The sequence below is a fragment of the Streptomyces sp. NPDC006208 genome, from assembly GCF_040613775.1.
Taxonomy (GTDB): Bacteria; Actinomycetota; Actinomycetes; order Streptomycetales; family Streptomycetaceae; genus Streptomyces.
The window spans coordinates 1-57,671 of the sequence record NZ_JBEXSW010000012.1 but is presented as its reverse complement, the minus strand read 5'-3'; the positions used below and the strand labels follow the sequence as shown (position 1 = coordinate 57,671).

Genomic DNA, 57,671 nt, shown 5'->3' with positions numbered 1-57,671 from the left:
CCGGTGAAAGCGAGCAGACCCGTGCGGCCGGTCGCGGTGCGGACGAGTTTGAGTGCGGCCTCGACGGCGTCGGTGCCCGCAGGTCCGCAGAACTGGATGCGGGCTCCCTCGGCGAACTGCTTCGGCAGCGTGGCGAACAGCTCGGTGGTGAAGGCGTCCTTGACCGGTGTGGCGAGGTCGAGGACATGCAGCGGGGCGCCCGAGTCGAGGACCTTCTTGATCGCTTCGAGGACGACGGGGTGGTTGTGGCCGAGCGCCAGCGTGCCCGCTCCTGACAGACAGTCGAGATAGCGCCTGCCGTCGGCGCCCTCGATGGTCAGGCCCCGGGCCCGTACCGGCACGATGGGCAGTGATCGCGCGTAGGTTCGGGCCGCGGATTCACGGAGCGACTGCCGGCGCAGAATGCCCTCGTGCGCGGCGGACAGCGCCGCGGGTGCAGATTCGGTCACGGCCACGGCTGTTGGTCCTCCCGGTGTCACAGTTGCATGCATCCCCTAAGGCACTCGCACGCCGCCCACCTGTGGTGAACGCTGCCCTTGAGTCCCCCGTACGTACCAACGACGCCGACAGCCGCGGATCACGGTCATCCGGGAGATCCTTGTCGGAGCGGAACCGCGGACCTGCTGCGCACCGTCCCAGTCGGCACCGGCATAGTGGGGGGCTGCACCTCGGCTCGAAGCATGACACCGGGGCGGGCGAGACAACGCTGCATACGCGGTAATTGCCCGGAGTTGCGACGGTTTTGACAGATCACCAGCAGTATGAAGTCCCAGGGGGATCAAGACATGCGACCCATTCGCCCGACGCTTGCCGCGGCCTCCATCGCCGCTGTGCTCGCGCTGACTGCCACCGCCTGCGGGCCGAGCGAGGACAACGCGGGTGACAAGCCGAGCGTGACGGCCAGCCAGCCCGCCGACCCGAACCTCACCATTCCGGAAGATCTCAAGGACCGGCTCAAGGAGCACGGGATCGACCTGGACAAGTGGAAGAACGGCGAGTGGAAGAACTGGGACAGGGACAAGTGGCTGCGTGAGGCCAAGGACTTCGTCAACCCGATCATCGAGGACCTCTGGGACCCGGACCGGATGCGCGATGCCGACACGCCTCCCGAGAAGCCCGTCGACAATGACATATCGGGCGACGAGGGTGTCACCGACCCGACGCCCGCTCCGGTCAACGCGCAGGCGGTGAAGGCCCCCTACCACGCGAATGCGGCCGAGGCCGGCAAGGTGTTCTTCGACGGTCCGCAGGGTTCGATGGTGTGCTCCGCGACGGTCGTCAAGGACCCGGCCAACCCCGGCAAGTCCAACTTGGTGTGGACCGCGGGCCACTGCGTGCACGCGGGCAAGGAGGGCGGCTGGTACCGCAACATCGCGTTCGTACCCTCGTACAACAACGGCGCCAAGGCGACGGCCGACCTCGAGCAGACTCCCAAGGAAGAGATCGCTCCGTACGGTGTGTGGTGGGGCGACTGGGCCCAGACCTCCGAGCAGTGGATCTCCCAGGGCGCCGCCACCGGCGGCCAGGGTGCGCCGTACGACTTCGCCGTCATCCATGTCACCCCGGAGAAGGGCGGCACGGGCAAGTCGCTCGAGGAAGCGGTCGGTTCGGCGCTCCCGGTCGAGTTCAACGCTCCCGCCGTCCCGAAGATCGCCACCATGACGGCGACCGGCTACCCGGCGGCCCCGCCGTTCGACGGCCAGAAGATGTTCCAGTGCGGCGACAAGCCGGGCCGGCTCTCCCTCAAGGCCGAGGAGCCGACGATGTACCGCATCGGCTGCACGATGACCGGTGGATCCTCCGGCGGTGGCTGGGTCGCGCAGGGCCAGGACGGCAAGCCCGCCCTGGTGTCGAACACCTCGATCGGCCCGGTGACGGCCGGCTGGCTGGCCGGTCCGCGCCTGGGCAAGGAGGCCGAGGGCGTCTACAGCGCGGTCAGCAAGAAGTTCGCGGGCCAGTAGGACCCGAAGGCATCGAGGCCGCCAGGCCGCACAACGGACGGCGCCCGCCCCTCGTGAGCGAGGAGCGGGCGCCGTCCGTTGCAACAGGTAGGCGTCAGTGCGTCACCGGGACATAGGGCGCCAGCGCTGCGGCCAACTCCTCATGTACCCGTGCCTTGAGCAGCGTGCCCTCCGTGGTGTGCTCCTCGGAGATCACCTCGCCGTCGGCATGCACACGCGAGACCAGACCGCCCTGGGTGTAGGGCAGGAGGACCTCGATCTCGACCTGCGGCCGCGGCAGTTCCGCGTCGATCAGCTGCAGCAGCTGGTCGATGCCCCTACCGGTCCGCGCGGACACGGCGATCGCATGCCGCTCCAGGCGCATCAGGCGCTGCAGCACCAGCGGGTCGGCCGCGTCAGCCTTGTTGATCACCACGATCTCGGGCACGTCCACCGCGCCGACATCACGGATCACCTCGCGCACGGCAGCCAGCTGCTCCTCCGGTGCGGGATGCGATCCGTCCACCACGTGCAGGATCAGGTCGGAGTCACCGACCTCCTCCATCGTGGAACGGAACGCCTCGACCAGGTGGTGCGGCAGATGCCGTACGAAACCGACGGTGTCGGCCAGGGTGTAGATCCGGCCGCTCGGCGTCTCGGCCCGGCGGACGGTCGGGTCCAGGGTGGCGAACAGCGCGTTCTCCACCAGGACTCCGGCGCCCGTGAGGCGGTTGAGCAGGGACGACTTGCCCGCGTTGGTGTAACCGGCGATGGCGACCGAGGGCACCTTGTTGCGCCGGCGCTCCTGTCGCTTGATCTCGCGGCCGGTCTTCATCTCCGCGATTTCCCGGCGCATCTTCGCCATCTTCTCGCGGATCCGACGACGGTCCGTCTCGATCTTGGTCTCACCGGGACCACGGGTGGCCATACCGCCGCCCGAGGAGCCGGAGCCACCGCCACCCATCTGCCGGGAGAGCGACTGACCCCAGCCTCGCAGCCGCGGCAGCATGTACTGCATCTGTGCGAGCGACACCTGCGCCTTGCCCTCTCGGGACTTGGCGTGCTGGGCGAAGATGTCGAGGATCAGGGCGGTGCGGTCGACCACCTTGACCTTGACGACGTCCTCGAGGTGGATCAGCTGGCCGGGGCTCAGCTCACCGTCGCACACGACGGTGTCGGCTCCGGTTTCGAGCACGATGTCCCGCAGCTCGAACGCCTTGCCCGATCCGATGTAGGTGGCCGGGTCCGGCTTGTCACGGCGCTGGATGACGCCGTCGAGCACGAGCGCGCCCGCGGTCTCTGCCAGCGCGGCGAGCTCCGCCAGGGAGTTCTCCGCGTCCTGCACGGTCCCCGAGGTCCAGACGCCGACCAGCACCACACGCTCCAGGCGCAGCTGTCGGTACTCGACCTCGGTGACGTCCTCGAGCTCGGTGGAGAGGCCCGCCACACGCCGCAGCGCGGCGCGCTCCGAGCGGTCGAACTGATCGCCGTCCCGCTCCGTGTCGATCTCGTGGCTCCAGGCGACGTCCTCTTCCATCAGGGCATCGGCCCGAAGGCTCTCGGTACGCGTCTGCGCAAAGCTCTGCTCGTCCTGGGAAGAAGATGAAGAGGAGGTCATTGGATCCTTACGTCGATGGAACAGCTGGCCGCCGGCATGTGCCGCGGACCGGGAAATCTCACCCGGTACAACAGTGACAACGTGTGACGGCCCCGGATGATTCCCGCACGGGAATCAGGTGCCGACCGCATCGCCGACCTGTCGATGGTCGCACGGTCACGCTGCGGCGTCACGCAGGTTTCAGGGGGCGCCATGCCCTGCGGCGGTGTGCGGAGCGTCCGGCGCGGTGTTGCGCACCGGCGGCTCGCTGCGCCAGTCCGGATGCCCCGGCATCGGCGGCGTCCTCCTTGCGTACAGCCAGCCCTGGAAGAACTGCGTGAGGTCACGCCCCGCGATCTGCGATGCGAGCTGGGTGAAGTCCTGCGTGGAGGCAACGCCGTCGCGGTATCGGCGCACCCACTCACGCTCCAGGCGGGCGAAGGCGTCCGTTCCGATCGTCTGGCGCAGCGCGTACAGGACCAGTGCGCTGCCGTTGTACACCACCGGCCTGAAGATGCTGAGCTTCTTCCCGGGCGCCGGCGTCTCGGGCGCGGCAGGCGGTCCGCCGGCGGCACGCCATCCGTCGGAGTGCTGGTAGGCCAGCCGCATGCGCTTGACCAGCGACTGGTTCGCCTTCTCGTCGGCGTACAGCGCCTCGTACCAGGTGGCGTGTCCCTCGTTCAGCCACAGGTCGGCCCAGGTCCGGGGCGAGACGCTGTTGCCGAACCATTGGTGGGCGAGTTCGTGCACCATGACCGAGTCGACGTACCACACCGGGAGCGCGGTGTTGGTGAACAGCGCGCGCTCGAAGAGCGAGAGAGTCTGCGTCTCCAGCTCGAATCCGGTCTCGGCGTCGGCGACCAGCAGCCCGTACGTCTCGAAGGGATAGCCGCCGACCTTCTGTTCCATCCAGGTCACATGGGCGGGTGTCTTCTTCAGCCAGGGTTCGAGCCTGGTGCGGTCGCCGGTGGGGACGACGTCGCGGACGGGCAGCCCGTGCGGCCCCTTCCGTTCGATCACGGCCGAGCGGCCGATGGCCACCTGGGCCAGTTCGGTGGCCATGGGGTGCTCGGTCCGATAGGCCCAGGTGGCGGTCCTGCCGTTCACGGCGTGAGCCAGCCGACGGCCGTTGGCCACCACCGTGTACGCGGCGGGGGCGGTGATCCGGAAGGTGAAGTACGCCTTGTCTGCCGGGTGGTCGTTGGAGGGGAAGACGCGATGTGCGGCGTCCGCCTGGTTCGCCATCACCAGCCCGTCGCCGGTCCGGACCCAGCCGCCCGCGTCCATGGGGCCGCGGGGGTCACTGGTGTGCGTGACGGTGATCTGCATCATCGTGCCCCGCTGGACGGCGGAGGACGGCTCGATGACAAGGTCCTCCCCCGCCGTGGCGAACTCGGCGGTCCGGCCGTTGACCTCGACCGTGCGCACCGTGCCGTGGTGGAAGTCGAGATTCACGCGCTCCAGCCGCTGCGTGGCCAGGGCGCCGATCCTGGTGACTGCATCCAGCGGCTTGGAGTTGCTGCCCTTGTACGTGAAAGCGATGTCGTATTCGAGGACGTCGTAACCGGGGTTGCCGAGCTGGGGGAAGAGCCGGTCGCCGATGCCGAGGGGTTCGGGCGAGGGCACGGACGCGGCGACGAGAGCGGCGGACGTGGCGGCGAGCAGTACGGCACGCAGACGGCGCCGGGAAGTGTGCGGCATGCATTACGGCTACCAGCGCGCCCGGCGTGGCCGGTGACGGCACGCGACAGACGCGTGTGCACCACCCGAACGATGTCAGCCGGTGGCCGCCGGATGCTGGGCACGGCTCACGTCGTACACCCCTGGAACGTCCCGCATGGCGCGCATCAGAGCGGGAAGCCCGGCGGAATCAGGGAGTTGGAGGGTGTACGTGTGCCGTACGCGCTGCTGGCTGGGAGGTTCGACCGTGGCCGAGACGATCGCCGCGCCCTGGGTTGCGATCGCTTCCGTGAGATCCGCGAGCAGCCGCGGGCGTCCGAAGGACTCGGCGATCAGTGTGACCCGGCACTCGGCGGTGTCGCCCCAGCGCACCGGCACGGGCTCGCGGCCGGTCTCCTTCATCCGGGTCACCCCGGGACAACGGTCACGGTGGACGGTCACGGCGCCGCCCCTCACGGCAAAGCCGATGACAGCGTCGGGCGGCACGGGCGTGCAGCACCCGGCGAGCCGTACGGTCGCTTCGGGCAGGTCTACCACGGCGTTCGCGACCGTCGGGCGGTCGGCGGTGACCGGGGCGGGGCGGCGGGGGGTGGCCGAAGGGGTGCTCGCGCCTTCCGGGTGGGTGTCCAGCCAGCCCTTGATCGCGATGCGCGCCGCGGGTGTGCGGGCGTGGTCCAGCCAGTCGGGCGACGGTCCGGACGCTGAGTCCTGGGCGAGCAGCAGATGCACCGTGTCACCGTCTCGCAGGATGGTGCTCAAGGTTGCGAGCCGGCCGTTGACGCGAGCGCCGATGCAGGCGTGCGCCTCTCCTCCGTACTGCGCGTAGGCGGCGTCGACACAGCTCGCACCGGCGGGCAGGCCGAGCGCCCGGCCGTCGGCGCGGAAGACGGTGATCTCACGGTCCTGCGCGAGATCCGCACGCAGTGAGGTCCAGAAGGTGTCAGGGTCGGGGGCGGACTGCTGCCATTCCAGAAGGCGGGAGAGCCAGCCGGGCCGGGTGGGGTCGGCGCGCTCGCCGTCGAGCGGTTCGGCGCCTTCGACGGGTACGTAGGGGTTGCCGAGCGCGATCACTCCCGCCTCGGCGACCTTGTGCATCTGGTGGGTACGGATGAGGACTTCGACGATCGCGCCTTCGGGGCCCGCGACCGCCGTGTGCAGCGACTGGTAGAGGTTGAACTTGGGGGCGGCGATGAAGTCCTTGAACTCGGAGATCACCGGGGTGAAGCAGGTGTGCAGTTCGCCGAGCACCCCGTAGCAGTCGGCGTCCTCGCCGACGAGGACCAGCAGCCGGCCGAAGTCGGTGCTGCGCAGTTCGTTCCGTTTGAGACAGGCACGGTGCACGGAGACGAAGTGTCTTGGTCTGATGAGGACTTCGGAGCTGATGCCCGCCTCGCGCAGCACACCCCGGAAGTCGTCGGCGACGGCGGCGAGCGCGTCGCAGGCCGTGGAGTTCTCCGCGATCAGCGCCCGGGTGCGTTCGTACTCCTCGGGGTGCAGGATCGCGAAGACGAGGTCTTCCAGCTCGGTCTTGAGCGCCTGCACACCGAGCCGTTCGGCGAGCGGGATGAGCACGTCGCGGGTGACCTTGGCGATCCGGGCCTGTTTCTCGGGACGCATCACGCCGAGGGTGCGCATGTTGTGCAGCCGGTCGGCGAGTTTGATGGACATCACGCGGACGTCATTGCCGGTGGCGACGAGCATCTTTCTGAATGTCTCTGGTTCGGCGGCTGCTCCGTAGTCGACCTTTTCGAGTTTGGTGACCCCGTCGACGAGGTAGCACACCTCCGAGCCGAACTCCTCGCGCACCTGGTCGAGCGTCACTTCGGTGTCCTCGACGGTGTCGTGCAGCAGGGACGCGGTCAATGTCGTGGTCTCCGCACCCAGTTCCGCGAGGATCAGGGTGACGGCGAGCGGATGGGTGATGTACGGCTCGCCGCTCTTGCGGAACTGTCCGCGATGGGAGGATTCCGCGAGGACATACGCCTTGTGCAGGATGGTCAGGTCGGCGTCCGGGTGGTGCGCCCGGTGGACGTCGGCGACATGGCTGATGGCGTCGGGGAGCCGGTCGCGGCCGGTGGTGCCGAGCAGCGCGGCGCGGCCCAGCCTGCGGAGGTCGATCCTGGGGCGGCCGCGCCTGCGACTGTGGGCACCAGGGTTGGCGGCCTCTGCACTCATGGGGCACCTCCGGCTGCTTCGACCGGCGGTGGGAAAGGCAGGCGTGCCCTCCGGGCCGGTGCTTGATGCTACCGAGCCCACCACGTGGCGCAGTCCCGCTCTCGCTCAGCGTGAACCGGATCACCCATTCGAGCGAAGCTCTATGCGTGCACGGTTTCGAGCAGGGCCGGATCGATGTATCCCTCAGCGACGATCACGGCGGGGCCGGTCATCTCGATCTCGCCGTCGGGCTGTTCCGTGATCAGCAGACGGCCGCCGGGCAGATCGACGGTGTAGGTGACGGGCACGCCCGTCACCGTGGGGTCCACTCCGTCCCGGCGGGCGGCCGCGACGGCGACAGCACACGCTCCGGTGCCGCAGGAGCGGGTCTCGCCGGAGCCACGCTCGTGCACGCGCATGGCGACATGACGCTCGCCGCGGCCGACGACGAATTCGATGTTCACCCCGTCGGGGTAGACGGATGCCGGGCTGAACGGCGGTACGGAGTACAGGTCTCCGGCGTGGCCCAGGTCCTCGACGAAGGCGACCGCGTGCGGATTGCCCATGTTCACGTTCGTCGCGGGCCAACTGCGGGCCCCGATGGTGACGGTGACCCCGTCGGCGGGCAGCAGCGCGCGGCCCATGGCGACGGTGATGTCACCGGCTGCGGATCCGTCCGGCGCCGCCTTGGCGAGGTGGACCTTCTTGACGCCGCCGCGGGTGGCGACGGCCAGGTCGCCGGCGTCGACATGGCCCGCGCGCTGGAGGTAGCGGGCGAAGACGCGTACGCCGTTGCCGCACATCTCGGCGACGGAGCCGTCGGAGTTGCGGTAGTCCATGAACCATTCGGCCTCGTCGGCCATGTGCTTCGCCTCGGGGTGGGCGGCGGACCGCACGACGTGCAGCAGCCCGTCGCCGCCGATTCCGCCCCGGCGGTCGCACAGCCTGGCGACGGCCGCGGCGGGCAGCTCATGGGCGTTGTCGGGGTCGGGGACGATCACGAAGTCGTTCTCGGTCCCGTGGCCCTTGAGGAAGGCGATCGGCGAGGTCTGCGAGGTGCTCACGCCCACCATCGTACGAGGGGGGTCGGACACCCACCGCTGCGGTCGGCCGGCGGACCCGTCCACCGGACCGGGCAGGACAGGTCAGTCGACATCCGGGACGGACGTTGCGGGGCCGCGAGCCCGGCATCCGGACGAGGACCGGCCGGACACGGGCCCTTAACGGAGGCGGGCCACCCGCCACACGGCGAGGGCGACCAGGGCCGCGCTCACTCCCACGTACAGGGCGATCACACGCCAGTCGGGGCGCTCGCCGGAGCCGCGGGCCGGCAGGCCCGGCCAGGTGTGTCCGACGCGGCGGGCGGCCATCATGGCCCAGCCGGCGGCGCAGCAGCTGATCAGCAGTCCCAGCATGGCGACGACCGCGCCGCCGTCACCGGTGCCGAAGGCCAGCGGGAAGGCGAACATCAGCGAGCCGACGGCGGCGAGCATCACGATCGGGGCGAGCTGCCAGATCCGCAGCCGTCGCTGCGGGCGCAGTTCGACCTCGACCTCGTCGGCGACAACGACGTGCTCGTCGGGCCCGTCCGGACTCAGACCGGGCGCGCCGTCCACGGTGTCCCGTCGTTCCCGCTCTGTGTCGCGAGGGCCGGCCTCCATCGCCACGCGCCCTCCCAACTCGGACTCAGCTGTCGATCGATGCTCGATGATGGCACGCTCCAGGGGCCCGGACTGACGGCCGGAGCGTCCCGATGCCATCACGTGATCAGGCTGTGACCGCTCGTTCGATCAACGCCAGCGCCAGGTGCGGAAGTTCCCTCCGGCCCTCGGCCGCGCCGCTCAGCCAGTGCACTCGCGGGTCGCGCCGGAACCAGGAGTCCTGGCGGCGCGCGAAGCGTTTGGTGGCGCGCACGGTCTCCTCCCGCGCCTGCTGGTCGGTGCACTCCCCCGCGAGCGCCGTGAGCACCTGCTGGTAGCCCAGGGCCCGGGATGCGGTGCGCCCCTCACGCAGTCCCTGCGCCTCCAGAGTGCGCACCTCGTCCACCAGTCCCGCCTCCCACATCCGGTCCACCCGCCGCGCGATGCGCTCGTCGAGCTCGGGCCGGGCGACATCGACGCCGATCTGCACGGTGTCGTACACAGCGTCATGACCAGGAAGATTGGCGGTGAACGGCCTCCCGGTGATCTCGATGACCTCCAGCGCCCGCACGATGCGGCGGCCATTGCTCGGCAGGATCGCCAGGGCTGCCTCGGGGTCGGCGGCGGCCAGCCGTGCGTGCAGCGCCCCGGAGCCGCGCACCGTGAGCTCCTCCTCGAGCCGCGCGCGCACATCGGGGTCGGTGCCGGGGAACTCGAGTGCGTCGATGGCACCGCGTACGTAGAGCCCGGAGCCGCCCACGAGGACGGGGGTGCGGCCCTCGGCGAGCAGCCGGTCGATCTCGGCCCTGGCCAGCTTCTGGTACTCGGCGACGCTCGCGGTCTCGGTGACGTCCCAGATGTCGAGGAGGTGATGCGGGATGCCGCCGCGTTCCTCGGTCGTCAGCTTGGCGGTGCCGATGTCCATCCCCCGGTAGAGCTGCATGGAGTCGGCGTTGACGACCTCGCCGTTCAGCCGCTGGGCAAGGAATACCCCCAGGTCGGACTTTCCGGCCGCAGTGGGACCGACGACGGCGATGACCCGCGGTGCGGGAGCTGCACTTCTCACTGCCCCAGTCTCGCAAACCCCGGCACCGTCCCCGAACGAGCGAGGTGACGTCACGGGGGGCGCTTCGTTGCCTGTTACGAGGTTTCGCGCGCCGGTTTCGGGCCGGTGCCCGTGGGCGGCGCAATGGGACGCTCCGGGGAGCGCGGAACCTCGCCCACACAAGTACGCTTTGGAGTAGATATGGGTGTTTTTTCATGGTTTCGCAGTAAGCCCACGGTGACGGCCGAGGCATCGACCGGGGAGGCCGGCACCACGGGCCTCGCGGCCGGGTCCGCGGCCGGTACCGCGTCCGGTCCGGCATCGGACACAGAGGCGCCCGCCCGCACAGAGGCCGGGCACACCGAGGAGACCGGGGCCGACGAGACGGAGAGCGTCACATCCGGGACCGCTGCAGTGGAGGGCGTGGAGATCCCGAAGCAGCAGTCGGCCGAGGAGGCGGCGGACAACGAAGCCGGGGAAGGCGCCCGTAAGTAGTCCCCCGACGAGGGAAGGTGACCCATGGGCTTCATGGACACTTTGAAGGCGAAGCTCGCCCCGGCGAAGGACAAGGTCTCCCACTTCGCCCTGGAACACGAGGACAAGATCGGGCAGCGCCTCGACAAGGCCGCACACAAGGTCTCCCACTTCGCCCTGGAACACGAGGACAAGATCGGGCAGCGCCTCGACAAGGCCGCGCACAAGGTCGACACCACGACCAAGGGCAAATACAGCAGCAAGATCGAGACCGGCACCGGCAAGGCCAAGGAGACCCTGGGCCGCATCGCGCACAAGGGCGACGGCATGACACCACCGCCGGCCTCGTGAGTCCACGTTCGTGAGTTCACCGCAGAACGGCCGTGGAGCGCTTCGCTCCACGGCCGTCCGCACGTTCACTTCTCCGCGCTGCCGCTGTGGCTGCAGGTGACCTCAGGTCCAGGCAGCGACGAAGTAGCCGACGCCGTACGGCGCGTCGTCGTACAGCAGCTGCCCGGCGAGCCCGGCGTCCTGCGCGGCTCCGGCCAGCACCTGCCAGGGAGCGCGGCCGGCCGCCTTGAGTTCGTACGCCAGTGAGGGGTCCAGCGCCGACATCGCATCGACGTCGGCGGCATCCAGCGCCCGCGCCACCAACCGGTCGAAGTCCTCGGCGCGCGCGTCGAGGTAACCGGGGGCCTTGAGCGTGCGGCATGCGCTGCCGTCCCCCATGACGAGCAGGGCAACACGTTCCGCCCGGCCGGCCAGGTCCCGGCCCACCTCCGCGCACTGCTCCACGTCGAGCCGCTCCCCGACGCCGAGGCCTTCCAGCGGCGCGGCCGCCCAGCGGGTGCGCTCCAGCAGCCAGGCCGCGACGGCCAGCGAGGGCGGCAGGGGACGGTCCTGCTCCGGTCCGTCGCCCAGCCGCACGTCGACGTCCACGCCGAAACCGCGGAAGGAACCGCGCGCACCGACGTGATGCGCGCCGCGCCCCTCCTCGTCGGCGGGTCCGACCACCAGCAGCAGGTCGGGCCGGGCAGCCGCGAGCACGGCCACGGCATCGGCACAGGCGGCCCGGGCGGTGTCGAGCTCCGGTGCGGCGCCCGAGGCCACCTCGGGCACCAGCAGCGGCGGACACGGACAGACGGCGGCGGCGACAAGCATGATCGGAGCCTAATGCGTGTCCGGTCCTGCGGACCGCGCTGCCCGCCTCGCCGCCTTCGGCGTCAGTCGCAGCCGCAGCCCGGGGCCGCAGCCACGGGCAGCGGCTCGGGCACGCCGATCTTCGGCAGACCCAGCATCACACCGGCCGGCTTCGCCGCCTCGGCCGCGTTCCGCTTCTCCCAGGCATCCCCCGCCCGGGTGCGACGCACGGCCTTCGCGACACCCTCGGCCAGGAGGTGGTGCGGCGCGGCGTAGGTGATCTCGACGGTGACCACGTCTCCCGGGCGCACCTGGGCGTCCGGCTTGGTGAAGTGGACGAGGCGGTTGTCGGGGGCGCGGCCGGAGAGGCGGTGGGTGGCACCGTCCTTGCGGCCCTCCCCCTCGGCGACCATGACCTCGAGCGTGCGGCCGACCTGCTTCTTGTTCTCCTCCCAGGAGATCTCCTCCTGCAGGGCGACCAGGCGCATGTACCGCTCCTGGACGACCTCCTTGGGAATCTGGCCGTCCATCGTGGCGGCCGGGGTTCCGGGACGCTTGGAGTACTGGAAGGTGAAGGCGTTCGCGAAGCGCGCCTCGCGGACCGTGTGCAGGGTCTGCTCGAAGTCCTCTTCGGTCTCGCCGGGGAAGCCCACGATGATGTCGGTGGAGATGGCGGCGTGCGGAATGGCCGCGCGCACCTTCTCGATGATCCCGAGGAAACGCTCCTGCCGGTACGAGCGGCGCATCGCCTTCAGAACCGTGTCCGAGCCGGACTGCAGCGGCATGTGCAGCTGCGGCATGACGTTCGGGGTCTCGGCCATCGCGGCGATCACGTCGTCGGTGAAGTCACGCGGGTGCGGCGAGGTGAAGCGGACCCGCTCCAGGCCCTCGATCCTGCCGCAGGCACGCAGCAGCTTGCTGAAGGCCTCGCGGTCGCCGATGTCGGAGCCATAGGCGTTGACGTTCTGGCCGAGCAGTGTGATCTCGCAGACGCCTTCGGCGACGAGTGCCTCGATCTCGGCCAGGATGTCGCCGGGCCTGCGGTCCTTCTCCTTGCCGCGCAGGGCGGGGACGATGCAGAAGGTGCAGGTGTTGTTGCAGCCGACGGAGATCGAGACCCAGGCGGCGTACGCGGACTCGCGGCGGGTCGGCAGCGTGGAGGGGAACGCCTCCAGCGACTCGGCGATCTCGACCTGCGCCTCTTCCTGGATACGGGCGCGCTCGAGCAGTACCGGCAGCTTGCCGATGTTGTGCGTACCGAAGACGACGTCGACCCACGGCGCCCTGGTGACGATGGTGTCGCGGTCCTTCTGGGCCAGACAGCCGCCGACCGCGATCTGCATTCCGGGGCGGGCGGCCTTCATCGGGGCGAGCCGGCCGAGATTGCCGTACAGCTTGTTGTCGGCGTTCTCCCGCACCGCGCAGGTGTTGAAGACAACAACGTCTGCGTCCCCGTCGGCGCCCTCGGGCGCGCGCACATATCCGGCGTCCTCCAGCAGGCCCGACAGCCGCTCGGAGTCATGGACGTTCATCTGGCACCCGTAGGTGCGCACCTCGTAAGTTTTCGCACTCATCGCGCCCACCAGGGTACGGGGTCCCTGCACCCGTACGCCTCTGCCTTCCGCTGCCCCGCGATGATGCATGCGCTGGCCATCACAGGGAGCGAAATGGCAGGATCGCGCCATGCTCCCCGCCTCCCGTGTCAGCCGTCGCCGCGCCCTGCAGGGCTCCGCGGCCGCCCTGGTGGTCCTCGGACTGCTGCTGTGGTGGCTGCTGCCCTTCGGGCAGTCGTCGCCGAGCGGGAAGCTGACCTTCAGCACCGGCTCGCACAGCGGCGTCTACCAGCGCTACGGGGTGCTCCTGAAGGAGGCGCTGGCACAGGACATGCCGGACGTGGAGATAGCGCTGCAGACCAGCGAGGGCTCCCAGCAGAACCTCGCACGGGTCGCGTCGGGCGAGGCGGACTTCACCATCGCCACGGCGGACGCGGTCGCCAAGTACAAGCGGCAGGGGCTGCCGGGCGCCGACCGGCTGCGCGGGTGCGCGCGGCTCTACGACGACTATGTGCAGCTGATCGTGCCCAAGCGCTCCTCGATCCGCTCGGTCGGCGATCTCCGCGGCAAAGTGGTGGGCATCGGCCAGGAAGGCTCCGGAATCCGGCTGGTCGCCGACCGGATAATGCGAGCTTCGAAGATCGATCCGACGAAGGACATCACCCCCGTCCCGGCGGGCATCGACAAGACCCCGGCGCAGCTCGAGAAGGGCAAGCTCGACGCGTTCTTCTGGTCGGGCGGCCTGCCGACCAACACCGTGCAGGAGCTGTCCGAGCGCTTCGCGATCCGGCTGGTGCCGCTGACGCCCGGGCTCGTGGACAAGGTGCACGCGGCAGGCGACGCGGCAGGCGACGCGACCGGGTACTACCGCCCTGCCGTGATGCCGGCGGATGCCTACCGGCTGGCTCAGGGCGGCGTGCCGGTGCCGACGATGGCGGTGCCCAACCTGCTCGTGACCACGGACCGGATGGATCCGGAGCTGACCGAGGGCTTCACCCGCACGGTGATCAGGAGCCGTGACCACATCGGCAACACGGTGCACCCGGCGCAGCTGGTGGACCTGCGCACCGCGGTCTACACCGACCCTGTGCCGCTGCACGAGGGCGCCCGGCGCTACTACCGCTCCTCCAAGCCGTAGCCTTCGGCCCGCGGAGGCGGGCGCAGGGCGGGTCAGGCGGCCGGGGACGTACGCGGGACGGTGACGGTCACCCGCAGGCCGTGCGGCTCATGATGGTCGTACGCGATCGAGCCGCCGCCCGCCATCAGCAGCGCCCGGCTGATCGACAGTCCGAGGCCCGACCCCTTGATGTTCTGGTGGTGTCCACTGCGCCAGAAGCGGTCGCCGATACGGGTCAGCTCCTCATCGGTCAGTCCGGGTCCGCGGTCGGTGATCACGATGCGCGACGAATCGCCGTTCGACTCGACCGAAACCCTGACCTCCTCACCCGGCGGGGTGAACTTCAGAGCGTTGTCGATCACTGCGTCCAGCGCACTGGACAGGGCGATGGGATCGGCCCAGGCGGTCATCGCGGCGATGTCGGAGGTCAGCACGACGCCCTTCTCGTCGGCGAGCGGCCGCCAGGCGGCGACCCGTTCGCCCGTCAGCTCTCCTATGTCGGTCAGCTGGAGATCGGCGGAGGCGTGCTCGGCCAGTGCCAGGTCCAGCAGGTCGTCGAGGACCTGGGCCAGGCGCTTGCCCTCGGTGCGCACCGACGCGATCTCCTCGTTGCCCTCGGGAAGTTCGAGCGCGAGGAGTTCGATGCGCAGCAGCAGGGCGGCGAGCGGATTGCGCAGTTGGTGGGAGGCGTCGGCGACGAACGCCCGCTGCTGCTCCAGGACCTCTTCGACGTTGTCCGCCATTTCGTTGAACGAGCGGGCCAGCCGTCTGAGTTCCGGCGGCCCGCCGGCCGCGGCGACGCGCGAGTTCAGCCGGCCCGTCGCGATGTCGTGGGTCGCCGCATCGAGGACGCGTACGGGGCGCAGCACCCAGCCCGTGAGGCGGAAGGCTGCGCCGACGGCGACCAGCATCGCCGCGCTCTCGCCGGCGGCGATCAGCAGCCAGCCGCGCAGCACCCGCGAACGCAGCTGGTCGGTGGGGGAGTCGGTGAGTACGACGGCGACGACGTCCCCGTCCCGTACCACCGGCGATGCCACGACGAGCCGGCCGGCCTGCTGCCATGGCCAGACCTGGGGCGGATCCTGGCTGCGCCGCCCGGTGAGAGCCTCTTCGAACGCCTTGCGCCCTTCGCCCTCCTCCGGCACCGTCAGGTACTCGGGCGCGCTCGCCATCGATTCACGGTTGCGGTAGAAGACGCCGGCGTCGATGCCGTACGTGTCCCGGTAGCGGTTGAGCTGCTCCTGGAGCGTGGATCGCCGCTCGTCCGTCGCCGAGCTCTCGTCGGTGACGAACTGCGCGAGGGCAGCGAAGCGCACCGTGTCGTCGATGCGGTCGACGACGACGCGCTGCTGCTGCGCCGCGGCGACGCTCACCGCCAGCGGGAACCCCAGCGCGAGCAGCACACCGGCCATGAGCACGATGAGCAGCGGGAGAAGTCGGGTACGCACCGGAGCCGGAAGACCTTACGAGCCGACGGGAGGGACGAGCCGATATCCGACACCGCGCACGGTCTCGATCAGCGCGGGCATCCGCAGCTTGGAACGCAGCGACGCCACATGCACCTCGAGCGTGCGGCCGGTGCCCTCCCAGCTGGTGCGCCACACCTCGCTGATGATCTGTTCCCGGCGGAAGACGACACCGGGCCGCTGAGCGAGCAGGGCCAGCAGGTCGAACTCCTTGCGGGTGAGCTGGACGACGGCACCGTCGACACTGACCCGGCGGGTGGGCAGCTCTATGGTGACCGGGCCGAGCCGCAGGGCGTCGTCCGCAGGGGTCGCTGCGGCTTCGTCACCACTCACGGTGCGCCGGCTCACGGCGTGGATACGGGCGAGCAGTTCACCGGTGTCGTACGGCTTGACGACATAGTCGTCCGCGCCGAGGTTGAGGCCGTGGATCCGGGAGCGGACGTCGGCGCGCGCAGTGACCATGATCACAGGCGTCGAGGTGAGCTTCCGTATCTTGCCGCACACCTGGTAGCCGTCCTGGTCCGGCAGGCCCAGGTCCAGCAGCACGACCCCGAAGGGCGGCTTGTCCGGGGCGGCGGTGGGCAGCACGGCGCGCAGTGCCTCCTCGCCGTTGCGGGCGTGCACGACCTGGAAACCGTGCCTGGCCAGCACGGCGGACAGGGCGGCCGCGACATGGTCGTCGTCCTCGACGAGCAGCAGTCTCATGGCCCCCCTCCAGTGTGGTTTGGTCGTGCCCCCGCCATTGGTCAGTTGTACGGAGTGCACAGAGCATCAAGACCGATGCCCGCCCATGGAGTCAAGTGGGTTCCTGTCGTCACCAGGTTTCCGTTACCCACCCGGTACGCCGATCGCCGTCCTGTTCACGCATGGTGTCCGGTCGAAGCCGGATCGTTATCCTCAATTTCCGCTCAGATGTAATGACGCTCGTCGCACCGCCTGTCTAGGGTCCTCAGCAACCGAGGAGGACGGAGCAAGAAGCCGATGAGCGGAGTGTCAGTGACCAAGGGCGCGGAGGACGCGGTTGTCCCGGCGAGCGACCTGGTCGTGCTGAGCAACGTCAACAAGCACTTCGGCGCGCTGCATGTGCTCCAGGACATCGACCTGACCATCGCCCGTGGCGAGGTCGTGGTCGTCATCGGGCCCTCCGGGTCCGGCAAGTCCACGCTGTGCCGCACCATCAACCGCCTGGAGACGATCGACTCCGGCACCATCACGATCGACGGGAAGCCGCTGCCCCAGGAGGGCAAGGAGCTCGCGAGGCTCCGTGCCGACGTGGGCATGGTCTTCCAGTCGTTCAACCTCTTCGCACACAAGACTGTGCTGGAGAACGTGATGCTGGGCCAGGTCAAGGTACGCAAGGCGGACAAGAAGGACGCCGAGAGCAAGGCCCGCGCCCTGCTGGACCGGGTGGGCGTCGGCACGCAGGCCGACAAGTACCCGGCGCAGCTCTCCGGCGGTCAGCAGCAACGCGTCGCGATCGCGCGGGCGTTGGCCATGAACCCCAAGGTCATGCTGTTCGACGAGCCCACGTCGGCACTCGACCCCGAGATGATCAACGAGGTTCTCGAGGTCATGCAGCAACTGGCGCGCGACGGAATGACGATGGTCGTCGTCACCCACGAAATGGGCTTCGCACGGTCCGCCGCGAACCGGGTGGTATTCATGGCCGACGGCAAGATCGTCGAGGAGGCCTCGCCCGAGGACTTCTTCAGCAGCCCGCGCAGCGACCGCGCCAAGGACTTCCTGTCGAAGATCCTGCACCACTGAGTCCGTCCCGGATCAGCCGATCACTCTCATCGCGTCAACTCTTAGGGAAGTCACATGAAGCTTCGTAAGGTCACCGCCGCTTCTGCCGCTGTGCTCTCGCTCGCCCTCGCCGCAACCGCCTGTGGCTCCGGCAAGAAGAAGGACGACGCCGCCGGCGGCGGCTCCGAGGCCGGCGGCAAGATCACGATCGGTATCAAGGTCGACCAGCCGGGCATCGGCCTGAAGACCCCGGACGGCTCGTACACCGGCTTCGACGTCGAGGTCGCCACGTACGTCGCCAAGGAGCTGGGCTACAAGGAGTCGGACATCGTCTTCAAGGAGACGAAGAGCGCCGACCGCGAGACGGCGATCGAGCGCGGTGACGTCAAGTTCATCGCCGCCTCCTACTCGATCAACGACGAGCGTCTGCAGAAGGTCGACTTCGCGGGTCCGTACCTGCTGGCCCACCAGGACGTCCTGGTCCGCGCGGACGACGACTCCATCAAGAAGCCCGAGGACCTGAACAACAAGAAGCTCTGCTCGGTCACCGGCTCGACCTCGGCGAAGAACGTCAAGGAGAAGCTGGCCCCGAAGGCCCAGCTGCAGGAGTACGGCGGCTACTCCGAGTGCCTGACCGGCCTGGAGAGCAAGGCCATCGACGCTCTGACCACGGACGACTCCATCCTCGCCGGCTACGCCGCGCAGGAGGCGTTCAAGGGCAAGTTCAAGCTCGCCGGCTTCCGGATGAGCAACGAGAACTACGGCATCGGCCTGAAGAAGGGCGACGCCGATCTCAAGAAGAAGATCGACGCCGCGCTCGAGAAGATGGTCAAGGAAGGCGCCTGGGACAAGGCCGTGGAGGCGAACTTCGGCCCGGCCAACTACAAGAACGAGCCCGCGCCGAAGATCGGCAACATCGTCAAGTGACTGCAGGGCTGACGAGGCGCGCCGCCGCTGACGGCGGCGGCGCGCCGGCCCTTCCCACACGCACACGCGGAAGCGCGGGAGATCGTGTTCGATTTTCTTGATATGAACGAGCTACTGGGGGCGTTCTGGGTGACGGTGAAGCTCACCGTCTACTCGGCCCTCGGCTCCCTGATATGGGGAACAATGCTGGCCGGCATGCGGGTGGGTCCGATCCCGCTGATGCGCGGTTTCGGCACCGCCTATGTGAACGTGGTCCGTAACATCCCGCTCACCGTCATCATCGTCTTCACGTCGCTCGGCCTCTTCACGTCACTCAGCGTCACTCTTGGGGCAGACGGCAACTTCGAGGTGATGAACTTCAGGCTCGCGGTGCTCGGGCTGATCGCCTACACGTCCGCCTTCGTGTGCGAGGCGCTGCGGTCCGGCATCAACACGGTGCCTGTCGGGCAGGCGGAGGCTGCGCGCGCGCTCGGTCTGAGCTTCACGCAGGTACTGCGGCTGATAGTCCTCCCACAGGCCTTCCGCTCGGTCGTCAACCCGCTGGCCAACGTGCTGATCGCACTGACGAAGAACACCACCGTGGCCTCGGCCATCGGCGTCGCCGAGGCCGCGTACGTGATGAAGGACTGGATCGAGGAATACGCCGCGCTCCTGCCGATCGCCGGCGTCTTCGTGCTCGGCTTCATCTGCCTCACGCTGCCGACCGGACTGCTTCTCGGCTGGGTGAGCAAGAAGGTGGCGGTGAAGCGATGACTTCCGTTCTCTACGACGCCCAGGGGCCGCGCGCCAAGCGGCGCAACCTCCTCTACACGGCACTGTTCCTGGTCGCCTTCGCGGCCGTCGGGTGGTGGGTGTACGACGGCCTCAGCTCCAAGGGCCAGCTCGACTGGGTCAAGTGGGAGCCGTTCGTCACCAGCTCCCAGCCGTATGAGACCTACATCTGGCCGGGGCTGCAGAACACCCTGACCGCCGCAGCCCTCGCTCTGGTCATCGCGCTCCCGCTCGGAGCGTTCTTCGGCATCGCCCGGCTCTCCGATCACCGGTGGGTACGAGGCATCGCCGGCACGGTCGTGGAGTTCTTCCGCGCCATCCCGGTGCTGCTCCTCATGCTGTTCGCCAACCAGGCGTACTCCGATTTCACCGACATCGACAGCGAGGTGCGTCCGCTGTACGCGGTGGTCACCGGCCTGGTGCTGTACAACGCCTCGGTCCTCGCCGAGATCGTCCGGGCCGGTATCCAGTCCCTGCCCAAGGGCCAGACGGACGCGGCCAAGGCGATCGGCATGCGCAAGGGCCAGACGATGCGGTACGTGCTGCTGCCGCAGTCGGTGACGGCCATGCTTCCGGCGATCGTCAGCCAGCTGGTCGTCATCGTGAAGGACACCGCCCTCGGCGGCGCGATGCTCTCCTTCTCCGAACTGCTCGCATCGGTCCGCCCGATGAGCGCCAACTACGGCGCGAACACCATCGCCTGCTTCACGGTCGTCGCCGTCATCTTCATCCTGCTGAACTTCGCGCTCACCTCGTTCGCGAGCTGGCTGGAGCGCAAGCTGCGGCGCGGCAAGAAGAGCACGGGCGCGGTGGTGCACGCCGGACCCGGCGGCGGTCTGGAGACCATCGGCCCGCCGACGATCCACGTCGACGACGGCCGGGCGATCTGATTGTCCGTCACGGATTCGGCCCGCGAGGGGCGGTGGCCAGGCGGCCGCCGCCCCTCGCCGAGTTCCGGCGGCGCTTGACGCGGACACCCGCAGTGGGTTGCATACGTTCTGTGATCGCTCACCGGGCTCCAGCCGCACCTCACCGCACAACCCTCCGGGCCCCAGGAGTCTCGACATGGACCCGGTGATCGTCGTCGGCGCGGGGCCTGTCGGCCTCGCCCTCTCCTTGGCCCTTGCCGCTCAGGGGGTGCCGTCCGTCGTGCTGGACGAGAGCGGCGGCAAGGACGAGCCGCGCCCCGCCCGGACCGCGGTGCTGCGCCCCGACACGGCGGCGCTGGTGGAGCGGCTCGGCTGCGCCACGGTGTGTGACGAAGGCACCCGCTGGACCGGTTGGCGCACCATGCGGCGCAAGCAGGGCGTAACGGAATTGCCGCTGGGCAGCGGGGACACGGCCGCTCCGCTGCACATTCCGCAGCATGTGCTCACCCACGGACTGCGCGACGCCGTGGCCGGCCACCGACTCGTCAGGATCGTCACCGACAGCCGTCTCGACTCCCTGGAGCAGGACCCGGGCGGCGTCACCGTGCACACGCGCGGGCCCTCGGGCACCTGGTGGCGCGGCAGCTATCTGGTCGGCTGCGACGGCGCGAGGTCCACCGTGCGCAAACTGCTCGGGATCCGCTTCCCGGGGCGCACTGCTGTGGAACGGCACGCGGTCGCGGCCCTGCGCACCGAACTTCCCTGGCCCGACGAAGCGTTGCTGCACCACCAGCCACCGTGGCACACCGGCGGAGACGAGATCACCGCCCGCCCCCTTCCGGACGGCGTGTGGCGGCTGGACTGGCTGCTGCCGCCCCGGGGTGAACTCGTCACTCCCGACGCCCTGGTGGCGCGGGTCCGGGACACCCTGGCCGGCTGGTGCGGCACCACTCCCCCGTACGAACTCCTCGACACCGGCGTCTACACGCTCCACCACAGGCTCGCCCGGCGCTGGCGGGTGGACCGGGCCTTCCTCGCGGGGGACGCCGCCCATCTGCTCGGAGCGATCGGCACCCAGGCCCTGGACGAAGGGCTGCGGGACGTCGAGAACCTGGCGTGGAAACTCGCGCAGTGCTGGCATCACGGCGCGTCGGCCACGCTGCTGGACAGCTATCAGACCGAGCGACGGGGTGCGGTCGCCGCACGGCTGCGCGCCGCCGACCAGTCGCTGCCGATACTGCGCGGTGGCGGTGGGCTGCGTATGTACCTTCCGGGTGCCGCGCGAGGACATGATGCGATGCTCACCGACAGTCACCTCGGGCAGGGGCCGCTCGGCGCTCCCCCCGTCTACCGGCACTCCCCCCTCGCACCTGAACACGCCCCTTCACAGGCCGCCGTCGATACGGAAGCGGGTGCGGCGGTCGAGGATGTACGCGTGACCGCTCCCGACGGGAACCCGGCACAGTTGCGGGACCGCTTGGGTCAGGGACGGCTGCTGGTGGTACTGGTCGCGCCCGGGACAGGGGTGTGGGACCGGCGGCACTGGGTGAGCGCGGGGGTGATGCCGCGGCTCGCGGCCGCGGTGGACGCGCTGCCGGTCCGGGCCGAGCTGTTGGTGACGGAGAGCTATCCCGGAGCCTCGGCGCACACCGTGCTGATGGTGCGTCCGGACGGGCACCTGGTCGCGGCCTTCGCCGGGGTGCGGCCCGCTGAGCTGTACGCGGCGGCGGACGCGGTGCGCGGGGGTGCCCCGTCGGCGGTGCGCACTGACCGCACTGCGGACATCAATTGACCCTCGAGGGTCTGCATGGTGTACTCCGGAGCGTGACCGACACCGATGTGCGCCTGTGGCGGAGGGTCCATATGGACCTCGTCCGCTATGCGGGCTGCGTGTGTCGACCTTCCTGCTGAATTCGCCTTCCTTCGCGCCGTGGCCTGCTGCGCCCGCGCGCGCTCCAGCGAACTTCCAGGACGGTATACGTGTCCCAGACAGCGTCTCCACCCGCACCCTCCTCCACCGCGACCAGCGCACCGACCGCCGCTGAACTGGTGGACTTCGTCCGCCGCGCGGCGGCGGACGAGCAACTGATCGCCACCCTGCCCCTCGACCCCGAGGGCCGTACCTGGCTGCGGCTCGACGGGCCGGGCGGCAGCGAGGCCTGGCTGATCGGCTGGCCGCCCGGCACCGGCACCGGCTGGCACGACCACGCCGAGTCGTTCGGGGCGTTCGCCACGGCCGAGGGCGAGCTGACGGAGCACTCCCTCGCCGTGCGGCTTCCGGCGAGCGGTTGGAAGACCCTTGAGCTGAACGAGGGCGTGGACCGGGAACGACAGGTGGCCGTCGGTCAGTCCCGCGCGTTCGGCAAGCACCATGTGCACGAAGTGCTGAACGAGTCGGACACCGAGCATGCCGTCTCAGTGCATGCGTACTTCCCGCCGTTGCCGCTGCTGAGGCGCTTCAGCCGGTCCGGCGCGGTCCTGCGTCTGGAGCATGTCGAGCGTCCGGAGGACTGGCAGTGAGCACGGGCAGGCCGATCGGCATCGACGAGCTGCTGGAGCAGGTGCGCGAAGGGTACGAGCGCATCGGACCGCAGCAGGCCCATGACGCCGCCGCGGCCGGGGCACTCCTGGTGGACATCCGCTACCAGGCGCTGCGCGAGCGGGACGGGCTGATCCCGGGCGCTCTGGTGGTGGAGCGCAATGAGCTGGAGTGGCGGCTGGACCCGCAGGGGAGCCACCGAGCCGCCGAGGCGGTCAGCCATGACCTGCACGTCGTGGTGGTGTGCAACGAGGGATACGCCTCCTCCCTCGCAGCTGCTTCTCTGCACCAGCTCGGACTCCACCGCGCGACCGACCTCGTCGGGGGCTTCCAGGCATGGAAGGCTGCGGGGCTGCCGGTCGCCCGGTAGATATGCCGGCGGGGTTGGTCACTGCGCCCGCGGTGGCCACCCGGTCGCTCCGTGCGCGCGGGGCGGGGGCGCGGTGCGGTGTGCGGTGCGCGCGGTACAGAACGCCGCCTGGTCCCTGCGGCCGCCCTCGCTCCCGGGCCCTAGAAGCCGACGTCGTCCAAGTCGTCGGTCTGCTCGCCCTCTTCTTCCAGGGCACGCTTGACCACCCGCAGGGCCATGCCCTCGGAGTACCCCTTGCGGGCGAGCATGCCGGCCAGGCGGCGCAGGCGTCGGTCGCGGTCCAGACCGCGCGTGGCCCGGAGCTTGCGGGCCACCAGCTCCCGGGCCGTCTCCTCCTCCTGGTCGGAGTCCAGCTGCCCGACCGCCTCGTCGATCAGCGTCGCGTCCACGCCTTTGGTGCGCAGCTCCCTGGCGAGTGCCCGCCTGGCAAGGCCACGGCCGTGATGGCGTGACTCCACCCAGGCGTCCGCGAAGGCCGCGTCGTTGATCAGTCCCACGTCCTCGAAGCGGGACAGGACCTCCTCGGCCACCTCCGCCGGGATCTCACGCTTGTGCAGCGCGTCCGCGAGTTGCTTGCGGGTGCGCGGGGTCCCGGTGAGCAGGCGCAGGCAGATCGCCCGCGCCCGCTCGGCCGGATCCTGGGGCGACAGCTCCTTCTCGGCCCTCGACGAGTCGGCGCTGTCGCCCGGCCATTCGGTTCGCCGGGCCACGCGCTAGCCCTTGGCCGCCGCCGTCTTGGACGCCTTGGCCTTCGAGGCCGGTGCGGGCACCGACTTCGCCGCGTCGTCCGACGGGGCCGCCCCGCCTGCCGCGTCCGTGCCGGGCTCCGCCGCGGGGGCCTCCGGCCTGACGCCGACGCCCAGCTTCTCCTTGATCTTCTTCTCGATCTCGTTGGCGAGATCGGGGTTGTCCTTGAGGAAGTTGCGGGCGTTCTCCTTGCCCTGGCCCAGCTGGTCGCCCTCGTACGTGTACCAGGCGCCGGCCTTGCGGACGAAGCCGTGCTCCACGCCCATGTCGATCAGGCCACCCTCGCGGCTGATCCCCTGGCCGTAGAGGATGTCGAACTCGGCCTGCTTGAAGGGCGGCGCGACCTTGTTCTTCACAACCTTGACGCGGGTGCGGTTGCCCACCGCGTCCGTGCCGTCCTTGAGGGTCTCGATACGACGGATGTCGAGACGCACCGAAGCGTAGAACTTGAGCGCGCGACCACCGGTCGTGGTCTCCGGCGAGCCGAACATCACGCCGATCTTCTCGCGGAGCTGGTTGATGAAGATCGCGGTGGTCTTGGACTGGTTGAGCGCGCTGGTGATCTTCCGGAGCGCCTGGCTCATCAGCCGGGCCTGAAGACCCACGTGCGAGTCACCCATCTCGCCCTCGATCTCCGCGCGCGGCACCAGGGCCGCGACGGAGTCGATGACGATCAGGTCGAGCGCGCCGGAGCGGACGAGCATGTCGACGATCTCGAGCGCCTGCTCACCGTTGTCCGGCTGGGACAGGATCAGGTTGTCGATGTCGACGCCGAGCTTCTTCGCGTACTCGGGGTCGAGCGCGTGCTCGGCGTCCACGAAGGCGACCTGACCGCCGGCCTTCTGCGCGTTGGCCACGGCGTGCAGCGTCAGGGTCGTCTTACCGGAGGACTCCGGTCCGTACACCTCCACCACGCGGCCGCGCGGCAGGCCGCCGACGCCGAGGGCGACGTCGAGCGCGGTCGACCCGGTGGGGATGACCTCGATGGGCTCGTTCGGCCGCTCGCCCAGGCGCATCACGGCACCCTTGCCGAATTGCCGTTCAATCTGTGCGAGCGCGGCGTCGAGCGCCTTCTCGCGGTCGGTTCCTGCCATGGGTTCCACCCGATTTGCTTGAGTCGATCGCTTCACGTCAAAGACGCTAACCCCTGCCACTGACAATGGTCCCCGCCGTCCGTCCAACCTGTGGATAACTCGGGAGACCGTGCGGGAATCCAGGGCCGGAATCCCATGAGAATGGATGTTCGATTTTGGTGTCAAGCGCACCACGCAGACCGTCACTTGCGGCCACGACCGAGGCATTCACCCGCCGACGAGGACCACGGGGGCTCCCCGGCTCGACGGTTGCCCGTCCGAGCCACGTGGCATGACGGCCGCCCTGCCGGTGACGGCCTCAGGCCTGCTGCGCTTCGTTCGGACCGCTGTCAGCGGTCTCCGGCACGGCCGCCGTCCCCGTCGTCCCCGCCGGGGCGGCCGGGTCACGCAGCAGACGTCGCATCCGCGCGAGCGCTCGCCCCGCGCGCGGCCGGTGATGGCCCTGCACCCGCGGGTCGTCGGTCACGTCGTACCGCTTCACGTATGCGCCCAGGAACGCCTGCAGCGTCGCGACCGCCGGGATGGCGATCAGCGCACCGACCGCACCGAGCAGCGCCGTACCCGCGACGACCGACCCGAAGGCCACGGCGGGGTGGATGTCGACGGTCTTGGCGGTGAGCTTGGGCTGCAGCACGTAGTTCTCGAACTGCTGGTAGACCACGACGAACCCGAGCACCCACAGCGCGTACCAGGGGTCGATCGTGAAGGCGATCAGCATCGGCAGCGCGCCTGCCAGATACGTGCCGATGGTGGGGATGAACTGCGAGACGAGCCCCACCCAGACCGCGAGCGCGGGGGCGTAGGGCACCTCGAGGATCTCCAGCAGGATGTAGTGCGCGATGCCGGAGATCAGCGCCATCAGACCGCGCGAATACAGATACCCACCGGTCTTGTCGACCGCGATCTCCCAGGCCCGCAGCACCTCGGTCTGCTTGGCCGGCGGCAGTACGGAGCACAGCGCGCGGCGCAGCCTGGGCCCGTCGGCCGCGAAGTAGAACGAGAAGAGGAAGATCGTCAGCAGCTTGAACAGCCCGCCGAGCACGGTGGCAGAGACGTCCAGCACCCCGCTCGCACTGTTCTGCACATACTTCCGCAGCCAGTCGGACCGCAGCAGACTGTCCTGGACCTCGACCCGGGAGAGCTCGGTGTGGAAGGTGTCGTTGATCCAGCGGATCACCGAGTCGAGGTACTTGGGGAAGTCCTCGACCATGTCGACGATCTGGCCGGCCAGCATCGAGCCGAGCAGGACGACGAAGCCGGCGCCCGCGATCAGCACGGCGAAGAAGACCAGGAAGGTGGCCAGTCCCCGGCGCATGCCGCGCGCCGCCATCCGCCCCACGGCAGGCTCGATGGCGAGCGCGAGGAAGAACGCGATCAGGACGTTGATCAGCAGTCCGATGAGCTGGTGGAAGGCCCAGCTGCCGAGCTGGAAGCAGGCGTAGAGCGCCAGGGCGAGGACCATGGCGCGCGGCAGCCAGCGGGGCATCCGGACGGGGCCGGCCACCCCGTTCCCGTGCCGGGGCGGCGGCACGCTGGGCGGTGCGGTCGCCGTGGCGGTGTCCCGCGCCGTCGTCTCGGGGGCGGTTGCGTCCTGGGCGGTCTCGTCGGTCTGGGCCACCCGGCAAGTGTCGCCTACCTGAGTGGCGGCAAAAGGTCCGCCCCGTGACTCATCGCTTGTCGGCAGGGATACCCACGGCGGCGCAGACCCCGCGCCACACGTCCTTGGTCTCCCAGCCCGCGGCGAGCGCCTGGTGGACCGTACGGCCGCCCAGCTCGGACATCACATGGTCACGCGCGAAGGAGTCGGCGTACGCCGGGCCGAAGTGGTCCGCCATCCGCTCCCAGAAAATCGTCAACCGCATGAACTCAGTATCCCGCCCCTGAGAGTGCAGCCCTGGCCGTCCTGCTTGCCGAACGCCGTTTCCGCCCTACGGTCGGAACATGGCCGGAACCGGAGCAACCACAGAGCCCTCTCACCCGTCGCCCCTTGCCCGCGCAGAACGATTCATCTGGCTGACGGCCCGCGTGCTCGAGCAGCGGCGGTTCGCCTACCACTTCCTCCGGGGCAGCGCGGATGCCGTGGAGAGCGCCCTGACCGCGTATCTCAACGAGGACAGCGGCTACGGCCACGCCCTCGAGCCGGATCTGCGCGGCCCGGTGAGCCAGCCGTTGCACACCGCGCACGCCCTGCGCGTGCTCGACTCGATCGGCCGGTGCGGCGGTCTGCGCATCGAGCGGATGTGCCGCTACCTCACGGATGTGTCGACGCCGGACGGCGCACTGCCGGCGATCCATCCCTCGCAGCGCGGCTACCCTGCCGCCCCGTTCATCCCCATCGTGGACGACCCGCCCGGCGAGCTTCTCGCGACCGGGCCGGTGGTCGGTCTGCTCCACCGCAATCAGGTCTGGCACGCGTGGCTGTTCCGCGCCACGGACTTCTGCTGGGCCGCGGTGGACGCGCTCGAGAAATCGCATCCGTACGAGATCGAGGCAGCGGTCACGTTCCTCGACGGAGTCCCGGACCGGGTGCGCGCCCAGGCCGCGGCGGATCGGCTCGGCCGGCTTGTGCGGGAGCAGGGCCTGGTGGTGCTCGACCCGGACCGGGCCGCCGAGCAGCCCGTCCCTCCCGGCTACGCGCCGGGCGAGCACCACTTCGCGTACCACTTCGCCCGCACACCCGAATCGCTCGCCCGCCGCTGGTTCACGGACGAGGAGATGGAGCGTTCGCTGGACCATCTCGCCCGGCAGCAGCGCGAGGACGGCGGCTGGCCCATCACCTGGCGCGAATGGGCGCCCGGGAGCGCACTGGAGGCGCGGTCCATCGTGACCGTCGAGGCGCTGCGCACGCTACGGGCGCACGGCCACGCCATCGGCTGACCGCCCCTCGGGTCAGCCGCCCAGCGCCCGTACGCCGGCGGTGACGGCAACCGCCGCCCCGACGACCACCAGGAAGGGTGCGCGCACCACCAGGGCGACCGCCGCGGCCGCGACCCCGGCGGCCCGGGCGTCGAGGACCAGGGCGTTGTCCACGCTGAAGGTCTGCTGCGCGGTCAGCGCGGCCAGCAGGGCGACGGGCAGCAGGGCAGCCAGCCGCTGGACGAGCGGACGCTCCAGGGTGTCGGCCGGCACCAGCAGGCCGACGAGCTTCACCAGGTAGCAGCCGACAACAGTCGCTGCGATCGCGATCCAGATGCTCATCGGCCCTCACCCTTCGTCCGTCCGGCCTTCGCCTCGTCCGCGCAGACCTTGCCGTCCATTGCGCGGCCCTTGAGCCACAGCACCGCGGGGGCCGCCAGCGCGGCGACCAGAACCGGCACCCCGGCGGGCAGTACCGGCAGGAAGCCGAGCCCGAGCAGCACCGCGAGGGCGGCCACCGCGCGCTCCGTGGCCGTACGCAGCATGGGCGCGAGCAGTGCGAGGAAGACCGCGGGGCCGGCCGCGTCCAGCCCCCAGGCGTCGGTGTCGCCGAGTGCCTCCGCGCCGAGCGCCCCGAGCAGCGTGGTCAGGTTCCACAGCACGTACAGCGTGAGGCCGGTGACGGTGAAGCCGAGCCGGGCGCTGCGCCGGGTGGGCTGCGCGAGGGCGACCGCAGTGGTCTCGTCGATGACCCAGTGCGCGGCGAAGGGCCGTACGAAGCGGGGCAGGGCGAGCAGTTGCGACAGACGGAGCCCGTAGAACGAGTTGCGTACGCCGAGGAAGAACGCGCCCGCGGCGGCGGTGAGCGGGTTGCCTCCCGCGGCGAGCGCCCCGACCAGTGCGAACTGCGAGGCGCCGGTGAACACCAGCAGGCTGAGCGCACAGGTCTGCAGGAGCGTGAGCCCGGAACCCGCGGAGGTCACGCCGAAAGCGAAGCCCGACAGGCCGACGGCGATGCCGACGCCGAGTGCGTCGCGTACGACGGCCGAGTCCGCCTTGGACACCGGCTCCGCCACAGGCGTCGGCGCCCCTGCGGGTATCTCTGGTTGCACTGTCTGTTCTGCCACGTCCGCGACGCTACGCAGGAGCGCCGTCGCCGGTCTTGTACGTTCTTGCGCGCTCCTTGCGGTACGCCCCCGGCGGGACGCCGACGATCCGGGTGAAGTGGCGGTTCAGATGCGGCTGATCGGTGAAGCCCACGGCGACCGCGGCCTCGGCCGGTGTGACGCCCGAATCCAGCAGGCGGCGCGCGCTGCGCACCCGCGCATCGGTGAGCCAGGTGTGCGGCGGCAGTCCATAGCTGGCCTTGAAAGCGCGCAGCAGGGCAAAGGGGCTGGTGTCCAGTTCCTGGGCCAGCTCCTCCAGGGACGGCGGCTCGGTCATGCGTTCCTCGAGGAGCTGCTTGGCGAGCGCCGCTGTTGGTGCACCCGACTCCGTGGGTGTACGGGCGGGCAGCGAGCGGCCGTGCCGGCGCAGCAGCCGGGCGACGGCGATCCGCAGGAGGCTGTCGGCCGCGAGCGCGTTGCCCTCCTCGGCCGCGCGGTGCACCTCGTGCACGAGCCGGGCGGTGTCGGGGTCCTCGACGATGGTCTCGGCGAACGCCGCGGTGCCGCGCAGGGTGGTCATCTCCGCCGCGATCGAGGCGACCAGCTCCGACGACGGGTAGAGGGTGGAGTACACCCAGCCTTCGGGCACCCCGGCACGGGCCGAGTGCGGCACCTCGGGGTTGATCATGACGACGGTGCCGGGTCTGGCCTGGATCGTGCCCTCCGGCATGACGACGTCCTCGATCCCGCGGCGGACCGCGCCGAGGACGAACCCTTCATGGGTGTGACGGGCGAAGGAGTGGCGCACGTACCGGGCCCTGAGCAGATCGAGACCGGGTACTCCCGGGTACTGCCAGTGCCGCGCCCACTCGCCCTTCCGGTCCGCCGCCCCGTCCGTGTCCATACAGACCATTCTGCGCCCGCCCGCCGGGCCGCCTGCCGTCCGTCCAGGTGGTGGACACGCAGAGTGGGCAGGCATCGTCCGGCGCCGGAATCGCCGGCGGGCTTCCGTTGTCAGTGGCCGGGTGCACGATGGGGGACATGGCCAGGACTGCGCTCGACCTCTTCTCCCCCGCGACCCGAGGCTGGTTCACGGGGGCGTTCAGCGCGCCCACCGCCGCGCAGGAGGGAGCCTGGCTGGCCATCGGGGAAGGCTCTGATGTCCTGGTCGTGGCGCCGACCGGATCCGGCAAGACGCTGGCAGCCTTCCTCGCCGCCCTCGACCGGCTCGCGTCCACGCCGCCGCCCGCGGACGCGAAGGCACGCTGCCGGGTCCTGTACGTGTCGCCGCTCAAGGCGCTCGCCGTCGACGTGGAGCGCAATCTCCGCAGCCCGCTGACCGGTATCCGGCAGGAGTCCGTACGCCTCGGGCTGCCGGAGCCCGACGTCCGGGTCGGCATCCGCTCGGGCGACACCCCGGCCGCCGAGCGCCGGTCGATGGCCACCCGGCCGCCGGACATCCTGATCACCACGCCCGAGTCGCTGTTCCTGATGCTCACCTCCTCCGCCCGGGATGCGCTGGCGGGTGTCGAGACGGTGATCCTCGACGAGGTGCACGCCGTGGCCGGGACCAAGCGCGGCGCCCATCTCGCGGTGTCTCTGGAGCGGCTCGACCAGCTGTTGCCGCGACCGGCCCGCCGGATCGGGCTGTCGGCGACGGTGCGGCCGGTGGACGAGGTTGCGCGTTTCCTCTCGCCTCAGCGCCGGGTCGAGATCGTCCAACCGCCCTCTGGCAAGGAGTTCGACCTCTCCGTGGTCGTACCGGTCGAGGACCTGGGTGAGCTGGGCGGCTCCCCCGCCACCGACGCGTCCGAGGGCGCTGGGGAGAAGCCGTCGATCTGGCCGCACGTCGAGGAGAGGATCGCCGACCTCGTCCAGGCGCACCGCTCGACGATCGTCTTCGCCAACTCCCGCCGGCTCGCGGAGCGGCTGTGCAACCGTCTCAACGAGATCGCGTACGAGCGGGCCACGGGCGAGGCGATGCCCGAGGGCGCCCCGCCGGCCGAGATCATGGCGCAGTCCGGCGCCGCGAAGGGAGCGCCGGCGCTGCTCGCCCGCGCGCACCACGGCTCGGTCTCCAAGGAGCAGCGTGCCCTGGTCGAAGAGGACCTGAAAGCGGGCAGGCTCCCCGCAGTCGTCGCCACTTCCAGCCTCGAGCTGGGTATCGACATGGGCGCGGTGGACCTGGTCGTCCAGGTCGAGTCGCCGCCTTCCGTGGCCTCAGGGCTGCAGCGGGTGGGCCGCGCCGGGCACCAGGTGGGCGCCGTCTCCACGGGCGTCGTCTTCCCCAAGTACCGCGGCGACCTCGTGCAGGCAGCCGTGGTCACCGAGCGGATGCGCACCGGCTCCATCGAGTCGCTGCGCGTCCCGTCCAACCCCCTGGACGTGCTGGCCCAGCAGCTGGTCGCGATGGTCGCCATGGACACCTGGCAGGTCGACGACCTGCTCGCGCTGTCCCGCCGGGCGGCCCCGTTCGCGTCCCTCCCGGAGTCGGCCTTCACAGCCGTCCTCGACATGCTCGCCGGACGCTATCCCTCCGACGCCTTCGCTGAGCTGCGCCCCCGCGTGGTGTGGGACCGCGTCGCCGGTACGGTCACGGGCCGGCCCGGTGCCCAGCGCCTGGCCGTCACGTCCGGGGGCACGATCCCCGACCGCGGCCTGTTCGGAGTCTTTCTCGCCGGCGCCGATCCCAAGAAGGGCGGCGGCCGGGTCGGTGAGCTCGACGAGGAGATGGTCTACGAATCCCGGGTGGGAGATGTCTTCACCCTGGGAACCACGTCCTGGCGGATCGAGGACATCACCCGCGACCGGGTGCTGGTCTCCCCCGCCCCCGGCGTCCCGGGCCGGCTGCCGTTCTGGAAGGGCGACCAGCTGGGCCGCCCGCTGGAGCTGGGACGGGCGGTCGGCGCGTTTCTGCGCGAGGTCGGGGGCCTGTCCGACGAGGACGGCAGGCTGCGGCTGCTCGCCGCGGGTCTCGATGCCTGGGCGGCCGACAACGTGCTGGCGTATCTCGACGAGCAGCGCCGCGCCTGCGGTCATGTCCCCGATGACCGCACCATCCTGGTGGAGCGGTTCCGCGACGAGCTCGGTGACTGGCGGGTCGTGATCCACTCCCCGTTCGGCGCGCAGGTGCACGCCCCGTGGGCGCTCGCGCTGGGTGCCAGGCTCGCCGAGCGCTACGGCATGGACGCGCAGGTCATGCACGCCGACGACGGCATCGTGCTGCGGCTGCCGGACGCCGATCTGATGGGCCTCGACCTGCTCGACCAGGATCCGGTCCGTCTGGACACGACGTTCGACAGCGAGCAGGCGCCGATCGGCGCGGCGGACGCACTCTTCGACAAGGGCGAGATCGACCAGATCGTCACGGACCAGGTCGGCGGCTCCGCGCTGTTCGCCTCGCGCTTCCGCGAGTGCGCAGCCCGTGCGCTGCTGCTACCGCGGCGCACCCCCGGAAAGCGCACACCCCTGTGGCAGCAGCGTCAGCGCGCCGCCCAACTGCTCCAGGTGGCGAGCGAGTTCGGGTCCTTCCCCATCGTCCTCGAGGCGGTCCGCGAATGTCTCCAGGACGTCTTCGACGTCCCCGGGCTCACGGAGCTGATGGGTGACATCGAGTCCCGCCGGGTCCGCCTGGTCGAGGTCACCACCCAGGAGCCTTCCCCCTTCGCCCGTTCACTGCTCTTCGGCTATGTCGCCCAGTTCCTGTACGAGGGGGACTCCCCCCTCGCCGAACGGCGCGCCGCGGCACTCTCCCTGGACTCCCGGCTGCTCGCCGAGCTGCTGGGCCAGGCCGAGCTTCGGGAACTGCTCGACGCGGATGTGCTCAGCGAGCTGGAGCGCGAGCTGCAGTGGCTCACGGACGACCGGCGGATCAAGGACACGGAGGGCGTCGCCGATCTGCTGCGGGTGCTGGGTCCGCTCACTGATGCGGAGCTGATCGAGCGCGGCAGTCAGGCCGGGTGGGCCCAGGAGCTGGCCGGGTCGCGGCGGGCCATTCGCGTGCGGATCGCGGGCGCGGACCACTGGGCCGCGGTCGAGGATGCCGGCCGGTTGCGGGACGCACTGGGCACGGCGCTTCCCGTGGGGGTCCCGGAGGCGTTCACCGAGCCGGTCAAGGACCCGCTGGGCGACCTGCTCGCCCGGTATGCGCGCACGCACGGACCGTTCACCTCGGCGCAGGCAGCGAGCCGCTTCGGACTCGGCGCGGCAGTCACGGACGGGGCCCTGCACCGGCTCGCGGCAAGCGGCCGCGTGGTTCAGGGCGAGTTCCACCCTTCCGGCATCGGCCAGGAGTGGTGCGACGCGGGTGTACTGCGGCGGCTGCGCCGCCGGTCGCTGGCCGCCCTGCGCCACGAGCTGGAGCCGGTTCCGCCGGCCGCGCTCGCCACCTTCCTGCCGCAGTGGCAGCACCTGGGCAGCAACAGCCTGCGTGGCATAGACGGACTGGCCCGTGCCGTCGAGCAGTTGCAGGGTGCCGCGGTGCCCGCGTCCGCTCTCGAGAAGCTGATCCTCCCCTCCCGGGTCACCGGCTACACCCCCACCCTGCTCGACGAACTGACCACAACGGGGGAGGTGCTGTGGGCAGGCGCCGGAGCGCTGCCGGGCAAGGACGGCTGGGTCTCGCTCTATCTTGCCGACACCGCACCTCTGTTGCTCCCCGCGCCCCACCCGCTGGAGCTGGCCGCCCTCCACGAATCGGTCCTGACCGCGCTCTCAGGCGGGTACGGGCTCTTCTTCCGCCAGATCGCCGACCAGGTCCGTGCCACCACCCACCCGGACGCCACCGATCCCGAACTGGCCGACGCCGTCTGGGATCTCGCCTGGTCCGGTCGGCTCACCAACGACACCCTGGCCCCGCTGCGTTCGCTGCTCGGCTCCGGCCGCACGGCGGGTTCCACGGCACACCGGGCGAAGCGCACGGTGCCCAGGGGGCGTTACGGCAGCCTCACCGCAGCCGCCCGCCCCGTATCGCGGACGGGGCCGCCGACGGTGAGCGGCCGCTGGTCCCTGCTGCCGGCGGCAGAGCCCGAGCCGACCCACCGGGCGCACGCTCTCGCCCGTACTCTCCTGGACCGCCATGGCGTAGTGACCCGCGGCGCTGTTGCAGCCGAAGGGGTCGAGGGCGGATTCTCCGCCACGTACCGCATCCTGTCCGCCTTCGAGGACAGCGGACAGGCTCGCCGTGGCTATGTCATCGAGGGGCTGGGGGCAGCCCAGTTCGCCATGGACGGCGCCGTCGACCGGCTGCGCGCGGCGGCCACCGCCCGGGATCGCGCGGACGGGCAGAGGGCGCCACGCGCCATCGTGCTGGCCGCCGCCGACCCGGCCAACGCCTATGGGGCAGCGCTGCCGTGGCCGGAGCCGCCGACGGGCGCAGGCCACAAGCCGGGGCGCAAAGCGGGCTCGCTGGTGGTCCTGGTCGACGGCGAGCTGACGCTCTACATGGAGCGGGGCGGCAAGACGCTGCTGTCCTGGGCGACGGACGAGGAGTCGCCGGCACTGCACGCGGCGGCGGAGGCCCTGGCGACGGCGGCGCGCGGGGGTGCGCTCGGCTCCGTCACGGTGGAGCGGGTGAACGGCACGCCGGCCCTGACGTCTCCGCTGGGCCGCGCGCTGGAGACGGCGGGCTTCCACGCCACTCCAAGGGGGCTGCGACTGCGTCCCTGACGAACTCCGCGAGCTCTTCCCCGGCCCGCCCCTCCCCCAGCGGCGGCCCCGCCCCCAGAGCTCTGCCCCCCGCCGTTCTCGGTGGACGGGCCCGCCGCTCGCGGGACGGGCGGGGTCGGCTCCTGGCACGTCCGGGACGGGCATCGAGGACACAGCCACCGGCCCTCCGTGGCCGGAGCAGCGCCCCGGTCCCGGGAAGGCAGGGGCCGGGAAAACACCCCCGCGCAGCGACTCCCCCGCATCATGGACACATGCCCGAAGGAGACACCGTCTGGCTGACCGCGAAGCGCCTGCACACCGCCCTCGCCGGCCGGCCGCTGACCCGGTCGGATCTGCGGGTTCCGCGCCTGGCGACCACCGATCTCACCGGCCGCAGTGTCCTGGACGTCACCCCGCGCGGCAAACATCTGCTGACCCGCATCGAGGGCGGTCTCACCCTGCACTCGCATCTGCGTATGGAGGGCACCTGGCAGGTGTACGAGGCGGGTGAGCGCTGGCGCGGCGGGCCGGCGCACCAGATCCGGGCCATCCTCGGCAACGCTTCGCACACCGCGGTCGGCTACCGCCTGCCGGTGCTGGAACTGCTGAGGACGACGGACGAGGACCAGGTCGTCGGGCATCTGGGACCCGATCTGCTGGGCCCGGACTGGGATCCGGCGACCGCCGTGGCCAATCTGCTCGCCGACCCGGCCCGCCCTCTCGGCGAAGCCCTCCTCGACCAGCGCAATCTCGCGGGGATCGGCAATGTCTACAAGTCCGAGCTGGCCTTCCTGGCACGGGTGACGCCCTGGCTCCCGATCGGCCAACTCCCGCCCGGTGTTCCTGAGCGGCTCGTCGCCACCGCCCGTCGCCTCCTCGACGCGAACAAGGACCGCCCCGACCGTCGCACCACGACCGCCGGTCCCACCCCCGCCGCCCGCCCTCCGGCCCCACGGCTGTACGTCTACGGGCGCATGGGCCGCCCCTGCCCCCGCTGCGGCACCCTGATCCGCAAGGCCGACCAGGGCGACGGCAGCCGCGAGCGCCCCACCTTCTGGTGCCCGCGGTGTCAATCGGGACCGATCAGTTGACGATCCGTCAGATCCGGTCGTACGGTCCCGGCATGGGCCTCACGGCGTACGACCTCACCGGGCGCACCGCGTTCGTCACCGGAGCGGCCGGCGGTATCGGCCGCGCCACGGCAGTCCTGCTCGCCGAGGCGGGCGCCACGGTCCACTGCGCCGACCTGGACGAGAAGGGCCTCGACCGGACCCGCGCCCGGATCACGGGCATCGGCGGCACAGCCCTGACCCACGCGCTGGACGTCACCGACCGCGCCCAGTTGCGCGCAGCGGTGCTCAGCGTGGAGCGGCTCGACATCATGGCCGCGATCGCCGGAATCATGCACACCAGCCCCGTCCTGGAAACCCGGGACGAAGACCTCGACCGCGTTCTCGCCGTCAATTTCAAGGGCGTTCTGTACGCCTGCCAGGAGTCGGCCCGAGCCATGATCGCCGCGGGCACGGGCGGTTCGATCATCACCATGGCATCCGGAGCCATGGACGCCGCCAACGCGGGTCTGCTCTGCTACAGCGTGGCCAAGGCGGCCGTGGTACAGCTCACCAAGACCCTGGCGACCGAACTCGGCCCGCACTCCATCCGTGTCAATGCCGTAGCCCCCGGCTGGGTGCGCACCCCGATGACCGACCGTCACGATGCCGGTCTCCAGCAGCAGGCCGAGGCCGCTCTGGTCAGGATGTCCCCGCTGCGCAGGGTCGGCGAACCCGAGGACATCGCGCACACCGTGCTTCATCTGGCATGCGACGCCTCGTCCTTCATGACGGGTCAGATACTCCGTCCGAACGGCGGCGTCGTGATGCCCTGGTGACCCCTCGGGCTGCCGTCACATGCACCGGCAGCAGGCTCAGCCCCCAACCGCCGGCCGCCACCGCCCCCTCGATGGCCCCGGACTGTTCCGGCATCAGCACCAGCCGCAGAACTGCCCACCACCACGCTCCGCCCACCACGAGCCCGAGCGCGACGACTGGCACGAGGACCGCCCCGCGTATCGCCATGGCTGCCTCCTCCGGTCCACGCTAGTGCGGCGCGCTCGACCCCCGGGAGGGCGCGTGGTTGGCCGATCCGGCGCGCATGGCCGGCCGGGACGCCCCGACCTCGCTATGCGCTCTCCGCCTGGAACATCCAGGCGTGCTTCTCGAGGTCGGCCGTGAGCCCGATCAGGATGTCCTGGCTCACCGGATCCGGGTCCGCGGTCGCCGTGACCCGCTCCCGCATCCTCCCGATGACCGCGCCGAGCGCGTCCACAAGTGTCTGCACGGCGTCCCCGTCCTTGATCCATCCGTCAGGGACCGCCCCGATCGCACTCTGCGCGGCCACGGTCGCCGCCCGCCCGTCCGGTGCCACACCGATCGCGGACGCCCGTTCGGCGACGATGTCCGAGTGCTGACGCGCCGTGTCCACCACCTCGTCGAGCTGCAGGTGGACGGACCTGAATCGTGGGCCGACCACGTTCCAGTGGACCTGCTTGGCCACCAGCCCGAGATCCACCAGATCCACGAGCGCACCCTGCAGGGCACCGCCGACAGTCTTGAGGTCCGCGTCGGACAATGGGCTCTTCACGACAGACATGCATGCCTCCACTCGGTTCCGCCGATACCGTCCACCATTGCACAGCTGCACAAAACGCTCATTCGGGGAAAAGCAACGGGCCCCGGCGGCATCGAGTACCAACCGGGGCCCAGTTGCAAACCAAGCCGTGCAGAGCCTTCGCGGATCAGGCGGCGACGACGTCGACCGCCTCCGCAGGCGCCTTGATCGTCACTCGCTCGGTCGGCACACCCGCCACCGACGTCACAGAGACGGAATTGAGCATCGGGCGTACTGGCGCAGGCACCGGCTCGCTGGCGGCTGCCGACTCGGCCAGTTCGGCCAGCGACAACTCGTCGCTCACTTCGCGCATGAGCTCGGACATCCGTACGTCAAGCGCGTCGCAGATCGCGGAGAGCAGCTCGGAGGATGCCTCCTTCTGCCCCCGCTCCACCTCGGAGAGATAGCCGAGCGATACTCGGGCGGACGAGGAGACTTCGCGCAGAGTACGGCCCTGGCGCTGGCGCTGCCGACGCAGCACGTCACCCAGCAGGCGACGGAGCAGAATCATCGGTGGCTCCCTCCTCGGACCGCGTAGCCGCATCCTTCACGCCCCACCGTACCGCCTTGCGCCGCGGCCGTGCGGGGAGCGATGTCGTGTTCACTCAGGGCTGCAAACATCAAGTCCCCCCGTTGTGTTCCGTATCCTTTGTCCGCACATTCTCGTGGAGTTCTCCGGAGAGCAGCTCGAGCACTCTCCGTACACTCTCTCTACGGATTTCCGCACGGTCCCCGTTCAACCGCAATGCGGCCACTTTCACCTCGCGCCCCGGCCCCGCGACGGCCACGTAGACCGTCCCCACCGGCTGCCCGTCCTGAGGCTCGGGCCCCGCGACGCCTGTGGTGGCGATGCCCCATGCGGCGCCCAGCACATCGCGCACACCGATCGCCATCTGCCCCGCCACCTCGGGATCCACCGCTCCGCGCTGCTCCAGAAGAGTCCCGTCGACCCGCAGAACATCCCTCTTGAGGGTGGTTGCGTAAGCCGTGACGGAACCGCGGAAGGTCTGGGAGGCGCCGGGCACGGAGGTCAGCTCCGCGGCCACCAGACCGCCCGTGAGCGACTCCGCGGCGGCCAGCGTCTCGCCACGCTCCGCAAGCAGTGCCAGCACCCGGGCCGCCGTATTCACCCGGCTGAGCCCTTCCCGGCCCGGTCCCCGGCCCGCGCGGCTCGCTCCTCGGCGAGCCCCTTGCGCCTCAGCACGATCGCCTGCCGCACATAGTCCAGACCTGTGACGACCGTCAGCACGACGGCCACCGCCATCACCCAGAAGCGCAGGGTCGCCAGTGCCCCGGTCAGCGCGAGCACGTACATCCCTACCGCCGTGCCCTGCGCCAGCGTCTTCATCTTGCCGCCGCGACTGGCCGGGATGATTCCGTGCCGGATCACCCAGAACCGCATCAGCGTGATCCCGAGCTCCCGGAAAAGGATCACACCGGTCACCCACCACGGCAGATCGCCGAGGGCCGACAGGCAGATCAGGCCCGCAGCCATGATCGCCTTGTCGGCGATCGGGTCAGCGATCTTCCCGAAATCGGTGACCAGGTTGTACGTGCGTGCCAGATGCCCGTCGAAGATGTCCGTGATCATGGCGACCGCGAAGGCGGCCCAGGCCCAGGCCCGCCATGCCGGGTCGTACCCGCCGTCCTGCAGCATCAGCACCACGAAGGCGGGCACCAGGACCAGCCGCAGCATGGTCAGGATGTTGGCGATGTTCCACAGGCTGGCCTGATTGACGGCTGCAGCACCCAGCTTGCCGCCCGGCGCCGGCCTGCCGGTCCCGCCCGCCGCGGATGCCGGCACTCCGGTCATCTGCCCGCCTCCTCGCCAAGACAGTCGGCCACCAGGTCGACGCCTTCCGTACCCACGACCTTCGCCATGACGATACGACCGGGCTCCAGGCCGTCGCGTGAGGTGAACAGGACCTGGCCGTCGGTCTCGGGCGCCTGGTGCGCGGCGCGGCCCACGGCCCCGTCCTCGCCGTCCACGGACTCGACGAGCACCTCCAGGCTCTCGCCCAGCCGCTCCTCGGCGCGCTGCGCGGTGAGCTCCTCGGCGAGGCGCGACAGATGCTCGAGCCGTTCCGCGATGACGTCCGCGTCCAGCTTGCCGTCGTACGAGACGGCCTCGGTGCCTTCCTCGTCCGAGTAGCCGAAGACACCGATCGCGTCCAGGCGCGCCGCTCCGAGGAAGCGCTCCAGCTCCGCGAAGTCCGCCTCGCTCTCGCCGGGGAAGCCGACGATGAAGTTGGACCGCACGCCGGCCTGCGGGGCCTTGCCGCGGATGGTCTCCAGCAGCTCCCAGAACCGCTCGGTGTCCCCGAAGCGCCTCATCGCGCGCAGCACACCGGGCGCCGAGTGCTGGAAGGACAGATCGAAGTACGGGGCGACCTTCGGCGTCGACGTCAGGACGTCGATCAGTCCGGGCCTCATCTCGGCGGGCTGCAGATAGCTGACCCGCACCCGCTCGATGCCGTCGACGGCGGCAAGCTCCGGCAGCAGCGTCTCCAGCAGCCGGATGTCGCCGAGGTCCTTGCCGTACGAGGTGTTGTTCTCGGAGACCAGCATGACCTCCTTGACGCCCTGCTCGGCCAGCCAGCGGGTCTCACCGAGCACATCGCTGGGGCGGCGCGAGATGAAGGAGCCGCGGAAGGAGGGGATGGCGCAGAAGGAGCAGCGCCGGTCGCAGCCGGAGGCGAGCTTCACGGAGGCGACGGGGCTGGTGCCGAGGCGGCGGCGCAGGGGCGCGCGCGGGCCGGACACCGGGGCGACGCCTTCGGGCAGGTCCTCCGGCGCCGGGGCGACGTCTCCGTGGCCGGGAAGCGCCACATCGGTCGCCTGCTGGCGCTCGACGGGGCTGAGCGGCAGCAGCTTGCGCCGGTCACGCGGAGTGTGCGAGGCGTGGACGCCGCCACTGAGGATGGTCTGCAGCCGGTCGGAGATGTCGGCGTAGTCGTCGAAGCCGAGCACGCCGTCGGCCTCGGGCAGCGCCTCGGCGAGCTCCTTGCCGTACCGCTCGGCCATACAGCCGACGGCGACGACGGCCTGGGTTCTGCCGCCCCCCTCCTGAGCCGCAGCCTTGAGATCGTTGGCTTCCAGCAGGGCGTCGACTGAGTCCTTCTTGGCGGCCTCGACGAATCCGCAGGTGTTGACCACGGCGACATCGGCGTCGGAGGCGTCCTCGACGAGCTCCCAGCCGTCCGCTGCCAAGCGGCCTGCGAGTTCCTCCGAGTCCACCTCGTTACGGGCGCAGCCGAGAGTGACAAGGGCGACGGTACGGCGTTCGGGCATGAGCTCAAGACTACTTTGTCCCGGCCCACGCCCTTGCCGCGAGGGTTCTGCGCTCCCTCGTACCGTCGCCCCGGCCGATGTACGTGCCGTCCGGACAGGCCTAGCCGACCTCGGGGTCGCCCTTGGTGTAGGACAGCCGCTCGACGCCACCCATCTCGAACTCGGCCTCGACCTTCTTGCCGTTCACATACAGCTCGATCGCCCCGGCGTTGCCGAGGATGAGATCGACGCGCTCGTCGTCCTGGAAGGTCTTGCTCTCGCCCTTCTTCAGGGTGCCGTCGAAGAGCAGCTTGCCGTTGTGCGACTTGGCGGAGATCCAGCTCTTGTCGTCCACGGCCGACAGCTTCACCGTCACCTTGTCCGAGGGCACGGCCGCGATGGCACTGTCCGACGGGGCGGGCTTGGGATCGGCAGGCTTGCTCGGCGGCGCCTTGGTGGGACCGGTCGTCTCGGGCGCCGAACCCTCGGCGACCTGGTTGTCCTGGCCGTCGCCGCCGTTGAAGAGCGTGAAGCCGGCGAAGCCGACCACGGCGACGATCGCGGCGACCATGGCCGCGGTCCAGTTGGGGCGCCGGCGCTCGGGACGGATCCGCTCGGCCTCGAAGAGCGGCGCCGCGGGCGTCGGCGCGGGCCGCCCGCCATGGGCCGCGTCGTACTGCGCGATCAGTGGACTGGGATCGAGCCCGACGGCGCGGGCGAGCGTACGGATATGGCCGCGGGCGTACACATCGCCGCCGCAGCGGGAGAAGTCGTCCTCCTCGATCCCGTGCACGATGGGGACGCGCACCCGGGTGGAGGCACTGACCTCGTCAACGGTGAGGCCTGCGTCGACACGCGCCTGCTGGAGCGCGTGGCCGATCGAAGGCCGGTCGTCTTCGACTGAAGGCCGGTCGTCTTCGGGGGAGTTGCCGATGGACACGGGGGCGCCTTTCGAGCGTGTAACCACCTGCTGGAGGTTCAGTTTAGGGGTGGTACGAAAGGGTGGGGCAACCGGGCGGTAGGAATATGTACGCCATCAGAATGGCCGGTCATCCCGAGGCTCAGGACATCATCGTGTCCCTCCCTCCAACTTGACGTACGACCAAGGGAAACGGTTGCTCACGGAACCGTTACGACTGTGACTCGCCGCGGATGATCGCGAGCACTCCATCCAGTTCATCCGGTTTCACCAGGACGTCGCGCGCCTTGGAACCCTCGCTGGGCCCCACGATGTTGCGCGACTCCATCAGATCCATGAGTCTGCCCGCCTTCGCGAAGCCCACACGCAGCTTGCGCTGGAGCATCGAGGTGGAGCCGAACTGGGTGGAGACGACCAGCTCCGCCGCCTGGCAGAGCAGGTCCAGATCGTCGCCGATGTCCTCGTCGATCTCCTTCTTCTGCTTGGCGCCGACCACGACGTCGTCGCGGAAGACCGGGGCCATCTGATCCTTGCAGTGCTGGACGACCGCCGCGACTTCTGCCTCGGTGACGAACGCCCCCTGCATCCGCGTCGGCTTGTTGGCGCCCATCGGGAGGAACAGCCCGTCGCCCTTGCCGATCAGCTTCTCCGCGCCCGGCTGGTCCAGGATGACCCGGCTGTCGGCGAGCGAGGAGGTGGCGAACGCGAGCCGGGACGGGACGTTCGCCTTGATCAGACCGGTGACGACATCCACGGACGGCCGCTGGGTGGCCAGTACCAGATGAATACCGGCGGCGCGCGCCAGCTGTGTGATGCGGACGATGGCATCCTCGACGTCGCGCGGTGCGACCATCATCAGATCCGCGAGCTCGTCCACGATGACCAGCAGATACGGGTAGGGCTGCAGATCGCGCTCGCTGCCCGGCGGGGGTGTGGCCTTGCCACTGCGCACGGCCTGGTTGAAGTCGTCGATGTGCCGGTAGCCGAAGGCCGCCAGGTCGTCGTAGCGCAGGTCCATCTCACGCACCACCCATTGGAGGGCCTCGGCGGCCCGCTTGGGGTTGGTGATGATCGGCGTGATCAGATGCGGGATGCCCTCGTACGCGGTGAGCTCGACCCGCTTCGGGTCGACGAGCACCATCCGTACGTCCTCAGGGGTCGCCCGGATCATCACCGACGTGATCAGGCAGTTGATGCACGACGACTTGCCGGATCCGGTCGCACCGGCGACCAGCACGTGCGGCATCTTCGCGAGGTTGGCCATCACATAGCCGCCCTCGACGTCCTTGCCCAGGGCCACGAGCATCGGATGGTCGTCCCCGGCGGCGTCCGCGAGGCGCAGCACATCACCGAGATTGACCATCTCGCGGTCGGAGTTGGGGATCTCGATACCGACGGCCGACTTGCCGGGGATCGGCGAGATGATCCGTACGTCGGGGCTGGCGACCGCGTACGCGATGTTCTTGGTCAGTGCGGTGATCCGCTCGACCTTCACGGCCGGGCCCAGCTCCACCTCGTACCGGGTGACCGTCGGGCCGCGGGTGAACCCGGTGACCGACGCATCGACCTTGAACTCCGCGAACACGTTCGTCAGCGACGCGACGATCGCATCGTTGGCGGCGCTGCGCGTCTTGCCGGGACCGCCACGCTCCAGCAGACCCAGCGACGGCAGCGCGTACGTGATGTCCCCGGACAGCTGGAGCTGTTCGGCGCGCGGCGGCAGGGGCTGGGACCGGTCGGGGTCGGGTGCCTGCTTGGTCAGATCCGGCACGGACGCCTCGGGCTCGGGCGCCGGCTTCTCGGGCCGGCGTGCGGAAGGCACCGGGGACGCGGCGCGCTGCCGGTCCGCGGTGACGTCGCGGGTGAGGTCGGCGACGAGCGGAGAGGGCGGCATGCCGTTGAGTACGGCTCCGTCCAGCGCCGCGGCCGCGGCGGCCGCCACGTCCACGGCGTCCATCTCCCGCCCCATCGCGGGCTGTACGGAGGGCCTGCGGGGCCGGCGGCGGCGGGAGAGAGCCTCCGCCTCGGCCGACTCCGGGTCGTACTCGTCCGCTTCCTCGCCACGGCGCGCGGAGGAGCGCCGCGGACGGGCGGGCATCGCATCGCGCCACTGATCGTCGTACCGCTGGTCGTCCTCGCCGGCTTCGTCGTCCGCGCCGGGCAGGTCGACGATGCCGAGCTTGGAGCCGAGCAGCCTGAGCCGCTGAGGAATGGCGTTGACGGGGGTGGCGGTGACGACGAGCAGCCCGAAGACCGTGAGCAGCACGAGCAGCGGTACGGCGAGCACCTCGCCCATGGTGAAGATCAGCGGCTTGGACGCTGCCCAGCCGATCAGACCGCCCGCGTCCTGCATCGCCTCGGTACCCTCGCCCCGGCCCGGCGAGCCGCAGGCGATGTGGACCTGGCCGAGCACGCCGATGACGAGCGCGGACAGGCCGATCACGATGCGGCCGTTGGCGTCGGGCTTTTCGGGGTAGAGGATCAGCCGCACGGCGATCGCTGCCAGCAGTATCGGCACCAGCAGATCGAGCCTGCCGAACGCGCCGGTCACCAGCATCTCGACGAGATCGCCGACGGGACCGTTCAGGTTGGACCAGGTGCCGGCCGCGACGATGAGGGCCACGGCGAGCAGGAGCAGCGCGAGCCCGTCCTTGCGGTGGGCCGGATCGAGTCCCTTGGCACCACGCCCTATCCCGCGGAACAAGGCGCCGACGGCGTGCGCGAGCCCGAGCCAGAGGGCGCGCGCGAGGCGGTACACACCCCCGGTCGGGGACGGCGCCGGCCTGGGAGCGGCCGCCTTCTTCGCAACGGCCTTCTTGGCCGGCGCCTTCTTGGCGGGTGCGGTCTTCTTGGCGGCGGCCTTCTTGACGGGCGCCGCCTTCTTCGCGGCGCCGGTGGTGCGGCCGGCGCGCTGCTTTGCGGTGCCCGCCGTGCCCTGGGAACCCTTGCCGGACGTACGTGAGGCCATGGTGCTGAGGTTACCGGTGTCGACGGCAGTGGACACGTGTGCCTACTGCTTCACCCTTTCGTGTCGCCCTGCTCGAGGCGGTGAACTGACGCTCCCTCAAAGGGCGGTCGGGCACCGGACCTCGGTCAGCTTTGCGAGGGGAGCGTCGGCGCGCCGCCGCCGGTGCCGGGCTCCAGCGCGTCCAGTGCACGGCGCAGTCCGGTGAGCTTGCGCTCGAGATGGGCGGCCGTGGCCACGGCCGCCGCGTCCGCCGAGTCGTCGTCCAGCTGCTTGGAGAGCGCTTCGGCCTGCTCCTCAACTGCCGCGAGCCGGGCGGAGAGTTCGGCGAGGAGTCCGGCGGGCTCCCTTGCCTCGCCCCCGCCTGCCTGGCCGCCCTCCAGCTGGAGGCGCAGCAGCGCCGCCTGCTCACGCAGCTGGCAGTTCTTCATGTACAGCTCGACGAAGACGGAGACCTTGGCGCGCAGCACCCAGGGGTCGAACGGCTTGGAGATGTAGTCGACGGCCCCTGCCGCGTAGCCCCGGAAGGTGTGGTGCGGGCCGTGGTTGATGGCGGTGAGGAAGATGATCGGGATGTCGCGGGTCCGCTCCCGCCGCTTGATGTGCGCGGCGGTCTCGAAGCCGTCCATTCCTGGCATCTGGACGTCCAGCAGGATGACCGCGAAGTCGTCCGTCAGCAGCGCCTTGAGCGCTTCCTCCCCTGACGATGCCCGCACCAGTGTCTGATCGAGCGCAGAGAGAATGGCCTCCAGCGCGAGCAGATTCTCCGGCCGGTCATCGACCAGGAGGATCTTGGCTTTCTGCACCATGCCCCGTCCTCCTCGCCCCGGCTTGGGGTCTCCCCAGCTCAGAGAGCTGGGGGACGCACCGGGCGCCGCCCCAGGGGACGACTCCCTTGCGTCGCCCGTCCTTGTGCCGGTCATGGTAGCCGCACCCCGCCCGTCGCCACACCCTGTCACCGTGATGTCACTGTGCACGTACCAAAAACGCCGCAGGAGTCGAGAAGGTTCCCCGAATGCAAGCCCCTCACACACCTTCGGGCACAGTCAGTCAGCAATTGCCAAGGAATTGAACGCCGACCGGTCACTCCTCGCTCATCCACTGCTCCATCACCGCGAGCAGGTGGTCAGGATCAACCGGTTTGGTGACGTAGTCGGAAGCGCCCGACTCGATGGCCTTCTCGCGATCGCCCTTCATCGCCTTCGCCGTGAGCGCGATGATCGGCAGGCCCGCGAACTGAGGCATCCTGCGGATCGCCGTCGTGGTCGCGTACCCGTCCATCTCGGGCATCATGATGTCCATCAGTACGACTGTCACATCGTCATGCTGCTCCAGGACTTCGATCCCCTCGCGGCCGTTCTCCGCGTACAGCACCGACAGCCCGTGCTGTTCCAGCACGCTGGTGAGTGCGAAGACGTTGCGGATGTCGTCGTCGACGATCAGCACCTTCTCGCCGTCGAAGGCGAACACCCGCCGCTGCTCCGGCATCTCCTCGTCGGCGAGGGCCTCGGCCCATGTGTCCTGGGACGGCCCGGTCTGCCCGCCCGGCCGGCCGGGCAGCGGACTGTGCTGCCCCACGGCCCCCAGCGCCTTGCGCCTGCGCCGGAACAGGGCTGCGGGTCCCGAGTGGCCCGAGGGCGCAGAGGAGACCGACTGCAGCGGCAGCGCGCCGTGCTCGGCCACGTCCCCGCCGTCATGTCCGTCCGTGGCCCCGGGAGCGAGCTGCGGATAGCCCTGCGGCGGCAGTTCACTCGGCTGCAGCGGCAGGTACAGCGTGAACGTCGAACCGCGGCCCGGCTCGCTCGCCGCATGGATCTCGCCGCCCAGCAGCCGGGCGATCTCCCGGCTGATCGACAGCCCGAGCCCCGTACCGCCGTACTTCCGGCTGGTCGTTCCGTCGGCCTGCTTGAACGCTTCGAAGATCACCCGCATCTTGCCCGCCGCGATCCCGATGCCGGTGTCGGTCACCGAGAAGGCGATCAGATCCCCATCGGCGTCCCGCAGCGACCCGGCCTCCAGCAGCTGCTCGCGGATCGACTGCGGCACATCGGCGCCCGCCGGCCGGATCACCAGCTCGACAGCGCCGCTGTCGGTGAACTTGACCGCGTTGGACAGCAGGTTGCGCAGCACCTGCAACAGCCGCTGCTCGTCGGTGTGCAGGGTCGCCGGCAGCTCCGGCGAGACCCGCACCGAGAAGTCGAGCCCCTTCTCCGCCGTGAGGGGCCGGAAGGTCGCCTCCACGTAGTCGACGAGCTGCACCAGCGCGATACGGGTCGGGCTGACGTCCATCTTGCCCGCCTCGACCTTCGACAGATCGAGGATGTCGTTGATCAGCTGCAGCAGGTCGGATCCGGCGCCGTGGATCGTCTCGGCGAACTCCACCTGCTTGGGCGAGAGATTGCCCGCCGCGTTGTCCGCGAGCAGTTTGGCGAGGATGAGCAGCGAGTTCAGCGGCGTACGCAGCTCGTGCGACATGTTCGCGAGGAACTCCGACTTGTAGCGCATGGAGACCGCGAGCTGTTCGGCCCGCTCCTCCAGCACCTGCCGGGCCTCCTCGATCTCGGTGTTCTTCACCTCGATGTCGCGGTTCTGCTGCGCGAGCAGCTCCGCCTTCTCCTCCAGCTCGGCATTGGAGGCCTGCAGCGCCTTCTGCCGGTTCTCCAGCTCCGCCGAGCGCTCACGCAGCTGCTCGGTCAGCTCCTGCGACTGCTTGAGCAGCACCTCGGTCTTGGTGTTGACGCTGATGGTGTTGACGCTTGTGGCGATCATCTCGGCGATCTGGTTCAGGAAGTCCCGCTGGATGTGCGTGAACGGCTGGAACGACGCCAGCTCGATCACACCGAGGACCTTCCCTTCGAACAGGACCGGCAGCACGATCACGTACGCCGGCGAGGCCTCGCCGAGCCCCGAGGAGATCTTGAGATAGCCCGGCGGCACGCTGACCTGGATGGTCCGCTTCTCCTCTGCGGCCGTACCGATCAGCGTCTCCCCCGGCCGGAACGACGTGGGCATCAGACCGGCGGAGTACCCGTAACTGCCGCGCATGCACAGCTCGTACGAGGCCTCGGCCGAGCCCGACACGTCCGCGCCGTTCCCCGTCGGCATGGCCAGGAAGAACGCGCCGTGCTGCGCCGAGACGACAGGGGTCAGCTCGCTCATGATCAGCGAGGCGACGTCGTCGAGATCGCGCCGCCCCTGCATCAGACCGGAGATACGCGCCAGGTTGCCCTTGAGCCAGTCCTGCTCCTCGTTGGCCAGGGTCGTGTCGCGCAGGTTCGCGATCATCGTGTTGATGTTGTCCTGCAGCACCTGGATCTCGCCCGCGGCGTCCACATCGATCTTGAGGTTGAGGTCGCCCCGGGTAACCGCCGTGGCGACGGCCGCGATCGCGCGCACCTGACGGGTCAGGTTCCCGGCCATCTCGTTCACGGACTCGGTGAGGTCGCGCCAGGTGCCGTCGACGTCGCGTACCCGCGCCTGGCCTCCCAGCTGGCCGTCGGTGCCCACCTCGCGGGCCACCCGGGTGACCTCCTCGGCGAACGACGACAGCTGGTCGACCATCGTGTTGATGGTGGTCTTCAGCTCCAGGATCTCGCCGCGCGCATCGATGTCGATCTTCCTGGTGAGATCGCCCTTGGCGATGGCGGTGGTGACCGTCGCGATCTGACGCACCTGGCCCGTCAGATTCGACGCCATCGAGTTCACGGACTCGGTGAGGTCCTTCCAGGTGCCGGAGACACCCGGCACATGCGCCTGGCCGCCCAGCTCGCCCTCGGTGCCCACCTCGCGGGCCACCCGGGTCACCTCGTCGGCGAACGACGACAGCGTCGTCACCATCGTGTTGACGGTCTCCGCCAGTTCGGCGACCTCGCCCCGTGCTTCGACCGTCACCTTCTTGGTCAGATCGCCGTTGGCGACCGCCGCCGAGACGCGGGCGATGTTGCGCACCTGGTTGGTGAGGTTGTTGGCCATCAGGTTGACGTTGTCGCTGAGGTCCTTCCAGATGCCGGTGACACCGCGCACCCGCGCCTGGCCGCCCAGTACGCCTTCCGTACCCACCTCGCGGGCGACCCTGGTCACCTCGTCCGCGAAGTCCAGCAGCTGGTCCACCATCGTGTTGACGGTCGTCACCAGTTCGAGGATCTCGCCCTTGGCATCGACGGTGATCTTCTTCGACAGGTCGCCCTTGGCCACCGCCGTCGTCACCTCGGCGATGTTGCGCACCTGGGACGTCAGGTTGTTCGCCATGAAGTTGACGGACTGGGTGAGGTCCTTCCAGGTGCCGGACACACCCTGGACCTCGGCCTGGCCGCCGAGGATGCCCTCGGTGCCCACCTCGCGGGCCACCCGGGTCACCTGCTCGGCGAAGTTCGAGAGCTGGTCCACCATCGTGTTGAGGGTGTTCTTCAGCTCCAGGATCTCGCCGCGCGCGTCCACGTCGATCTTCTGCGACAGATCACCACGGGCCACCGCGGTCGCGACCTGCGCGATGTTGCGGACCTGGCCGGTGAGGTTCTCGGCCATGCCGTTCACGGAGTCGGTCAGATCGCGCCACACACCGGCCACGCCCGGCACCTGGGCCTGGCCGCCGAGACGGCCCTCCGTGCCCACGTCCCGCGCCACCCGGGTCACCTGCTCGGCGAAGGCCGAGAGCTGGTCGACCATCGTGTTGATGGTGTTCTTCAGCTCCAGGATCTCGCCGCGCGCGTCCACGTCGATCTTCTGCGACAGATCACCACGGGCCACCGCCGTGGTCACCTGGGCGATCTGACGGACCTGCGAGGTCAGGTTCCCCGCCATGAAGTTGACGGAGTCCGTCAGTTCCTTCCATGTGCCGCTGACGCCGTCCACGCGCGCCTGGCCGCCGAGACGGCCCTCCGTGCCCACGTCCCGCGCCATCCGCGTGACCTGATCGGCGAACGAGGAGAGCTGCGACACCATCGTGTTGACGGTGTTCTTCAGCTCGAGCATCTCGCCCGCGACATCGACCGTGACCTTCTGCGACAGGTCTCCGTTGGCGACCGCCGTCGTCACCTGCGCGATGTCCCGCACCTGGCCGGTGAGGTTGCGGAACGCGGTGTTGACCGAGTCGGTGAGGTCCTTCCACGTACCCGCCGCACCCGGCACCTCCGCCTGACCGCCGAGACGGCCTTCGACGCCGACCTCGCGCGCCACCCGCGTCACTTCGGAACCGAAGGACTGAAGCTGGTCCACCATCGTGTTGACGGTGTTCTTCAGCTCGAGCATCTCGCCGGCGACATCGACCGTGACCTTCTGCGACAGGTCACCGTTGGCGACCGCCGTCGTCACCTGCGCGATGTCCCGCACCTGGGTGGTCAGGTTCCGGAAGACCGTGTTCACCGAATCGGTGAGGTCCTTCCACGTACCCGCCGCACCCGGCACCTGCGCCTGGCCGCCGAGCAGGCCCTCCGCGCCGACCTCGCTGGCCACGCGGGTGACCTCGTCGGCGAACGTGCGCAGTGTCTCGGTCATCTGGTTGATGGTCTCGGCGAGCTGGGCCACCTCGCCGCGCGCGCTCACGGTGACCTTCTGCGACAGATCGCCGTTTGCCACGGCCGTGGTCACCTCGGCGATGCCACGCACCTGGGAGGTCAGGTTGCCGGCCATCGTGTTCACCGAATCGGTGAGGTCCTTCCACACACCGGCCACACCCGGCACGGTCGCCTGACCGCCGAGCTCGCCCTCCGTGCCCACCTCGCGTGCCACACGGGTGACCTCGGAGGAGAACGAGGACAGCTGGTCCACCATCGTGTTGACGGTGTTCTTCAGCTGAAGCATCTCGCCGGCCACATGGACGGTGACCTTCCGCGACAGGTCGCCCTTGGCCACCGCCGTCGTCACCAGTGCGATGTCGCGCACCTGCGCGGTCAGCCGGTACGCCATGGTGTTGACCGAATCCGTGAGGTCCTTCCACGAACCGGACATACCGCGCACCTGGGCCTGGCCGCCGAGCTTGCCTTCGGTGCCGACCTCCAGTGCGACCCGCGTCACTTCGTCGGTGAACGCCGACAGCTGGTCGACCAGGTTGTTGACCGTGCGGGCGACCTTGAGGAACTCACCGCGCAGCGGGCGCACCGACGTGTCCGCGCCGTCGTCCTCGTGGGAACGCAGCTCCATGCGCTGTTCCAGGTCACCCTCGGCGACCGCCGAGAGCACCCTCCCGACCTCGGACACCGGCCGCGCCAGATCGTCCACCAGCGCGTTCGAGGCATCGATGGCGGCCGCCCAGGAGCCCTCGCAGGCCCCCGTCTCCAGCCGCTCGGTCAGCTTCCCCTCGCGTCCGACCATCCTGCGTACACGCGCGAGCTCGCCCGTGAGATGCAGGTTCCGGTCGGCGACCTCGTTGAAAACGGCCGCAATTTCGGCCATCACCCCGTCGCCCGAGACGGTCAGACGACGGCGGAAGTTGCCGTCCCGCATCGACATCAGGGCCGCCCGCAGCCGGTTCAGCGCCGCCGTATCCACCTCGGTTGTCCCATTGCTCCGGGAACGTCCGCCTTTCGGGCGCGTGTTATTGCCACGCGCTGCCACGCCAGACTCCACCGTGTCCCTCCCGCAGGGGTTGACCGTACTGCCCGGGCTGTCTCCGGAAGCCTGCCCAGTGTTTCACCATGGCCGAACCAGGCCATAACAGTTCGGCAGCTTCGCATAGCGTCCCCGCCCAAGGTGGGCGGAAACAGTGACGTCCGGCATCCGCTCGGACAGCGAAGGTAAGTAACCTGGCATCCGGCTGTCCAACCGCCCCGGTCCGCCCGGCGGGGGCAGTGTGGCGCACGTACCAACACCGGGCACCGGGAGGGTCAGGCCGATCATGGCAGAGCCGGGCGTCGAGACGCGTACTAGGAGTTCTGTGATCACCGCGCGGGCGGCGGCATGTTTCGAGCCGGTCGGACGGTCGGTCGCGTCCGCGCGGGCGTTCGTCCGGGACACCCTTCAGGGGTGGGGGTACGCCGATGTCGTCGACGACGCGGTGGTACTCACCAGCGAGCTCGTCACCAACGCGGTCATCCACGCAGGCACCGCGGCCGACGTCCTGTGTCTGCGCACCGAGGACGGCGTACGGGTCGAGGTCGCCGACCGTTACCCCGAGCGCGAGATCCCCATCCAGGGCGGCGGCCGCACCTTCGTCAGCCCCGACCAGGAGAACGGCCGGGGACTGCTGCTGTGCGCGGCACTCGCCTCCCGCTGGGGCGTCGAGTACGCCCCCACCTACAAGCAGGTGTGGTTCCAACTCGACCTGCCGCAGCGCCCGGTGGGTACCCGCTCCGCCGGCCCGGTGCTGCCCACCGCCCTGCTTCCGGTCACCGACGAGCGGGTGCGCGTGGCCGTCACGCAGATCGACCGCACCGGCACCATCTCCGTATGGAACGAGGACGCCGAGCACCTCTTCGGCTACGCGGCCGATCAGGTCATCGGCAAACCGCTCACCGACTTCGCCGCCTGGCCGCACACGCCCGGCATCGGCACCGGTATCGCCGAAGCCCTCCGGCTCTCCCGCTGGGAGGGCAGCTACGGCATCCGCGGCATCGACGGCCGGGTACTGCCCGTCTACGCATCACACCTTCGGGTACGCGACACGAACGGCGAACCGTCCACAGTCTGTCTGCTGGTACGCGACGACGAGCGTGCCGTGCTGCAGACTCCGCAGCGGGCACCCGTCACGGAAACCGGTTCCGAAGGCGGCAGCGCGGACCCGTTCGAGGTCTTCATCGGCTCTCCCGCCCCGGACGACCTCGACGGCCTGCTGCAACGCACGGTCGAGCGCGCTCGCGACATGCTCGACGGCGACGCAGCCTTCCTGCTGCTCGCCACCGACGACGAGACCGAGCTGGAGGTCCGGGCCACGACCGGCCTGCCCTCGGCACGCCAGCGCTTCGCCCGCGTCCCGGTGGAGGCAGGAACCGGCCGTTACGGCTCCGCCAGGATGCCCGCGGTGCACGAGGACCTGACGGCCGTGCCTGGTGCCGTTCCACTGCTCAACTCCACCGGCATGCGCTCGGTCGTCACCGTCCCGCTCAAGGTCGAGGGCCGGCTCACCGGCTCACTCGGCGTCGCCGCCGAAACGGCGGGCCGGTACTCCAACGAGGAGGCTCTGCGCCTCCAGTTCGCCGCCGACCGCATCGCGCTGGCGGTCGAATCGGCCCGCCTCGGCGAGCTGGAGCGGCTGCGCCGCGGCTCGCTCTCCTTTCTTGTCGAGGCATCGGACCTGCTCGCCGGCACACTCGACCGGGACCAGACCCTGGCGCTGATGGCCCAGATGACCGTCCCCACGCTCGCCACCTGGTGCGCCGTCTACACGATCGCCGACCAGGCCTCGGAGCCGTACCTCAGCTTTGTGCTCCACGAGGACGAGGAGCGTATCGACGGTCTCAAGGCACTACTGGCCAGGATCGATCCTCCGGACCCTGTCCCGACACCGGGGGCACGGGTGTGGACGGCGCCCGGTGAAGCCGCCCAGCGTGCCGCCCTGCTCGCGTCCAAGCGCGAACTGGGCCTCGGTGCGTCCCCGCCGGTCTCCTCCGGAATCGGCGTCACGCTCGCCACAGCCGCGGCGGTCGGCGGCGAGACGGTCGTCCTCCCCCTGGTCGCCCGTAACCGCGTCATCGGCATGCTGACGCTCGGCAAGCCCTCGGACGACCACTTCCGCCAGGAGATCCTGGAACTGGCCGAGGACCTGTCCCGCCGGGCCGCCCTCGCTCTCGACAACGCCCGCCTGTACTCGGAGCGCATGGCGATCAGTCAGTCCCTGCAGCGCAGCCTGCTGCCGCCGGAGCTCCCCCAGATCCCCGGCGTCGAGGTCGAGGTCATCTACCGGGCGGCCGGCGAAGGCAACGAGGTCGGCGGCGACTTCTACGACCTCTTCCCGATCCGCGACGGCGCGTACGGCTTCGCCATCGGCGACGTCTGCGGTACGGGCCCGGAGGCCGCAGCCGTCACGGGCCTGGCCCGGCACGCTCTGCGGCTGCTCGCCCGCGAGGGGTTCGGCGGCCCGGCCGTCCTGGAGCGGCTCAACGCGGCCATCCTCGACGAGGGTGCGCGCAGCCGCTTCCTCACGCTTCTGTACGGCGAGTTGTGGCCCCAGGCGGACGGCAGCGCGATGCTCAAGGTCGTGTGCGCCGGCCATCCGCTCCCGCTGCGTCTGCGCCAGGACGGCACTGTGGTGCCTGCTGCGGAGCCGCAGCCGCTGCTCGGTGTCATGGACGACCTGGAGCTCTACGAGCAGACGGTCACCCTCGACCCTGGCGACGTCCTGCTGTGCGTCACGGACGGCGTCACCGAACGCCGCGAGGGCACCCGCATGTTGGGCGACGACGGTCTCGCCGACGTCCTGACGACGTGTACGGGCCTGACGGCCGGAGCGGTCGCCGCACGCGTTCTCCGCGCGGTCGAGCGATTCGCGGCTGAGCCGGCTTCGGACGACATGGCCATCCTGGCGATGCGCGTCCCGGAGCCCCACAGGAACTGAACAAGAAGGAGGCCCCCCGCCGATCGGCGGGGGGCCTCCTTCTTCAATGAGCCCCCAAACGGAATCGAACCGTTGACCTTCTCCTTACCATGGAGACGCTCTACCGACTGAGCTATAGGGGCCTGTTGCACTCCGGCGGTCTTCCGCGCGGCAACGCAACAGATCATACCCCGAACTCAGGTGTTCTCCGAACCATCCATTCCTCTGGACCGCCCGTGGCCTGCTGCCACCATGCGCTCATGCGGATACGCCCCTTGTGGATCGCCGCCGTGGCCGTGCTGTTGCCTCTGGCCGGCTGCGGTTCTGACGCCGGCGCCGGAAAGAAGAAGTCCAAGAAGCCCCCGGCGACGCAGAACACACCGAAGGAGACGCCCCGCCCGGGAGACCAGACCGTCGCCATGACCTGGCAGGGCAAGCCACGCGTCTACACCGTGCACGCACCGCCCGGTTACACGGCGGCACAACGCGTGCCACTGGTCATCGCCATGCACCCGTACCCGGCCGACGGCGCGTATGCCGCGCGGCTGACCGGTTTCAACGCGAAGGCGGACAAGGAAGGTTTCCTCGTTGCCTATCCCGACGGACTCGACAAGGCGTACAACGCCCTGGTGTGCTGCGGTGCCGAGGACGATGTCGGCTTCATCGGCGCGATGACCGAACGTCTTGTCGGCATCTGGAAGGCCGACCCCCGGCGCATCTACGCGACCGGCATCTCGAACGGTGGCGACATGTCCTTCAAGCTTGCGGTCGAGCTGCCGGACACCTTTGCCGCGATCGCACCGGTCAGCAGCGGCTACATCGGCCTGGACGCGGCGAAGCCGACGTACATGCCGAAGACCCCGGTCTCTGTCGCGACTTTCATCGGCGGAGGCGACCAGCACTACGACGAGTTCGAACTGGGCATCACGTCCTGGTCCGAACGGCTGAGTTGCACGGCAGGCCGACCGGAGAAGGTGCAGAGCAAGAACGTCACCCGTACATCGGCGCAGTGCCGCGACGCCTCCGACTTCATTACCTACCGCCTCCCCGACATGGGCCACAGCTGGCCGGGCAGCACGGACGCGACGATGGGCGCGTCGGAGGCCGGCATCGACGCCACGGACCTGATCTGGGAGTTCTTCGCCGCCCATCCGAAGATATCGCCCTGAACGCAAAAATGCCTCAACCCCCGGACAAGGTCCGGGGGTTGAGGCCAATGATTGTTCGGCGGCGTCCTACTCTCCCACAGGGTCCCCCCTGCAGTACCATCGGCGCTGAAAGGCTTAGCTTCCGGGTTCGGAATGTAACCGGGCGTTTCCCTAACGCTATGACCACCGAAACTCTATGAAGATGTGGAACTCCAGCCGACCGACCCCCGAACAGGGGTCTGGCGAGTTCGTTACTTCAGAACTGACACAGTGGACGCGAGCAACTGAGGACAAGCCCTCGGCCTATTAGTACCGGTCAACTCCACCCATTACTGGGCTTCCATATCCGGCCTATCAACCCAGTCGTCTACTGGGAGCCTTACCCTCTCAAGGAGGTGGGAGTCCTCATCTCGAAGCAGGCTTCCCGCTTAGATGCTTTCAGCGGTTATCCTTTCCGAACGTAGCCAACCAGCCATGCCCTTGGCAGGACAACTGGCACACCAGAGGTTCGTCCGTCCCGGTCCTCTCGTACTAGGGACAGCCCTTCTCAAGACTCCTACGCGCACAGCGGATAGGGACCGAACTGTCTCACGACGTTCTAAACCCAGCTCGCGTACCGCTTTAATGGGCGAACAGCCCAACCCTTGGGACCGACTCCAGCCCCAGGATGCGACGAGCCGACATCGAGGTGCCAAACCATCCCGTCGATATGGACTCTTGGGGAAGATCAGCCTGTTATCCCCGGGGTACCTTTTATCCGTTGAGCGACGGCGCTTCCACAAGCCACCGCCGGATCACTAGTCCCGACTTTCGTCCCTGCTCGACCCGTCGGTCTCACAGTCAAGCTCCCTTGTGCACTTACACTCAACACCTGATTGCCAACCAGGCTGAGGGAACCTTTGGGCGCCTCCGTTACCCTTTGGGAGGCAACCGCCCCAGTTAAACTACCCATCAGACACTGTCCCTGATCCGGATCACGGACCCAGGTTAGACATCCAGCACGACCAGAGTGGTATTTCAACGGCGACTCCACCTGAACTGGCGTCCAGGTTTCAAAGTCTCCCACCTATCCTACACAAGCCGAACCGAACACCAATATCAAACTGTAGTAAAGGTCCCGGGGTCTTTCCGTCCTGCTGCGCGAAACGAGCATCTTTACTCGTAGTGCAATTTCACCGGGCCTATGGTTGAGACAGTCGAGAAGTCGTTACGCCATTCGTGCAGGTCGGAACTTACCCGACAAGGAATTTCGCTACCTTAGGATGGTTATAGTTACCACCGCCGTTTACTGGCGCTTAAGTTCTCAGCTTCGCCCCACCGAAATGGAGCTAACCGGTCCCCTTAACGTTCCAGCACCGGGCAGGCGTCAGTCCGTATACATCGCCTTACGGCTTCGCACGGACCTGTGTTTTTAGTAAACAGTCGCTTCTCGCTGGTCTCTGCGGCCACCCCCAGCTCAGAGTGCAAGACTCATCACCGGTGATGGCCCCCCTTCTCCCGAAGTTACGGGGGCATTTTGCCGAGTTCCTTAACCATAGTTCACCCGAACGCCTCGGTATTCTCTACCTGACCACCTGAGTCGGTTTAGGGTACGGGCCGCCATGAAACTCGCTAGAGGCTTTTCTCGACAGCATAGGATCATCCACTTCACCACAATCGGCTCGGCATCAGGTCTCAGGCTCATGTTGTGCGGATTTGCCTACACAACGCCCTACACCCTTACCCCGGGACAACCACCGCCCGGGCTGGACTACCTTCCTGCGTCACCCCATCGCTTACCTACTACAGATCTGGGCCGGCGGCTCCACCACTCCCCCTCACTCCGAAGAGATCAGGGGCGGCTTCACGGCCTTAGCATCGTCTGATTCGATATTGGGCGTTTCAAAGCGGGTACCGGAATATCAACCGGTTGTCCATCGACTACGCCTGTCGGCCTCGCCTTAGGTCCCGACTTACCCTGGGCAGATCAGCTTGACCCAGGAACCCTTAGTCAATCGGCGCACACGTTTCTCACGTGTGTATCGCTACTCATGCCTGCATTCTCACTCGTGAACCGTCCACAACTCGCTTCCGCGGCTGCTTCACCCGGCACACGACGCTCCCCTACCCATCACAGTCCCCGTTGGGGGTACATACTGCAATGACACGACTTCGGCGGTACGCTTGAGCCCCGCTACATTGTCGGCGCGGAATCACTTGACCAGTGAGCTATTACGCACTCTTTCAAGGGTGGCTGCTTCTAAGCCAACCTCCTGGTTGTCTCTGCGACTCCACATCCTTTCCCACTTAGCGTACGCTTAGGGGCCTTAGTCGATGCTCTGGGCTGTTTCCCTCTCGACCATGGAGCTTATCCCCCACAGTCTCACTGCCGCGCTCTCACTTACCGGCATTCGGAGTTTGGCTAAGGTCAGTAACCCGGTAGGGCCCATCGCCTATCCAGTGCTCTACCTCCGGCAAGAAACACACGACGCTGCACCTAAATGCATTTCGGGGAGAACCAGCTATCACGGAGTTTGATTGGCCTTTCACCCCTAACCACAGGTCATCCCCCAGGTTTTCAACCCTGGTGGGTTCGGTCCTCCACGAAGTCTTACCTCCGCTTCAACCTGCCCATGGCTAGATCACTCCGCTTCGGGTCTTGAGCGCGCTACTGAATCGCCCTGTTCGGACTCGCTTTCGCTACGGCTTCCCCACACGGGTTAACCTCGCAACACACCGCAAACTCGCAGGCTCATTCTTCAAAAGGCACGCAGTCACGA

At 69.3% G+C, this 57,671-nt stretch carries 46 protein-coding genes, 1 tRNA gene and 2 rRNA genes (1 of these 49 running past the window's edge); 18 read left to right on the top strand and 31 right to left on the bottom strand.

The window, feature by feature from the left end:
• Positions 1–455 carry the start of a diaminobutyrate--2-oxoglutarate transaminase family protein gene (locus ABZ208_RS12055; protein WP_356909372.1) on the bottom strand. Its footprint begins 916 nt before the window's first position, so only the first 455 of its 1,371 coding nucleotides appear in the window; it begins with the start codon at positions 453–455; its stop codon lies beyond the left edge, outside the window.
• A gap of 330 nt (positions 456–785) precedes the next feature.
• Between ABZ208_RS12055 and ABZ208_RS12050 the strand changes: the two genes are divergently transcribed.
• Positions 786–1,961 (top strand): hypothetical protein, encoded by a 1,176-nt coding sequence (locus ABZ208_RS12050; RefSeq protein ID WP_356909371.1) that lies wholly within the window; start codon positions 786–788, stop codon positions 1,959–1,961.
• A 94-nt stretch (positions 1,962–2,055) separates the two neighbouring features.
• On the opposite strand, the gene hflX is transcribed toward ABZ208_RS12050, so the two are convergent.
• The 6 genes from hflX to miaA form a co-directional block, all read right to left on the bottom strand.
• A complete protein-coding gene (gene hflX / locus ABZ208_RS12045) occupies positions 2,056–3,558 on the bottom strand; it encodes a GTPase HflX (RefSeq protein ID WP_356909370.1) in 1,503 nt (500 codons plus the stop codon).
• Between the two features lie 180 nt (positions 3,559–3,738).
• Positions 3,739–5,238 (bottom strand): M1 family metallopeptidase, encoded by a 1,500-nt coding sequence (locus ABZ208_RS12040; protein WP_356909369.1) that lies wholly within the window; start codon positions 5,236–5,238, stop codon positions 3,739–3,741.
• A 75-nt stretch (positions 5,239–5,313) separates the two neighbouring features.
• Positions 5,314–7,392 (bottom strand): HD domain-containing protein, encoded by a 2,079-nt coding sequence (locus ABZ208_RS12035; RefSeq protein ID WP_356909368.1) that lies wholly within the window; start codon positions 7,390–7,392, stop codon positions 5,314–5,316.
• A gap of 140 nt (positions 7,393–7,532) precedes the next feature.
• The gene (gene dapF, locus ABZ208_RS12030) at positions 7,533–8,444 is read right to left on the bottom strand and encodes a diaminopimelate epimerase (protein WP_356909367.1); all 912 of its coding nucleotides are present in this window, start codon (positions 8,442–8,444) and stop codon (positions 7,533–7,535) included.
• A gap of 147 nt (positions 8,445–8,591) precedes the next feature.
• Entirely contained in the window at positions 8,592–9,032 is a 441-nt protein-coding gene (locus ABZ208_RS12025; RefSeq protein WP_356909452.1) for a hypothetical protein, read from the bottom strand.
• A 106-nt stretch (positions 9,033–9,138) separates the two neighbouring features.
• On the bottom strand, positions 9,139–10,077 hold the full coding sequence (gene miaA / locus ABZ208_RS12020) for a tRNA (adenosine(37)-N6)-dimethylallyltransferase MiaA (protein WP_356909366.1): 939 nt from the start codon (positions 10,075–10,077) through the stop codon (positions 9,139–9,141).
• A gap of 216 nt (positions 10,078–10,293) precedes the next feature.
• On the opposite strand from miaA, the gene ABZ208_RS12015 reads away from it, so the two are divergent.
• Positions 10,294–10,551, top strand: a complete 258-nt coding sequence (locus ABZ208_RS12015; protein WP_356909365.1) for a hypothetical protein — start codon at positions 10,294–10,296, stop codon at positions 10,549–10,551.
• Between the two features lie 24 nt (positions 10,552–10,575).
• Positions 10,576–10,881 (top strand): antitoxin, encoded by a 306-nt coding sequence (locus ABZ208_RS12010; RefSeq protein ID WP_356909364.1) that lies wholly within the window; start codon positions 10,576–10,578, stop codon positions 10,879–10,881.
• 102 nt (positions 10,882–10,983) lie between these two features.
• Here the strand turns inward: ABZ208_RS12010 and ABZ208_RS12005 are convergent, their stop codons facing one another.
• Together ABZ208_RS12005 and miaB are read right to left on the bottom strand one after the other, a co-directional pair.
• Complete coding sequence (locus ABZ208_RS12005; RefSeq protein WP_356909363.1) at positions 10,984–11,691, bottom strand: class III extradiol dioxygenase subunit B-like domain-containing protein; 708 nt, start codon at positions 11,689–11,691, stop codon at positions 10,984–10,986.
• Between the two features lie 62 nt (positions 11,692–11,753).
• Positions 11,754–13,244, bottom strand: coding sequence for a tRNA (N6-isopentenyl adenosine(37)-C2)-methylthiotransferase MiaB (gene miaB, locus ABZ208_RS12000; RefSeq protein WP_356909362.1), 1,491 nt, complete (start codon positions 13,242–13,244; stop codon positions 11,754–11,756).
• Positions 13,245–13,353: 109 nt separating this feature from the next.
• Between miaB and ABZ208_RS11995 the strand changes: the two genes are divergently transcribed.
• Positions 13,354–14,361, top strand: a complete 1,008-nt coding sequence (locus ABZ208_RS11995; RefSeq protein ID WP_356909361.1) for a TAXI family TRAP transporter solute-binding subunit — start codon at positions 13,354–13,356, stop codon at positions 14,359–14,361.
• Between the two features lie 32 nt (positions 14,362–14,393).
• Here ABZ208_RS11995 and ABZ208_RS11990 read toward each other — a convergent pair whose 3' ends face one another.
• Positions 14,394–15,788, bottom strand: coding sequence for a HAMP domain-containing sensor histidine kinase (locus tag ABZ208_RS11990; RefSeq protein ID WP_356909360.1), 1,395 nt, complete (start codon positions 15,786–15,788; stop codon positions 14,394–14,396).
• 15 nt (positions 15,789–15,803) lie between these two features.
• Entirely contained in the window at positions 15,804–16,511 is a 708-nt protein-coding gene (locus ABZ208_RS11985) for a response regulator transcription factor (RefSeq protein ID WP_356909359.1), read from the bottom strand.
• A 276-nt stretch (positions 16,512–16,787) separates the two neighbouring features.
• On the opposite strand from ABZ208_RS11985, the gene ABZ208_RS11980 reads away from it, so the two are divergent.
• The 8 genes from ABZ208_RS11980 (at position 16,788) to ABZ208_RS11945 (ending at position 23,028) form a co-directional block, all read left to right on the top strand.
• Entirely contained in the window at positions 16,788–17,573 is a 786-nt protein-coding gene (locus ABZ208_RS11980; protein WP_328395676.1) for an amino acid ABC transporter ATP-binding protein, read from the top strand.
• Between the two features lie 54 nt (positions 17,574–17,627).
• Positions 17,628–18,479, top strand: a complete 852-nt coding sequence (locus ABZ208_RS11975; protein WP_356909358.1) for a glutamate ABC transporter substrate-binding protein — start codon at positions 17,628–17,630, stop codon at positions 18,477–18,479.
• A gap of 102 nt (positions 18,480–18,581) precedes the next feature.
• Positions 18,582–19,232 (top strand): amino acid ABC transporter permease, encoded by a 651-nt coding sequence (locus ABZ208_RS11970; RefSeq protein ID WP_356909357.1) that lies wholly within the window; start codon positions 18,582–18,584, stop codon positions 19,230–19,232.
• Positions 19,229–20,140: an amino acid ABC transporter permease gene (locus ABZ208_RS11965; RefSeq protein ID WP_356909356.1), complete on the top strand. Its 912-nt coding sequence runs from the start codon at positions 19,229–19,231 to the stop codon at positions 20,138–20,140. The genes ABZ208_RS11970 and ABZ208_RS11965 overlap by 4 nt, the downstream gene beginning before the upstream one ends.
• A 175-nt stretch (positions 20,141–20,315) precedes the next feature.
• The gene (locus tag ABZ208_RS11960; RefSeq protein ID WP_356909355.1) at positions 20,316–21,911 is read left to right on the top strand and encodes an FAD-dependent monooxygenase; all 1,596 of its coding nucleotides are present in this window, start codon (positions 20,316–20,318) and stop codon (positions 21,909–21,911) included.
• A 32-nt stretch (positions 21,912–21,943) separates the two neighbouring features.
• A complete protein-coding gene (locus tag ABZ208_RS11955; protein WP_311605579.1) occupies positions 21,944–22,030 on the top strand; it encodes a putative leader peptide in 87 nt (28 codons plus the stop codon).
• 69 nt (positions 22,031–22,099) lie between these two features.
• Positions 22,100–22,639, top strand: coding sequence for a cysteine dioxygenase (locus tag ABZ208_RS11950; RefSeq protein WP_356909354.1), 540 nt, complete (start codon positions 22,100–22,102; stop codon positions 22,637–22,639).
• Positions 22,636–23,028 (top strand): rhodanese-like domain-containing protein, encoded by a 393-nt coding sequence (locus tag ABZ208_RS11945; RefSeq protein ID WP_356909353.1) that lies wholly within the window; start codon positions 22,636–22,638, stop codon positions 23,026–23,028. The genes ABZ208_RS11950 and ABZ208_RS11945 overlap by 4 nt, the downstream gene beginning before the upstream one ends.
• Positions 23,029–23,168: 140 nt before the next feature.
• On the opposite strand, the gene recX is transcribed toward ABZ208_RS11945, so the two are convergent.
• From recX to ABZ208_RS11925, 4 genes are all read right to left on the bottom strand, one after another.
• Positions 23,169–23,738 carry a recombination regulator RecX gene (gene recX / locus ABZ208_RS11940; protein ID WP_356909352.1) on the bottom strand — a complete coding sequence of 190 codons (570 nt, stop codon included), beginning with the start codon at positions 23,736–23,738 and terminating at the stop codon, positions 23,169–23,171.
• 3 nt (positions 23,739–23,741) lie between these two features.
• Complete coding sequence (recA, locus tag ABZ208_RS11935; protein ID WP_328395692.1) at positions 23,742–24,869, bottom strand: recombinase RecA; 1,128 nt, start codon at positions 24,867–24,869, stop codon at positions 23,742–23,744.
• 298 nt (positions 24,870–25,167) lie between these two features.
• Positions 25,168–26,355: an AI-2E family transporter gene (locus ABZ208_RS11930; RefSeq protein WP_356909451.1), complete on the bottom strand. Its 1,188-nt coding sequence runs from the start codon at positions 26,353–26,355 to the stop codon at positions 25,168–25,170.
• A gap of 181 nt (positions 26,356–26,536) precedes the next feature.
• Positions 26,537–26,731, bottom strand: a complete 195-nt coding sequence (locus tag ABZ208_RS11925; RefSeq protein WP_356909351.1) for a DUF3046 domain-containing protein — start codon at positions 26,729–26,731, stop codon at positions 26,537–26,539.
• Positions 26,732–26,810: 79 nt separating this feature from the next.
• Here ABZ208_RS11925 and ABZ208_RS11920 point away from each other — a divergent pair, with 79 nt between their 5' ends.
• On the top strand, positions 26,811–27,746 hold the full coding sequence (locus tag ABZ208_RS11920; protein ID WP_356909350.1) for a hypothetical protein: 936 nt from the start codon (positions 26,811–26,813) through the stop codon (positions 27,744–27,746).
• Positions 27,747–27,758: 12 nt separating this feature from the next.
• Here ABZ208_RS11920 and ABZ208_RS11915 read toward each other — a convergent pair whose 3' ends face one another.
• Genes ABZ208_RS11915 through ABZ208_RS11905 form a run of 3 tightly spaced genes read right to left on the bottom strand, consistent with a single transcriptional unit; the run spans position 27,759 to position 29,735 of the window.
• A complete protein-coding gene (locus ABZ208_RS11915; RefSeq protein WP_328395698.1) occupies positions 27,759–28,067 on the bottom strand; it encodes an AzlD domain-containing protein in 309 nt (102 codons plus the stop codon).
• Complete coding sequence (locus ABZ208_RS11910; protein ID WP_356909450.1) at positions 28,064–28,825, bottom strand: AzlC family ABC transporter permease; 762 nt, start codon at positions 28,823–28,825, stop codon at positions 28,064–28,066. Before ABZ208_RS11910 ends, ABZ208_RS11915 begins: the two co-directional genes overlap by 4 nt.
• 37 nt (positions 28,826–28,862) lie before the next feature.
• Positions 28,863–29,735, bottom strand: a complete 873-nt coding sequence (locus tag ABZ208_RS11905) for an AraC family transcriptional regulator (RefSeq protein ID WP_356909349.1) — start codon at positions 29,733–29,735, stop codon at positions 28,863–28,865.
• Positions 29,736–29,872: 137 nt separating this feature from the next.
• Here ABZ208_RS11905 and ABZ208_RS11900 point away from each other — a divergent pair, with 137 nt between their 5' ends.
• From ABZ208_RS11900 to ABZ208_RS11890, 3 genes are all read left to right on the top strand, one after another.
• On the top strand, positions 29,873–34,498 hold the full coding sequence (locus ABZ208_RS11900) for an ATP-dependent helicase (protein ID WP_356909348.1): 4,626 nt from the start codon (positions 29,873–29,875) through the stop codon (positions 34,496–34,498).
• Positions 34,499–34,749: 251 nt separating this feature from the next.
• Positions 34,750–35,568, top strand: coding sequence for a DNA-formamidopyrimidine glycosylase family protein (locus ABZ208_RS11895; protein WP_356909347.1), 819 nt, complete (start codon positions 34,750–34,752; stop codon positions 35,566–35,568).
• Between the two features lie 32 nt (positions 35,569–35,600).
• Positions 35,601–36,365 (top strand): SDR family NAD(P)-dependent oxidoreductase, encoded by a 765-nt coding sequence (locus ABZ208_RS11890; RefSeq protein ID WP_356909346.1) that lies wholly within the window; start codon positions 35,601–35,603, stop codon positions 36,363–36,365.
• On the opposite strand, the gene ABZ208_RS11885 is transcribed toward ABZ208_RS11890, so the two are convergent.
• The 10 genes from ABZ208_RS11885 to ABZ208_RS11840 form a co-directional block, all read right to left on the bottom strand.
• Positions 36,313–36,552, bottom strand: a complete 240-nt coding sequence (locus ABZ208_RS11885) for a hypothetical protein (RefSeq protein WP_356909345.1) — start codon at positions 36,550–36,552, stop codon at positions 36,313–36,315. The two genes, ABZ208_RS11890 and ABZ208_RS11885, sit on opposite strands and share 53 nt — an antisense overlap.
• 103 nt (positions 36,553–36,655) lie before the next feature.
• Positions 36,656–37,126, bottom strand: a complete 471-nt coding sequence (locus ABZ208_RS11880; protein ID WP_356909344.1) for a DNA starvation/stationary phase protection protein — start codon at positions 37,124–37,126, stop codon at positions 36,656–36,658.
• A 145-nt stretch (positions 37,127–37,271) separates the two neighbouring features.
• Complete coding sequence (locus ABZ208_RS11875; RefSeq protein WP_019889909.1) at positions 37,272–37,655, bottom strand: helix-turn-helix transcriptional regulator; 384 nt, start codon at positions 37,653–37,655, stop codon at positions 37,272–37,274.
• A gap of 109 nt (positions 37,656–37,764) precedes the next feature.
• Complete coding sequence (locus ABZ208_RS11870; RefSeq protein ID WP_356909343.1) at positions 37,765–38,274, bottom strand: CinA family protein; 510 nt, start codon at positions 38,272–38,274, stop codon at positions 37,765–37,767.
• Positions 38,271–38,957, bottom strand: a complete 687-nt coding sequence (gene pgsA, locus ABZ208_RS11865) for a CDP-diacylglycerol--glycerol-3-phosphate 3-phosphatidyltransferase (RefSeq protein WP_328395716.1) — start codon at positions 38,955–38,957, stop codon at positions 38,271–38,273. The genes ABZ208_RS11870 and pgsA overlap by 4 nt, the downstream gene beginning before the upstream one ends.
• Positions 38,954–40,435, bottom strand: coding sequence for a 30S ribosomal protein S12 methylthiotransferase RimO (rimO, locus tag ABZ208_RS11860; protein WP_356909342.1), 1,482 nt, complete (start codon positions 40,433–40,435; stop codon positions 38,954–38,956). The genes pgsA and rimO overlap by 4 nt, the downstream gene beginning before the upstream one ends.
• Before the next feature lie 100 nt (positions 40,436–40,535).
• On the bottom strand, positions 40,536–41,354 hold the full coding sequence (locus ABZ208_RS11855) for a helix-turn-helix domain-containing protein (protein ID WP_356909341.1): 819 nt from the start codon (positions 41,352–41,354) through the stop codon (positions 40,536–40,538).
• A 190-nt stretch (positions 41,355–41,544) separates the two neighbouring features.
• Positions 41,545–44,301, bottom strand: a complete 2,757-nt coding sequence (locus tag ABZ208_RS11850) for a DNA translocase FtsK (protein ID WP_356909340.1) — start codon at positions 44,299–44,301, stop codon at positions 41,545–41,547.
• A gap of 125 nt (positions 44,302–44,426) precedes the next feature.
• Positions 44,427–45,107: a response regulator gene (locus ABZ208_RS11845; protein WP_328395725.1), complete on the bottom strand. Its 681-nt coding sequence runs from the start codon at positions 45,105–45,107 to the stop codon at positions 44,427–44,429.
• 274 nt (positions 45,108–45,381) lie between these two features.
• Entirely contained in the window at positions 45,382–50,862 is a 5,481-nt protein-coding gene (locus ABZ208_RS11840) for a HAMP domain-containing protein (protein WP_356909339.1), read from the bottom strand.
• A gap of 268 nt (positions 50,863–51,130) precedes the next feature.
• Here ABZ208_RS11840 and ABZ208_RS11835 point away from each other — a divergent pair, with 268 nt between their 5' ends.
• Complete coding sequence (locus tag ABZ208_RS11835; protein WP_356909338.1) at positions 51,131–53,785, top strand: SpoIIE family protein phosphatase; 2,655 nt, start codon at positions 51,131–51,133, stop codon at positions 53,783–53,785.
• A 49-nt stretch (positions 53,786–53,834) separates the two neighbouring features.
• On the opposite strand, the gene ABZ208_RS11830 is transcribed toward ABZ208_RS11835, so the two are convergent.
• A tRNA-Thr gene (locus ABZ208_RS11830) sits at positions 53,835–53,907 on the bottom strand.
• Between the two features lie 117 nt (positions 53,908–54,024).
• Here ABZ208_RS11830 and ABZ208_RS11825 point away from each other — a divergent pair.
• Positions 54,025–54,933: a PHB depolymerase family esterase gene (locus tag ABZ208_RS11825; RefSeq protein ID WP_356909337.1), complete on the top strand. Its 909-nt coding sequence runs from the start codon at positions 54,025–54,027 to the stop codon at positions 54,931–54,933.
• A gap of 53 nt (positions 54,934–54,986) precedes the next feature.
• Here the strand turns inward: ABZ208_RS11825 and rrf are convergent.
• Both rrf and ABZ208_RS11815 read right to left on the bottom strand, forming a co-directional pair.
• A 5S ribosomal RNA gene (rrf, locus tag ABZ208_RS11820) occupies positions 54,987–55,103 on the bottom strand.
• Positions 55,104–55,198: 95 nt separating this feature from the next.
• Positions 55,199–57,671: ribosomal RNA gene (locus ABZ208_RS11815) — 23S ribosomal RNA — on the bottom strand; the annotation flags it as partial.

What these genes read in the sequence shown, in the direction of transcription:
- ABZ208_RS12025 (WP_356909452.1), bottom strand. Translation starts at nt 9,032, where the DNA reads ATGGAGGCCGGCCCTCGCGACACAGAGCGGGAACGACGGGACACCGTG.
- ABZ208_RS11835 (WP_356909338.1), top strand. Translation starts at nt 51,131, where the DNA reads ATGGCAGAGCCGGGCGTCGAGACGCGTACTAGGAGTTCTGTGATCACC.
- ABZ208_RS11915 (WP_328395698.1), bottom strand. Translation starts at nt 28,067, where the DNA reads ATGAGCATCTGGATCGCGATCGCAGCGACTGTTGTCGGCTGCTACCTG.
- ABZ208_RS11880 (WP_356909344.1), bottom strand. Translation starts at nt 37,126, where the DNA reads ATGTCTGTCGTGAAGAGCCCATTGTCCGACGCGGACCTCAAGACTGTC.
- ABZ208_RS11920 (WP_356909350.1), top strand. Translation starts at nt 26,811, where the DNA reads ATGGCCGGAACCGGAGCAACCACAGAGCCCTCTCACCCGTCGCCCCTT.
- ABZ208_RS11995 (WP_356909361.1), top strand. Translation starts at nt 13,354, where the DNA reads ATGCTCCCCGCCTCCCGTGTCAGCCGTCGCCGCGCCCTGCAGGGCTCC.
- ABZ208_RS11960 (WP_356909355.1), top strand. Translation starts at nt 20,316, where the DNA reads ATGGACCCGGTGATCGTCGTCGGCGCGGGGCCTGTCGGCCTCGCCCTC.
- ABZ208_RS11845 (WP_328395725.1), bottom strand. Translation starts at nt 45,107, where the DNA reads ATGGTGCAGAAAGCCAAGATCCTCCTGGTCGATGACCGGCCGGAGAAT.
- ABZ208_RS11895 (WP_356909347.1), top strand. Translation starts at nt 34,750, where the DNA reads ATGCCCGAAGGAGACACCGTCTGGCTGACCGCGAAGCGCCTGCACACC.
- ABZ208_RS11975 (WP_356909358.1), top strand. Translation starts at nt 17,628, where the DNA reads ATGAAGCTTCGTAAGGTCACCGCCGCTTCTGCCGCTGTGCTCTCGCTC.
- ABZ208_RS12050 (WP_356909371.1), top strand. Translation starts at nt 786, where the DNA reads ATGCGACCCATTCGCCCGACGCTTGCCGCGGCCTCCATCGCCGCTGTG.
- dapF (WP_356909367.1), bottom strand. Translation starts at nt 8,444, where the DNA reads ATGGTGGGCGTGAGCACCTCGCAGACCTCGCCGATCGCCTTCCTCAAG.
- ABZ208_RS12010 (WP_356909364.1), top strand. Translation starts at nt 10,576, where the DNA reads ATGGGCTTCATGGACACTTTGAAGGCGAAGCTCGCCCCGGCGAAGGAC.
- ABZ208_RS11965 (WP_356909356.1), top strand. Translation starts at nt 19,229, where the DNA reads ATGACTTCCGTTCTCTACGACGCCCAGGGGCCGCGCGCCAAGCGGCGC.
- ABZ208_RS11890 (WP_356909346.1), top strand. Translation starts at nt 35,601, where the DNA reads ATGGGCCTCACGGCGTACGACCTCACCGGGCGCACCGCGTTCGTCACC.
- recA (WP_328395692.1), bottom strand. Translation starts at nt 24,869, where the DNA reads ATGGCAGGAACCGACCGCGAGAAGGCGCTCGACGCCGCGCTCGCACAG.
- ABZ208_RS11885 (WP_356909345.1), bottom strand. Translation starts at nt 36,552, where the DNA reads ATGGCGATACGCGGGGCGGTCCTCGTGCCAGTCGTCGCGCTCGGGCTC.
- ABZ208_RS11980 (WP_328395676.1), top strand. Translation starts at nt 16,788, where the DNA reads ATGAGCGGAGTGTCAGTGACCAAGGGCGCGGAGGACGCGGTTGTCCCG.
- ABZ208_RS12040 (WP_356909369.1), bottom strand. Translation starts at nt 5,238, where the DNA reads ATGCCGCACACTTCCCGGCGCCGTCTGCGTGCCGTACTGCTCGCCGCC.
- ABZ208_RS11825 (WP_356909337.1), top strand. Translation starts at nt 54,025, where the DNA reads ATGCGGATACGCCCCTTGTGGATCGCCGCCGTGGCCGTGCTGTTGCCT.
- ABZ208_RS11900 (WP_356909348.1), top strand. Translation starts at nt 29,873, where the DNA reads ATGGCCAGGACTGCGCTCGACCTCTTCTCCCCCGCGACCCGAGGCTGG.
- ABZ208_RS11930 (WP_356909451.1), bottom strand. Translation starts at nt 26,355, where the DNA reads ATGCCCCGCTGGCTGCCGCGCGCCATGGTCCTCGCCCTGGCGCTCTAC.
- miaB (WP_356909362.1), bottom strand. Translation starts at nt 13,244, where the DNA reads ATGAGTGCGAAAACTTACGAGGTGCGCACCTACGGGTGCCAGATGAAC.
- ABZ208_RS11875 (WP_019889909.1), bottom strand. Translation starts at nt 37,655, where the DNA reads ATGATTCTGCTCCGTCGCCTGCTGGGTGACGTGCTGCGTCGGCAGCGC.
- ABZ208_RS11925 (WP_356909351.1), bottom strand. Translation starts at nt 26,731, where the DNA reads ATGCGGTTGACGATTTTCTGGGAGCGGATGGCGGACCACTTCGGCCCG.
- rimO (WP_356909342.1), bottom strand. Translation starts at nt 40,435, where the DNA reads ATGCCCGAACGCCGTACCGTCGCCCTTGTCACTCTCGGCTGCGCCCGT.
- ABZ208_RS12005 (WP_356909363.1), bottom strand. Translation starts at nt 11,691, where the DNA reads ATGCTTGTCGCCGCCGCCGTCTGTCCGTGTCCGCCGCTGCTGGTGCCC.
- ABZ208_RS11970 (WP_356909357.1), top strand. Translation starts at nt 18,582, where the DNA reads ATGAACGAGCTACTGGGGGCGTTCTGGGTGACGGTGAAGCTCACCGTC.
- ABZ208_RS11985 (WP_356909359.1), bottom strand. Translation starts at nt 16,511, where the DNA reads ATGAGACTGCTGCTCGTCGAGGACGACGACCATGTCGCGGCCGCCCTG.
- hflX (WP_356909370.1), bottom strand. Translation starts at nt 3,558, where the DNA reads ATGACCTCCTCTTCATCTTCTTCCCAGGACGAGCAGAGCTTTGCGCAG.
- ABZ208_RS12035 (WP_356909368.1), bottom strand. Translation starts at nt 7,392, where the DNA reads ATGAGTGCAGAGGCCGCCAACCCTGGTGCCCACAGTCGCAGGCGCGGC.
- ABZ208_RS11905 (WP_356909349.1), bottom strand. Translation starts at nt 29,735, where the DNA reads ATGGACACGGACGGGGCGGCGGACCGGAAGGGCGAGTGGGCGCGGCAC.
- pgsA (WP_328395716.1), bottom strand. Translation starts at nt 38,957, where the DNA reads ATGACCGGAGTGCCGGCATCCGCGGCGGGCGGGACCGGCAGGCCGGCG.
- ABZ208_RS11850 (WP_356909340.1), bottom strand. Translation starts at nt 44,301, where the DNA reads ATGGCCTCACGTACGTCCGGCAAGGGTTCCCAGGGCACGGCGGGCACC.